Below are 57,671 nucleotides of genomic sequence, written 5' to 3'. Positions count from 1 at the left end.
TCTGTTTACAGTGCTGTTTATCTTATCGATCAAATTTGACCTTGAGAAGAAACTGCCGCAGATCCATGCAGAGATTGCCCAGAGGAAAGATCAGGCAAAATAATGGGGAAAATCAAATCGCAAAGAGAGGGAATGGATTATGATCAGAGAGCGGTATAACCTATGGAAAGAAGGGGGAATCGTTGCTAAGAAATTCTATGAGAAAGGTTATCAGACATTCGTGTGTACATACACCGTCAATATAACGGGAGCTGCACCCCTGAAAGACCAGCCTGCAAAAGATCTTGCACGGGCGTCACGGGCTCTCCCTTGCGGATCAGGACTGGGCGGAGAAAAACTACGGGGAGCCGTATACACTGGAACAGGCATTGGGTCTTGTGAAGATGGTGAAGAGCGGGCAGATTCCGTGTGCAGAGGAAGAAAAAAAGGCAGCTTTTGGAGGCTTTTGACTTTAATGATGAGAGCAGAGAGATTCCGCTAATACGGAAGTACCGCTCCTAAGCTATGGCAGTAGGCATTAGCTATGACAGGACAGAAAAAAAGCATCAGTGTAAAGTTGAAGTTTTAAAGGAGTCCGAAATATAAAAGGACCGGTAAGAAAAACAACGGAATTGATTAGATTGTACAAAAAAGAAGCTGTGTCACGCAGCTTCTTTTTCTGTATGGCCTGATACCTTCAATGAGGATTTTAATATAATAGTAAATTCCCCTTTTTCTTAGAAAATTTTATGAAAAGGCCAAAAACTATGTATCCAAGGGCAAACCAAAAAATACTTGTTAATAATAGTAAGACAAAAGAAGAATAGATATTTTCATTTGAAAAACTTAATCGTAAAACTGTATTACACATAGTCAGGGGTAAAATTTTTGAAACATTTGTGATTATTGATGCTGTTGGTACCGTATTAGTGACAAAAAGCAGAAATAGCTGGATTAAAAATATAATCGAGCCAATTCTTTTAAAATAAATTGATAATCCAGCGACAATAAGTCCTATTCCATACATACCAAAGGTACAGATTATAAGAGATACTAAAACAGCAGGACTTACAAAATAATCCACGCCAAATGCAAAATGTGTTACTATGGAGTATATAAAAATAATAAAAAGTTGTATGATACTTGCTGATACGAGATCTCCAATATATACAATTTGTAGTGGAAGTTTACAGTTGAGTTTAAAAAACAATGTACCGCGCTGTAATTCACTGGTGATTTGATTCCCAATGGTGGAAATTGCAGAAACAGCAAGAGTCCAGGCAATGTAACCTAATAACAACAAGGTTTTATAGTTATTTGTTCCATATACTTTTTGAAATGAAGCACCAGTATTTGATATATAAAAAAAGCATAGTAGTATAGTGAACACAACAATGTCTGATACTATCCCCATTTTATATCTGATTGTTCTTAGAAAATCCATTTTGAATTCATAGTAAATAATTCTCATTCCCCTGCTCCTCCCCATATATTGTTTCATAAACTTTTAGAAACTGCTCTTTTGAAAGTGATTTTGAAATATTAACAATTTTAGCATTGTTTATAAAAACAAGTTCATCTGAAAGAGATGAAACAAAATCCAAATCATGAGATGTAAGCAAAATAGTCTTAAATTGTTTGATTAAAGATAAAACTGAGGCTAATTGCTTTTTGTGAGCTAGATCTAACCCCTCCGTTGGTTCATCTAAAAACAAATATTGAGAGTTGGCGACTAATGCGGCGAAAATAGTAGTTAATTGTTTTTGGCCAAAAGAAAGTTCTTCGAATAAAGAACCCTGTATTGAGTCATATAGCGGGAAATAGGTGTGGTACTTTTCTATATTGGACTTTATTTCTCCTTTTGATAAACCACGAAGAGTGGAGAGAAAATAAATGTTTTCTTTAACTGTATTTTTTGCATACAAATGTTGGTTTCCTGACAAAACTGTAAATATTTCTCTGGTAAAATAAGGGGTTTCACATTCAATGATTCCCTGGTCTGGAGACAAAACACCACAAAGTATATTTAGAAGGGTAGTCTTGCCTATACCATTGGGACCTATCAAGGATGTAATTGCATTATCGCCAATGCTAAAAGAAACATTATTAAGCACAGCCTTATTATCAAATGATTTTGATATGTTTTTTATATGAATCATTTTGATTTTCAACTCCTTTTGTTTAATAATATAGTAAAAACAAAGCAGCACTCCAAATAAACACTAATAATATAGAGGAAATGGCTTACTTATTTATTATATGTCATTTGTAATAGCAAGTCAAAGCACTATGGGAAAAATATAGGCACACCTCCCTTGAGAATGCTGTGGGATTAAAACTAATGTCATGAATTTAAAGAAAAAAGGAATACTATTTTGATTGACTCTAACGCTTATCTGGAGTAAAATAAAAAAGAACATTTGTTCTTCGATGTGATAATGGATCGGATCAATGATTAGTGGAGAGGGAGTGGTATTATGATTAACAGGCAATATTTTGCTGAAAGAAAAAATATAGAGTTTAAAAGAGAACTTCCAAACAATCATGAAAAATTTTTCTTACGATTCATTGCAAGCGATAGGACAATATATTTAAAGAAGTTGGAGTTGAGAAACCATTTGGACAGGCAAATATAATGGAGTGTTTAGGCTGTTCAAAATCAAAAGCAATGAATATTATGAATGCAATGAAAGCAGCCAAAGTAATTGAAAAAGTTACCGGTCTTGGTGCAGGTAAATATAAATTTACAAAATTATAGAGGAAAGAAAAATGGATCATTTTAACCTAGTATCAGAGTACTCCCCAACCGGCGACCAGCCGCATGCCATAGAAGCCCTCGTTCAGGGCTTCAAGGAAGGTAACCAATGCCAGACTTTGCTTGGTGTCACCGGTTCGGGAAAGACGTTCACAATGGCGAACGTGATACAACAACTGAATAAACCAACATTAATCATCGCACATAATAAGACGCTGGCGGCACAGCTATACGGAGAATTCAAAGAATTCTTCCCAGATAATGCTGTGGAATATTTCGTGTCCTATTATGATTATTACCAGCCGGAAGCTTATGTCCCTTCATCCGATACTTATATTGCCAAGGATTCTTCCATCAATGATGAGATTGACAAGCTCCGTCTTTCTGCGACGATGTCGCTGTCGGAGAGACGCGATGTTATCATTGTGGCCAGTGTTTCCTGTATTTATGGTCTGGGAAGCCCTGTCGATTACCAGAACATGGTGATCTCGCTCCGTCCGGGCATGGTCAGGGACAGGGATGAAGTGATGGCCAAGCTGATCGAGATCCAGTACGACCGCAACGAGATGGATTTCCACAGGGGAACCTTCCGGGTGCGCGGGGATGTACTGGAGGTGATTCCGGCTAATGCGGAGGAGAGTGCAATCCGTATCGAATGGTTCGGGGATGAGATAGAACGGATCACGGAGATTGATATCCTGACAGGGGAGATTAAGGATGAGCTTAAGCATACAGCGATTTTCCCGGCCTCCCATTATGTTGTTGATAAAGAGAACATCGCACGTGCGGTAAAAGATATAGAGGCAGAACTGGAAGAGCGGGTGAAGGAGTTTAAGCGTCAGGACAAGCTGATTGAAGCCCAGCGGATTGCAGAGCGTACGAATTTTGATATTGAGATGCTCAAAGAGACCGGATTCTGCTCCGGAATCGAAAATTATTCGAGGCATCTTTCGGGGCTGGCGCCGGGCCAGCCGCCGTATACACTGATTGATTATTTCCCAGATGACTTCATTATGATGATTGATGAGTCACATAAGACAATTCCGCAGATAGGAGGCATGTATTCCGGGGACCAGTCGCGTAAGTCGACGCTTGTGGATTATGGATTCCGCCTTCCGTCCGCGAAGGATAACAGGCCCTTGAATTTCGGGGAATTTGAGAGTAAGATAAATCAGGTCATGTTTGTTTCGGCCACACCCGGTGTGTACGAGGCAGAGCATGAACTGCTCCGTGCGGAGCAGGTAATCCGGCCTACAGGACTTTTGGACCCAGAGGTGGAAGTGCGCCCTGTGGAAGGCCAGATTGATGACCTGATCGGAGAAGTGAATAAAGAAGTAGCAAAGAAGAATAAAGTGCTTGTTACTACGCTTACTAAGCGAATGGCGGAGGACCTGACCGATTATATGCGTGAGGTCGGTATCCGTGTGAAGTACTTGCATTCGGATGTGGATACACTGGAAAGAACAGAGATTATCCGTGACATGCGTCTGGATGTATTTGATGTGCTTGTCGGGATTAACCTGCTCAGAGAAGGTCTGGATATACCGGAGATTACGCTGGTTGCGATACTGGATGCAGATAAGGAAGGGTTCCTCCGTTCAGAGATTTCCCTGATCCAGACAATTGGGCGTGCCGCGAGGAACTCCGAGGGGCATGTGATCATGTATGCCGATAAGATTACCGATTCCATGCAGACTGCGATGGATGAAACACAGCGCCGCCGTGGGATTCAGATGAAGTATAATGAAGAACATCATATCACGCCGACCACGATCCAGAAGGCAGTGCGGGACTTAATCAGCATATCTAAAAAAGTGGCTGCAAAAGAGATGCAGATGGAGAAAGATCCGGAGTCTATGAGCAGGAAAGAACTGGAGAAGCTGGTTGCAGATCTGTCTAAGCAGATGAAGAAGGCAGCAGCAGAACTGAACTTCGAGGCAGCGGCAGAACTCAGGGACAAACTGGTGGAATTGAAAAAGAACCTCAATGATATGGATGACTAACGAAAGCAATCCGATATCGGTGAATAATTTACAGAAAATACAGAAGAATAGAATAGACAGGAGTACAGGAAGGGAAGAACATGGCTAAAAAGATGGATGCCCGCAAGTACATTAAGATACGCGGTGCAAATGAAAATAATCTGAAGAATATCGATCTTGATATCCCGAGGAATGAACTCGTGGTACTGACCGGGCTTAGCGGGTCCGGAAAGTCCTCTCTGGCGTTTGACACGATTTATGCAGAAGGCCAGAGGCGGTATATGGAATCACTGTCCTCTTATGCAAGACAGTTTCTGGGACAGATGGAAAAACCAAACGTGGAGAGCATCGAGGGACTTTCCCCGGCAATCTCCATTGACCAGAAGTCTACCAACCATAATCCGCGTTCTACCGTCGGGACGGTCACGGAAATTTACGACTATTTCCGCTTGCTTTACGCGAGAATCGGAATCCCGCACTGCCCGAAGTGTGGGAAAGAAATCATGAAGCAGACGGTAGACCAGATGGTGGACCAGGTTATGGCGCTGCCTGAGGGAACGAAGATCCAACTGCTGGCGCCGGTTGTAAGAGGCAGGAAAGGAACCCATGCAAAGCTTCTGGAAAGGGCAAAAAGAAGCGGCTATGTGAGAGTGCGTGTTGACGGGAACCTTTATGAATTGTCGGAAGAGATTACACTGGATAAAAATATTAAGCACAATATAGAGATTATTGTCGACCGCTTAATTGTAAAACCGGGAATAGAGAAAAGACTGACAGATTCTGTTGAAAGTGTGCTGAGTCTTGCGGAAGGACTGCTGATCGTGGATATCATTGGCGGGGAGCCGATGAATTTCAGCCAGAGTTTTGCATGTCCGGACTGCGGTATCAGCATTGACGAGATCGAGCCAAGAAGCTTTTCGTTCAACAATCCATTCGGGGCATGCCCGGTCTGCTTTGGACTCGGTTATAAGATGGAGTTCTCCGAGGACCTGATGATACCGGATAAGTCACTGAGTATTAATGAAGGGGCTATCACCGTGACCGGATGGCAGTCCTGCACAGATAAATCCAGCTTTACAAGAGCGATTCTGGATGCCCTGTGCAAGGAATATAAATTTGATCTGGATACTCCGTTTGAAAAGTACCCGAAAAAAATACATGATGTTATTATGCACGGTACAAATGGAAAGTCTGTAAAAGTTTATTATAAGGGACAGCGCGGGGAAGGCGTGTATGATGTTTCCTTCGAGGGACTGATCAAGAATGTGGAGAGACGGTACCGTGAGACAGGATCCGAAACGATGAAGGCAGAATATGAGACCTTTATGAATATCACCCCGTGTTCAGAGTGTGGCGGCCAGAGGCTGAAGAAGGGATCTCTGGCAGTTACTGTCGGAGGTAAGAACATTGCGGAAGTGACGGCATATTCAATCGACAGGCTTCACGATTTTCTGGTAAATCTCCAACTGACCCAGACACAGCAGATGATCGGAAACCAGATTTTAAAAGAGATTAAAGCAAGGATCCAGTTCCTGATGAACGTCGGTCTGGATTATCTGACACTTGCCAGGGCGACAGCATCTCTGTCAGGCGGTGAGGCCCAGAGAATCCGGCTTGCCACCCAGATCGGCTCTGGTCTGGTTGGTGTCGCCTATATTCTGGATGAACCAAGTATCGGCCTGCACCAGAGAGACAATGATAAGCTTCTGGATACGCTGAAGCATCTGCGCGATCTGGGAAATACACTGATCGTAGTCGAGCATGATGAAGATACCATGCTGGCGGCTGATTGTATCGTAGATATCGGACCCGGTGCAGGAGAACACGGTGGCGAGGTCATTGCGGTTGGTACGGCCCAGGAGATCATGAAGAATAAGAACTCTATTACAGGGGCATATTTAAGCGGAAAGCTTCAGATACCCGTGCCGGAGAAGCGGGAAAAGCCAAGCGGGTACCTGAAGATCGTGGGCGCCCAGGAGAATAATCTGAAGAATATTGATGTAAAGATTCCTTTGGGAGTCATGACTTGTGTGACGGGCGTGTCCGGTTCGGGAAAGAGTTCACTCGTCAATGAGATATTATATAAAAAACTGGCAAAGGAACTAAACCGTGCGAGGACGATTCCGGGCAGGCATAAGAGGATAGAGGGGCTGGAACAGGTGGATAAGGTTATTGACATTGACCAGTCCCCAATCGGACGTACACCGCGTTCCAACCCGGCCACGTATACCGGCGTGTTCGATCTGATCCGGGACCTGTTTGCATCTACTCCGGACGCAAAATCAAGGGGATATAAAAAAGGAAGATTCAGCTTTAATGTCAAAGGCGGACGATGTGAGGCGTGCAGCGGTGACGGAATCCTGAAGATAGAGATGCATTTCCTGCCGGATGTATATGTGCCCTGTGAAGTCTGCGGAGGCAGGCGTTATAACAGGGAGACGCTGGAAGTGAAGTATAAAGGTAAGACGATTTATGATGTTCTGAACATGACAGTGGAAGAAGCACTGACATTCTTCGAGCACGTGCCGAGCATCCGCAGGAAGATGGAGACGCTTAATGATGTCGGGTTATCCTATATCCGTCTGGGACAGCCTTCCACGGAGCTGTCCGGAGGTGAAGCACAGCGTATCAAGCTTGCGGCAGAATTGAGCCGGAGGAGCACGGGAAAAACGGTATATATACTGGATGAGCCGACCACGGGGCTTCATTTTGCAGATGTCCATAAACTGACAGAAATACTGAGAAGGCTCTCAGCCGACGGAAATACGGTAGTCGTAATCGAACATAATCTGGATGTTATAAAGACGGCAGATTATATCATAGATATCGGTCCCGAAGGCGGCGATAAAGGCGGGACTATTGTGGCGACAGGAACACCGGAGGAAGTGGCGGAGAATCCGAATTCTTATACAGGCAGGTATATCACGGAAGCACTTGCAAAGTGCAGGGTCTGATAGAGAAAACTCCAGCCCGGTCTCCCTTGGGATTCCGGGCTGGAGTTTCATATAAAAGGCGTACCGGCGGAAAAAGTCGGATTTTGCGGGGTTAATTTTTATTCCTTAAGAAAAAATAAATTATAAAAAAAGGGTTTCCATTTTTGGAAAAGTTTATTATACTATTTGTGCAACTTAAGGGAAAAGTGTCATATAAAAACAAATGAATTGTTACTATACCAGGGAGAATTCCTGCCATTGGCAGAGAAACGCAGAGGAACAGTGATTATGATAAGGATTAATAAGGGTTTTGGAAGGGAGAGTCATTATGTCTGTAGATATCGGGATAGATTTGGGGACGGCCAGTGTGCTTGTGTATGTGAAAGGCAAAGGAGTGGTACTTAAGGAACCATCCGTTGTAGCGTTTGACAGAGATACGAATGTGATCAAAGCGATCGGAGAAGAGGCACGCCTGATGCTGGGGAGAACACCGGGCAATATCATAGCTGTCCGCCCGCTTCGCCAGGGTGTGATTTCAGATTACACGGTCACAGAGAAGATGATTAAATATTTTGTGCAGAAGTCACTCGGAAAAAGGACATTTAAAAAGCCGCGCATCAGCATCTGTGTGCCCAGCGGGGTAACAGAGGTTGAGAAGAAAGCAGTGGAAGAGGCTACATTTGCAGCCGGGGCAAGAGAAGTACATCTGATCGAAGAACCGGTGGCGGCGGCGATCGGTGCGGGGATAGACATCTCCAAGCCGTGTGGGAATATGATCGTGGACATCGGGGGAGGGACTGCGGACATCGCGGTTATTTCACTCGGCGGTACGGTTGTGAATACTTCGATCAAGATCGCGGGTGATGATTTTGATGAAGCGATCGTTCGCTATATGCGAAAGAAACATAATCTTCTGATCGGTGAGCGCACCGCGGAAGATATCAAGATTAAGATAGGAACAACATATCCTCTCGTCGAGGAGGAGACAATGGAGGTCAGGGGGCGTAACCTTGTGACAGGGCTGCCAAAGACCGTCACGGTGACTTCGTCCGAGACTGAGGAGGCGCTGCGGGAGGCCACTGGGCAGATTGTGGAAGCCGTTATCGCAGTTCTGGAACAGACGCCGCCGGAGTTGTCCGCGGATATTCTGGACCGCGGAATCGTCCTTACAGGCGGGGGCGCAATGCTTCGGGGGCTGGAGGAACTGATTGAAGAAAAGACGGGGATTCATACAATGACTGCGGAAGACCCGATGAAAGTCGTGGCGATCGGGACAGGCCAGTTTGTAGAATTTATGAGCGGCAGAACAGATTTCTAAAGGCAGATAAAAGGGATGGGACAGACTACCTCGGGGAAATATAGGGAGGAGTCTGTCTTAACTTATGTTATACCTGATGTGTGGCGTCAGGGTACAGGAGGAGAATTTACATAGCCAGTTCTGGTTAGGAGGCAATTGTGGAAGTAGTTACCGGATATGTGGAGCACATCGTGTTTCGGAATGAGGAGAATGGTTATACCGTATTCAATCTGGACAGTGAAGACGGAGAAGTAACTTGTGTCGGGAGTTTTCATTATATAAATGAGGGGGAAATGCTGGAGGTTCAGGGGGATTATGTGAATCACAGCGTATATGGAAGCCAGTTAAAGGTGAATTCCCATAAAGTCAAAGAACCGGAAGATCTGGTTTCAATTGAACGTTATCTGGGGTCCGGCGCAGTCAAAGGGGTCGGTGCTGCTCTGGCAGCAAGGATCGTCAGAAGGTTTAAAGAGGACACATTCAGGATCATTGAAGAAGAACCGGAGCGGCTGGCAGAAATAAAAGGGATCAGTGAACGCAAGGCAAGAGAGATTGCGGAGCAGGTAGAAGACAAGAAGGATATGCGCAAGGCTATGATATACCTGCAGAATTACGGGATCTCCACGACCCTTGCCGTTAAAATTTATAAACATTATGGTTCAAAGCTCTATCAGGTTCTGGAAGAAAATCCCTATCAGCTTGCAGATAACATTGAAGGCGTGGGATTCAAGACTGCAGATGAGATTGCCTCCCGGATTGGAATCCACACGGATTCGGATTTCAGAATCCGGAGCGGAATTTTTTATACCCTGCAGCAGTCTGTGGGCGAAGGCCATATCTACCTTCCCCAGCACATACTCGCCGCAAGGGCGGGACAGCTTCTCGGGGTGCAGATTCAGGACGTGGAAAAGTATATTATGGACCTCTGCATTGAGCGGAAGGTGGTCAGGAAAGAAGAACAGGACGAGATCAGGATTTACCCGGCGCATTATTACTATCTGGAACTGAATGCGGCACGCATGCTCCATGACCTGAATATTGATTGTAACATGCCTGAAGATATGATGGAAAAGCGGCTCAGAAAGGTTGAGGAGCAGGAAGATATCTCACTGGACCCGATGCAGCACCGGGCGGTTATCGAATCCATCAAGCATGGTCTTCTCGTCCTGACAGGAGGCCCCGGAACTGGGAAAACAACGACGATCAACACGATGATCCAGTTCTTTGAGAGTGAAGGGATGAGTATTCTGCTTGCGGCCCCGACAGGGCGTGCGGCGAAGCGAATGACTGAGGCAACCGGATACCAGGCACAGACAATCCACCGGCTTCTGGAAGTCAGCGGGAATCCGGAGGAGGAAGGAAATGTCAACGGGTTTATGAGAAACCGGCAGAACCCTCTGGAGACGGATGTGCTGATCATCGATGAAATGTCAATGGTAGACCTTCCGCTGATGCATGCGCTGCTGTCTGCAGTTGTGGAGGGCACACGCCTGATTCTCGTGGGAGATGTGAACCAGCTCCCGTCCGTAGGGCCAGGGAGCGTGCTGAAGGATATTATTGCATCCGGCAGCTTTCCGGTAGTCACACTGACAAAGATTTTCCGGCAGGCAGGGGAGAGCGACATTGTCGTGAATGCACATAAGATTAATGCGGGGGAAGCTGTCATATTAAATAATAAAAGCAGAGATTTCTTTTTCCTGAAACGTCAGGAAGCAGATGTGATCATCAGTGTGGTGATTACGCTGATCCAGAAAAAGCTGCCAAAGTATGTAGATGCGGCACCGACCGATATCCAGGTCATGACGCCGACGAGGAAAGGCCTGCTGGGAGTAGAACGGCTGAATACTATTCTTCAGAAGTATTTGAACCCCCCGGACCCGAAAAAGGCTGAAAAGGAATTCGGCCAGAAAATTTTCCGTGTCGGGGATAAAGTGATGCAGATCAAGAACAACTACCAGCTGGAGTGGGAGATCTGTACGAAGTTTGGACTCACAGTAGACAAAGGCACCGGGATTTTCAACGGTGACATGGGAATTGTAACAGATATCAATACATTTGATGAGACGATAGAAGTGGAATATGATGAGGGGAGAAAGGTGAAATATCCATATGAGCTGTTGGAGGAACTGGAACTGGCCTATGCCATTACGGTTCATAAATCACAGGGAAGCGAGTATCCGGCAGTTATCATTCCTCTTCTTCCGGGACCAAGGCTTTTGTATAACAGAAATCTCTTGTATACCGCAGTCACACGTGCAAAAAAATGCCTGACAATCGTAGGGAGTGATGCAACATTTCAGGAAATGATACAAAACAAAAACGAACAGAACCGTTATACAAGTCTGGCAGAGCGTATACAGGAATTTTAAACCTCCTTTACCCGCCGGTCTGTCCGTTCTGTGGGGAGATCAGTCCGGACGGCATCTGTCCGTCTTGCAGAAAGAAGGTCAGGTACATCAAAGAACCGCGCTGTATGCGCTGCGGAAAGCCCGTGGAAAAAGAGGAGCAGGAATACTGCCGTGACTGCAGCGGGCATGAAGCCTCCTTTGAGCAGGGGCGCAGCATCTGGCTGCACCGCATGCCGGTATCTGGTGCTGTTTATCAGTTCAAGTATAAGAACAAGAGGAATTTTGGAAAGGTATTTGCACGGGAGATGGCTTTGTGCTATGAAGCACAGGTCAGGAGATGGAAGATTGACGAGATTATTCCGGTTCCGCTGCACAAAAGCAGGAAGAGGAAACGTGGGTATAATCAGGCAGGCATTGTGGCGGAAGAACTGGGAAAACTGCTCCATATCCCGGTGAATCACAGGGCAGTCTTAAGAATCCGGAACACCAGACCACAGAAGGAGTTAAACGATACACAGCGCATCCATAATCTGAAAGGTGCCTTTGCAGTGCCGGAAAATCAGAAAATAAAGCCGAATATACTGATTGTAGATGACATTTATACGACCGGAAATACAATAGAAAGAGTGGCTGAAAAGCTAAAGGCTGCAGGGGCTGAAAAAGTGTATTTTTTAACCATAAGCATTGGACAAGGACTCTGACTGTATGCTATACTAAAAATGATGTTTATTTGCATCTGCTGAAAACAGAAGAATACTTTGAGGTGAAGATATGTTAGATAAGAACCGTATCAGACTGATGACAAAGATGGCACAGTATGAGAAGACACTGGCGCCGGAAGATTTGAAAATCAGCAGTTATTATAAAAAGGATTACGCGAGTCTGAACACCCTGATCACAGCGATCTGGGTTACCGCAGGGTATGCACTTGTGGCGGGACTGGTGATATTATGCAACGTAGACGCCCTGCTGAAGGACCTGACAGTGACCAAGTTGATTTTTATTATTGCCGTGGCGCTGGGGGCGTATATTGTACTGCTGGTTACATATTGTGTCTGCGCAGGCAGTTTTTACAAGTCCAGACATAATAAGGCAAAGCAGCGTGCAAAAAAGTATTATCGAGATTTATCCCGTCTGGGAAAGATGTATGTGAAGGAGAATAATTAGAAAATGAGTACTTTACTTGTCTGGAAAGAGCAACTCCAAAAGATATACGCCAGGTATTCCATATATATAATGAAAGCGCTGCAGTTTGTCTTGGGCCTGTGTGTTTTCGGCCTTATCAACTCGAATATAGGATTTATGAAAGCAGCTTCTTCAATACTGTGTACAGTGGGTCTTTCGGTGATATGTGCATTTCTGCCTCTTGTAGTGATGGTCATTGCGGCAACCGCGCTCGTCCTCGTGCATTTTTACGCGTTGTCAATGCCAATTGCACTGGTGTCTGCCATTATCTTTTTGATTATGTATATTTTTTACTTCAGATTCACACCGAAAAAGGCATGGCTCGTCCTGCTGACCCCGGTAGCATTCGCATTAAAGGTACCTTTCGTGATACCGGTAGCGTTCGGACTGCTCTCAGCTCCAATCTGTGTTCTTCCGGCGGCGTTTGGGACTATTGTTTATTATATGATACATTTTGTAAAGATGTCCTCCTCTGCCTACAAGGGTGACGATGCAAAAAGCCTTGTGGAGGGATTAATGGCATTTACAAAACAATCTCTGACAAACAAGGAAATGTGGGTAATGGTGGCGGCACTTTCAGTCAGCCTCCTCATTGTATATGCAGTACGTACCCGCTCTGTGGACCATGCCTGGAAGATTGCTTCTGCATCGGGGGCAGTTACGGCGATCCTTATCGGTGCAGCCGGAAAGATTGCGCTGAATGTACACTTGTCCTATGGGCCTATGGCCCTGAGTGGTGTGGCGGCTATTGCTGTCGGCCTGATACTTGAATTTCTGTTTTTCTCAGTGAATTATTCACGGACGGAACGTATGCAGTTTGAGGATGACGAATATTATTATTATGTGAAGGCAGTTCCGAAAATAGGAGTCTCCGCACCCGAGATGAGTGTAAAGCATATTAATGAAAGAAAAGAGCAGACTGACTCACAGGAGACGGTTCTTATAGATTCCAGAAATGTGAAGCAGGCAGCAGAAGTAAGGCGTCAGCCACAGCAGAAAAAACGGCCAGTTCCGAAACCGAGGAATCAGGTGAGAAAAGTAGACCATGCCAGGGCTGCAGATGAGATTCTCCTGACCAGAAGTCTTACAAAGGAACTTGGATTAGAGAATCTGGAAGATGAATTAAATAAATAATTTTGAAAATGATATAAGGGAGTTATAATAATTAAGACAGGAGGTGGCAGTATGGAACAGTGGATAAGAAACTTTTTTTCAAATTACGTGAGCGATATGTACTTTCCAAATGTACACCTGACCGATATCATAGAGATATTAATTGTATCAGTGATCGTTTATGAGATTATGCTGTGGATAAAGAATACAAAGGCCTGGATGCTTTTAAAGGGAATGATCGTCCTTGGACTTTTTATTCTGGTCGCAGCAATATTTCAGATGCATACGATCCTGTTTCTGGCCAGAGAGTCGATCAATGTACTGGCGGTTGCCGCCGTCGTTGTATTCCAGCCGGAATTGCGCCGGGCTCTGGAGAAGCTTGGTGAAAAGAACCTGCTGAGTAATATTAACTTGTTTGACAGGAACAAAGAGAATCAGCGTTTTTCCGATGAAACAGTGGAGAGCCTTGTAAAGGCATGCTTTGACATGGGAAGTGTCTGCACGGGCGCGTTGATTGTCGTGGAACAGGCAATACGTCTGACAGAATATGAGATGACAGGAATTGAACTGGATTGTAAGGTGTCGTCTCAGGTTCTGCTTAATATATTCGAACACAATACTCCGCTGCATGACGGCGCGGTAATCGTACGGGGCGACAGAATTACTTCGGCGACTTGTTATCTGCCGCTGTCCGACAATATGCAGATCAGCAAAGACCTGGGAACCAGACACAGGGCTGCCCTGGGAATGAGCGAAGTGAGCGATGCCCTTATTATTGCGGTGTCGGAGGAAACCGGGCAGGTGTCTGTTGCAATGGGCGGACAGCTGGCGAGAGGTGTAACACCGGAATATCTAGCGACAAGGCTGAGCCAGATCCAGTATAGAACTTCGGAAGGGAAGAAATTTACTATACGGAAAGGACGGCAGAGACATGAAGAAGTATAAGTTTACGAACAATCTGGGACTTAAGATTATGGCACTTGTTTTTGCCGCGCTCCTCTGGCTGATCGTTGTAAATGTAGATGACCCTGTAGAGACTGCCACTTTTAGAAATGTTCCGGTTACGATGCAGAATGTACAGCTTGTAACAAACGACGGGCATACGTACAGGGTGCTTGATGATACAGAGTCCGTCAGTGTCATTGTAAAGGCAAAACGTTCTGTACTGGCGAAGATCACGGTAAGTAATATTGTTGCCAATGCCGATATGGCCGAGATGCAGTTTGAAACCCTGGTCCCGATTACGCCGACGATTCCGGGTTATGAAGGTAAGTATACTGCAGAAGCAGTACCCGGCAATTTAAAAGTGAAGGTAGAAAAACGTATATTAAGGACACTGCCCCTGACAGTCAGTGTTTCCGGCACCCCGCGTGACGGGCATGTCATCGGGGAGATTACGACGAATCCTGATAAGGTTCAGGTAAGGGGGTCGGAGTCGCTTGTTAACAGTATAGACAAGGCTGTGGCGAAGGTTGATGTTTCCGGTATCTCGAAGACAGGGGTCCTGCCGGCAGAGCTGGAATATTATGACAGCAGCGGCAATGTAGTTGGCCGCAGCCAGCTTACAGATAACATTGGTGAAGAAGGCGTTACAGTAAATGTGACTGTACTTGATACGAAAAATCTGGCTTTGAACTTCAATGTCACAGGAACACCGGAGGATGGCTATGTATTCAGCGGTTTGACCTGTGAACCTGAAAAGATACAGGTCTGTGGCACGAAGGAGGCACTCGCGGAAATTTCATCTCTGGATATAACGGATGATGCTCTTGATATAACCGGGACAACCGGGAAGTTTGAGAAAACAGTGGATATCCTGCCTTATCTTCCGGAAGGAATTGAACTGGTAGATGAGACAGCTAACAACATCATCGTGACGGTAAAGATTGAACAAATCGATGCAAGAACGATCGAATTGCCAGTGGAATCCATTCGTGTGGATAACCTGAAGGATAACCTGCTGATATCCTATGAGTCGGAGACAGAGATTGAAATGCAGTTTAAAGGTCCACAGGATGTGCTTAAGAAGCTGGATATGGAAGATGCAGTATCGATTGACATGAAGAACCATACAAAGCCTGGTAAATATGATGTTCAGGTAAGTGTAACCTTACCGGATGATATAAAAAATGAGGTAAAACTGACGAAAAGGCCTGTCATTAAGGTAACTGTCACTGAGAAGGAAGAACAGACAGAGCCGTCAGAACCAAAGGAAGAACAATAGGGAGGGGCACTCAAAGATGGTTAGTGAAAAAGTGATTATCAAGAATCCGACAGGTCTGCATCTTCGGCCAGCGGGGTTGTTCTGTAAGACGGCCATGCAGTATGGCAGTAAGATTACAGTAGAGAAAAAGTCGAAGTCCGAGGATGTGACTGCGAATGCAAAGAGCGTCTTAAGCGTACTCGGTGCATGTATTAAAAGTGGTGATGAGATCCGTATTGTCTGTGAGGGCGAGGATGAAGAAGCGGCTCTGAAGGAAATGGTACGCATTGTAGAGGATGGTCTTGGAGAGTAGGATTTGATAAAAGATAAGGAAAAGGAACAAGGAGAAAAAAATGAGTAAAGCTACGTTAGTGATTATGGCAGCCGGGATAGGAAGCAGATTCGGGGGAGGTATCAAACAACTTGAGCCTGTAGGGCCGAATGGAGAGATTATCATGGATTATTCCATCTATGATGCGATGGAGGCCGGTTTTGACAAAGTGGTCTTCGTGATTAGAAAAGATCTTGAAAAGGACTTTAAAGAGGTAATAGGCAACCGCATTGAAAAAGTCATCGAAGTGGGGTATGCATATCAGGAAGTAAACGATATTCCGCAGCCATATAAAGAGCGGTTTCAGGAGAGGACCAAACCCTGGGGAACCGGACAGGCAATTCTATGCTGCAAGGATGTGGTGGACAGCCCATTTTTGGTCATCAACGCGGATGATTACTATGGAAAGCAGGCATTCAGGGAAGGATTTGAATATCTGACAGGCAAGGCTGCTACAGACCTCATGGAAATCTGCATGATTAGCTTCGTCCTGAAAAATACACTCAGTGATAACGGGGCGGTGACCAGAGGAATCTGCAGCGTAAATGAAGCAGGAATGCTGACAGAGATTGTAGAGACACACAATATAGAGAAAGTGGACGGCGGCGCCGCTGTACAGAAAGAAGACGGTGCAGTCAGCATAGATGTTAACTCACCGGTTTCCATGAACATGTGGGGGCTGAGGCCGGACTTCTTCCAGATACTGGAGAGTGGATTTGAAGAGTTTCTAAGCAAAGTAGAACCAGAGAACCTGAAAGGCGAATATCTTCTTCCGACAATAATAGGGGAGCTGCTGGAAGAGAAAAAGATAGCTGTCAAGGTACTGAAGTCAAAAGACAAATGGTTTGGGGTAACTTATAAGGAAGATAAAGAAGCTGTTGTTTCAGCGGTAAGGGGACTGATCGATGCGGGAGTATATCCGGAGAAGTTATTTTAAGTTGAGTGATAATGGAGGGCATGTGCATCCTTGATGGGTGCATGTGCTTTCGTGCGTTTTCAGGAGATTGGTAAAAGATGTAAATTAGCGGTCAGCAAAGGAGGAAATCTGTACATGAAATGGAAAAAGGGGGCATGTTTGCTAGCCGTGCTATTGTTAAGTGTGCCAAATATAAGTTATGCAGAAGAAGCAGATGACTATACGGATACAGGGGCGCAGCAGGAGGCAGAACAGGAACCCGGGCAGGATGTGACGGGGGAAACGAATTCCGACATAAGTCAGGAAGATGGACAGAATATAGAACAAGAAGACGAAACAAATACAGAACAGGAAGAAGAACAATCGCCGGCAGAGGACAGTGACTATGTAATATGGGGAAAAGGAAGGGGGATTACGCCGTCTACTCTGAACAGTGAGCAGGATCGTTTTTCAGCAATCTCTTCTGGTATTTCGATAGTCCCAATAGAAACATCCCTGAAGAGCAAGCTGGAATCCTATATAAAAGAGAATGGACTTGAGTCAGCAAAAATTACAGATCAGGGGCAAATAGCAAATACAGGGACAGCTTTCTATGAATATGAGAAAGAAATGGTTGTTACATCAGAAAAGGGGACTTTTACTATACTTTTGCCGATTTTAAATACATTTATATCAGGAGGCGGATTAGAAAGTCTGGGTGCTCCGATAGGAGAACAGAAAGTTGAAAATGGGTGTATTACCCAGCGTTTTGAGAACGGAGAACTGTCGTGTGAGGTTGAGAATCATCCGGATACGCTGGCTGTCAGAAGGGGAAATACCTATTATTTCAAATATTCTCTGGGGGACGGTAAGGCGGATAAAGAAATTAATTATGGAAGATCCAAAGATATGGTATTAGTAGGTGACTGGGATGGAGACGGGCTGGATACTCTTTGTGTAAGAAGAGGGAATACATATTATTTTAAAAACAGCATATCCAGTGGAGAAGCAGATCAGGTTATAAATTACGGCAGGAGCGCAGATGAGGTTCTGGTAGGTGATTGGGACGGCGATGGAATAGATACGCTCTGTGTGCGGAGAGGAAATACTTATTATTTTAAGAACAGTATCACAACCGGAGTGGCAGATATAGAAATACATTATGGCAGAAAGAATGATATAGTATTGATTGGTGACTGGGACAGTGATGGTATGGATTCACTTTGTGTGCGAAGAGGAAATACCTATTATATTAAAAATACTATTACAACCGGAGTGGCAGATTCGGAAGTCAATTACGGAAGATCAAACGATGAGGTTCTAGTTGGAGACTGGAATGGGGATGGATCGGATACGCTCTGTGTAAGACGAGGAAATACTTATTATATAAAGAACAGTATTGCAAATGGCATTGCGGATCAAACGGTATATTATGGAAGAAAAAATGATATCACTTATGCAGGAAAATGGTCGGCCAGGGCTAAAAGACAAAGAAGTAGTTCCCAAAATATCAGCTTTAACCAGTCACACGGATTCAAGTATTCACAGTTGACTCCGGCCTATGCAGGAAATTGTATCAATGGAGCTTCGTTCAGAAAGAGTGCAGTAACAACATATATAAGCGATGATGGCAGCCAGATTCAGTATTGTGCATATTATGACCCTTATGGGGCGATTGTATTGGCGAAGCGGGTCAATGAAGGAGCATGGGAATATCAATGGACAGATTTTAAGGGATACTACAGTGATGCACATAATGTAGTATCGTTGGCAGTAGACGGAGCAGGTTACCTGCATATGGCCTGGAGTCAGCATTCGGGTGCGCTGATGTATGCCAGGTCAGCAGACCCGGGCGGGCTGTCAATGACAGAAATGCAGATGATAGGAACGCTGGAGGACCGCGTGACTTATCCGGAATTTTACGTCCAGCCGTCAGGAAATATGTTTTTCCTCTACAGAAATGGTAGTTCAGGAAATGGAAATATTGTTTTAAATAAATATAGTATATCTTCAGGAAACTGGCAGCGTGTACAGGATAATTTGATTTCCGGGGAAGGAAAAATTTCTCCATATTGGCAGGCATGTGTTGACAGTGCAGGCAGGCTGCATATATCATGGGTATGGAGAGAAACAGGAAATGTACAGACAAATTATAATATGTCATATACCGTATCAACGGATGATACTGGCACCACATTTGTGAATTCCTTTGGTGAACCGGAGATATTGCCAATCACGGAATCTATGTCAGAAGTTATTTGCCAGATTCCAAAGAACAGCTCCCTAATAAACCAGACATCTATGACAACAGATGATGAAGGCAGGCCATATATTATTTCTTACTGGCGTGTGAATGGAGTGGTGCAGTATAATATTATTCGTTATACCGGGACACAGTGGATTATATATAATACAGATATCCGTAATACTGATTTTGACCTGTCCGGTGTCGGAACCAGACAACTCCCATGTGCAAGGCCCCAGATATTGGTGAATGGAACAGGGGATGATGTTGGCATTTATGTTCTCTTCAGGGATGATGAGAGGGGCGGAAAAGCCTCCATTGCCAAACTTACGGTGAATGATAAAGAGATTATAACAGAGAAAATGATTGACATTACCGGGGAAACACTGGAAGAATGGGAACCTAATTATGATATCACTCTTTGGGAGCAAAGCAAAAAGCTTCATATATTTTTACAGAAGGAATACTTTAACACAGATGGCACAGATAAGAGTGGAAGTGCTGAATACGTATATGTAATTGATATTACTTCATTTTTGAATGAGTAATTACTGCACATTTAGATTACAGAAGGGGTAAGGAAAAGGGCGAACATATGAAGAAACGAATTTTAGCAATAAGTTTGAGTATTTGTCTGAGTTTGGGAATGTTTAGTGGATTTGGAGTACGGGTTTCGGCAGAAGATTATCAAAGCCCGCCAGGGCAAAGCACAGAGCAGGAACAGAATTCCGTGGATGAGCAAACGCAGATAGGTGAGAATACGGACAATAACGCGGAGACAGACAACGGAACGGAAAACAGCGGCAGTACTAATAATGAAGAAAATGCATCTGAAGAGCAGGAAAAAGTGCCGGGCGATGAAGAACAGGCTTCAGAAGATAATATTCAGGCTCAGGACAAGAAGGAAATAGTTACCTCGGTGGAAATTCAGTGTATGGATGAAGAGGGGAATATTTATTACATAACAGATGATGTTTCACCGGATGTCAAGTCAGTGGAGTTCCGAAGCAGGGCTGCAAATGACTATGTCGTAAATTTGCGTGTGAAAAAAAATGGGACCGCTGTGAAAGATGGAGAGACGACAAATTATACGGAATATGAAACCGGCGAAGCGGGATATTTATATGGATTGATGGGATCTGATGCGGCATATCTGGGAACAGAAAATGGAAATGTCAAGTTCATGATCAGTGGTGTGATCGGGTTAGTGGCAGAGTCTGAGGTGAAATTGGTTTCCCGTAACAGTGTAGGAACGGTGAGTTCTTATTATGCGGATGGAACCTATATTGTACATAAAATATGTACGAATATGAATTCTGCATCCACAAGTTCTCTGAGGGTTGGGCTGCAGCAGTCATATATGAAAACAGGGACAACATATTACAGTTACGATGGACATTACTTTTATACGGATTATTCAGTGATGCTGAGTGACTACAGAAATAATACGAGGAAGCAGTCTATTAATCCAAATAATCCTTACTATAATTATTATCAGTTTTTACCTATGAGAAGTACTACCAGCTATTCTGCATCTGAATTGAGCAACATGATAAATGCGAAAACAAACAATACATCAAAAATGTGGAACCTTGGTACCAGTTTGGTTAACAATCAGAACGCATATGGTGTAAATGCGCTTCTGACGGCTGGCCTGGCTGCGAATGAAAGTGCATGGGGTACCAGTAATATTGCCCGGGAAAAGAATAATATCTTTGGGCTGAATGCTGTAGACAGTTCACCGGGAGAAAGTGCAAGCTCTTATGCAAGTCCGGATGCATGTGTTAAGAATTTTGTAGAAGGCTGGATGTCCAAAAGATATTTGAATCCAAATAATCCTAATTATTATGGCAGTTTTCTGGGAAACAAGGCGAGTGGATTAAATGTGAAATATGCATCGGATCCATATTGGGGTGAAAAAGCAGCGAATATTGTATGGAATCTGGACTCTGCAAGGAAAGATATGTCAAAGTATACAATAGGCGTTAAGGATGTCAGTGGTACGACCCATACGGATTTGAATATAAGAAAAGACAGCAGTGTATCTTCAGCAGGTTTGTTTACGACAGGTAAACAGACTGGACAAGCTTTTATTATTCTGGGAGAAGCGAATGGGTTTTATAAACTGCAGAGTGATCCGGTTCTAAATAGCGGACGTACTGCGATCGACAATTCTTCCGGGAAGTATAATTTTTCATCTATGTATGTTTTCGCGAGTAAAGATTACCTTACTGTTGTGAATGGTAAAGTCAGCCAGGGAGGCTCGGATAGTTCAGGTGGTTCAGATAATTCAGGCGGCAATAACCCTCAGAATCCGGATGCGGATACTCTGGCTGTTAGAAGAGGAAATACCTATTATATTAAATACTCTCTCTCAGATGGGCCGGCTGATTTAACAGTACCATATGGGAAAGCGTCCGATGAGGTTTTAATAGGAGACTGGGACGGCGACGGGGTGGATACCCTGTGCGTCCGGCGTGGTAATGTTTATTACTTTAAAAACAGTTTATCGGAAGGACAGGCGGATTCAGTTGTTACATATGGAAGGAAAAATGATGAAGTACTCGTCGGCGACTGGAATGGAGACGGGAAAGATACACTCTGTGTCCGCAGGGGAAATACCTATTATATTAAAAATAGTATTTCAGATGGGATTGCCGATCTTACAATTCCTTATGGAAGAGCGAATGACAGCGTATTAGTTGGAGATTGGGACGGAGATGGCGTGGATACACTCTGTGTGCGCAGAGGCAATGCATATTACATAAAAAACAGCCTGTTAAGCGGGGCGGCAGATGCTACCATCCTTTATGGGCGTTCTGCTGACAAAATACTTGTTGGAGATTGGAATGGTGATGGGAAAGATACCCTGTGCGTCCGCAGAGATAATGCTTATCACATTAAAAATAGTATCTCTGACGGCAACGCTGATTTGATTGTATACTATGGCAGAAAAACTGATATTACGTATGCGGGCAAGTGGAAATAATGAAAAGTGCTGTGAATGTAGAGATAAGGCAAAAGAGTGCCAGATACTCTAACTATGAACTGCTCAGGATTATTTCTATGATGCTTATTGTCATGCACCATTTTTCTGTGCATGGAGGTTATGTATTTAGCGAGACTGGTTTTACATTTAATCGGGTTTGGGTACAGATTTTGTCCGGGGGCGGGCGGCTGGGGGTTGATATTTTTGTATTAATCTCAGGATACTTCTTGGTTCAGTCTGAATATAAGCCGCGCAAACTTATAAAGCTGATACTTCAGGTGACGGAATGCGCCGTATTTTGTGTTTTGATTCTGGTTATTTCTGGAGAAATACAATTTGCCTCAATTGGGGAAGTCGCCCAGATTTTTAAGAAAGCAATCTTACCAATACCATATGAGCAATATTGGTTTGCAACGACATATTTTATATTGTATTTATTTTCACCATATTTAAACAGGCTGATAAAAAGTATGGATAAGCCGATGCATAAAAAATTGATTTTGAGTGGTGTTGTGATATGGAGTGTATTCCCCACTTTTCTGGATGCATCTTTTGATTTTAATTACGTGGGGTGGTTCATTATATTATATATGATTGCTGCATATATACGGCTTTATCCTCTGAAGGTAAAGGATATAAAGAGGAAGAGCCTGCTGACTGCAGCAGGCAGCTATCTTTTATTACTGGGACTTATAGTCGGGTTTGATTTCCTCAGCATACAAAATCCAAATTTTCAAGATTTCGCAGTCAGAATTAGAGAAGTAAATAGTTTGTTGACATTGGTTTGTGCTGTTGCAGCTTTTCTGTCTTTTCAGAATCTGAGAATACAGAGTAAAGTAATAAACAGAATCGCGGCTACTACATTTGGGATTTATTTGCTGCATGACAATCCCATCATTAGAAATACATTGTGGCTGAAACTTCTGCATGGAAATTCTTATATTGAAAGCAGATATTATATATGGTATTCTTTAGCAGCCGTGTTAATTGTATTTTTTGTTTGCTCTATACTTGAAATGTTGAGGGCGGGACTGACAGAAAAAATCATTGTGTTCTTTTCGGGGGGAAAGAACGGAAGACATAAAAGGGAGCATAATAATTAAGTATTTATACGTGACAGAAAGGGTGACATAAGTGAAAAGAAACAGAAGCAGGCTGACAGTATTCCTATTAGGAATATGCCTTTTGTCGGGGAGTGTGTTTGGCAGCATGTCCGCAGAGGCGGCCGATATACAGACAGAGGGATATACAGAAGAAAACACAGAGGAATATACGCAGGAAAACTCAGAAGAAGCAGCTGGCGATGCGCAGAGTGGTATTGTGACAACTGATGGTGAGAGCAGTCAGGGACAGCAGGGGATTTCAGAAAATAGCTGGCGGTACCAGAATGGCGAACTGATTACAGGTGTGCAGTACAGGGCAAGAACAGTACCATACCCAAACGCGTGGCAGAAAGTAAATGGCGTATATATGAATAGTGCGGGAGAGCCAATTGACGGTGCTGTATCCAAAGGTATTGATGTCAGTGAGCATCAGGGGAAGATTGACTGGGAAAAAGTAAAGGCGGATGGAATAGACTTTGCGATATTGCGGTGTGGTTATGGTAATAATGATAAGTCCCAGGATGATAAAACATGGGCATACAATGTTTCAGAATGTGAACGGTTAGGGATTCCCTATGGAGTATATATATATTCTTACGCAAAAACAACAGCTGATGCCAAAAGTGAAGCTGAGCATGTGCTGAGGCTGATCAGCGGGCGAAGTCTGACATATCCTGTTTATTTTGATATGGAGGATAATTCTACAATTAACGTGAGTGCAGAAGTAAAGGGGCAGATGGCACAGGTGTTCTGCGATACAATTTCAGCACAGGGATTTAATGCCGGTATTTATGCGAACCTGAACTGGTGGACTACGCAGCTTACAAGTCCTGTATTTGAGAATGATTCGTGGTCAAAGTGGGTTGCCCAATATAATGTAACCTGTGACTATAGCGATCCATATGATATCTGGCAATGTACATCAACCGGCAAAGTTTCTGGGATTTCAGGAAATGTGGATGTGAATTTCTGGATGAATGAAAATACAAGTGGTGGGAATTCGGGTGGTAAAAAATCTGGAACGACCTTAGCCGTAAGACGTGGAAACGAATACCATTTTAAATATTCTTTAGCTGATGGTGCCGCGGACCTGATTATAAACTATGGATATAAGAACGATGAAATCCTTGTAGGTGACTGGGACGGAGACGGTATAGATACGTTATGTGTCCGACGCGGCAATACATATTACTTTAAAAACAGCCTGTCAGGGGGGATGGCAGATGTCGTGGTAAACTATGGGCGCAGCAGTGATGAGGTGTATGTCGGAGACTGGAATGGCGATGGCATAGATACTCTTTGTGTCCGCCGGGGGAATACGTATTATTTTAAGAACAGTCTGGCTGATGGTACTGCAGACAGCGTAGTAGCCTATGGAAAACGTGATGATATAGTACTGACAGGGGATTGGAATGGCAGCGGTACGGATACACTCTGCATCCGCCGCGGTAATACTTATTACATCAAAAACAGTCTGGCTGACGGACAGGCTGATGTGACCGTGCCATACGGGCGTGCATCCGATCATATTGTGGTTGGTGACTGGGATGCAGATGGGATAGATACATTATGTGTCAGAAGATCCAATGAATACCATATTAAGAACAGTATAGAAAGCGGAGGAGCAGACCAGATTATTGTTTATGGCAGATCCAATGATGTGGTTTATGCCGGAATATGGAATTAAATAGAAAAAGACCGCTTATGTATATTAAGCAGCTGATAAAGCAGTGTTGCCCATGAATAGGGAAACACTGCTTTTTTAATTACCAGAGAGGAAAACAGCAGCGATACAGTCATTAAACGCGGTATTTCGGGCATGTGCATAAAAAGAGGCTTGAATTCAACAGTTGCCCTCAGATAGAATAAGTGTTATACTTTACAGATGTGAAAATGTATTTTCAGTGATATTAAGGAGAAAAATGAATGAATTATGCGGTGATATTTGCAGGAGGGGCAGGTAAGAGAATGAATACAAAGACTCGGCCTAAACAGTTCCTCACATTGCATGGAAAAGAGATTATTATATATACACTTGAACACTTTGAAAAGCATCCTGAGATAGACGGAATTTCGGTTGTGTGCATTGAAGAATGGATAGACTATCTGAAGGAATTGCTGGAAAAATACCGGATTCATAAAGTGAAATGGATCTCACCGGGGGGAAGTACCGGACAAGAATCGATTTTTAATGGTCTGGATGCCATGCGGGGGGCGATAGATGGTGATTCTATTGTTCTGATTCATGATGGTGTGAGACCGTTGATTGATGAAGAACTGATCAGCAGTAATATCAGGACCGCAAAGGAAAAAGGCTGTGCCGTAACAGTGGTGCCTGCTACGGAGACGGTTATGCTTGTAGATGATAATGAGGAAATTGTCCGCAGTGTTGACCGGAATAAATGCAGAGTAGTAAGGGCACCCCAGAGTTTTCAATATCAGGAATTATTAAAAGCACATGATGAGGCGAAAAATAAGGGAATCAACGATATTATAGATTCTGCAACAATGATGTCAGAAGCGGGATATACGTTATATCCGGTACTTGGAAAGCCGGACAACATTAAGATTACAACACCTTCGGATTTTTATACATTCAGGGCTATTATGGAAGTAGAGGAGAATTCGCAGATATTAGGCTATTAGGGAATGGTGGTTATTTATGGATGAATTTTATGATCAGGAAACACTAAGTAAAGTACAGGACACACAGGCTAAGATCCTGCGGGATGTTCTGGGTGTATGTGAAAGACATGTAATAGATACTTTTATTATTTTCGGGAGCGCCCTCGGGGTGGTCCGCCATCATGGATTTATTCCGTGGGATGATGATATCGATATCGGTATTTTCCGGGAAGATCTGCCGCGTTTTGAGCGGGCAGTAAAGGAAGAACTTGGAGATAAATATGAGTTTCTTACCTGTGAGACAAATTTAAACTATGCCTGTACTGTGACACATCTGCAGAAGAAGGGAACGAAATTTGTATCCAGAGATGTAAAAAATTGTGATTATATCCCGGGAATTAATATTGATATATTTATTTACGATCATCTTGCAGATGGGTATCTTGCAAGAAAACGGCAGTTTTTTGTGACATGGTTTCTGGGACGCCTGCTTTTTCTCAGCGGGAAAGGGACTCCATTTATTCCTTATCAGGGAATAAAGAAAAAAGTGGCAGAGTTTATATGCAGCATGGTGAGAATTGGACTTAAGATTCTGCATATTACCCCTTTGAAAATCTACCGCAGGTTCCAGAAGGAATCGCAACGGTACAATAAAAGGAATACAAAGTACTATTCTGCTTTTGAGACACCAAAACCCTGGCTGAATGCAATGAAAAAGAGTGACGTCTATCCAATGAAGAAGATGCCGTTCAGAGATTTTTATGTTTATATCCCGAAAAATACAGATCAATTGCTGACAAGAATATTTGGAGACTACATGCAGCTGCCCCCGGAGGACAAACGTGTGAATCACAGACCATGTCTCATCGACTTTGGCGAGGGTGGACAATAAGTTTGTATGGAGATAAAAAAATATGCGTCAAAAATCAATAACGGTTAATTTAGTGGCGAATGGAATCAAGACACTGATGAGTGTCTTGTTTCCGCTTATCACCTTCCCATATGCATCCCGTATACTGGGGACTGTTGGTATTGGAAAAGTGAATTATGCCAGTTCGATCATTTCCTACTTTTCATTGATCGCTTCTTTGGGAATCAGCACGTATGCAGTACGTGAAGGGGCCAGAATCAGAGATGACAAGGAGAAGTTTAACAAATTTGCGAAAGAAATACTCAACATCAATTTATGCACTACACTAATCTCTTATGTTTTGCTGGTTATCTTTCTGAGCCTGCCGGTTTTGACAGACTATAAAAAACTGCTGGTCATTTTCAGTGCAGGTATCGTATTTACTACAATTGGTATGGAATGGCTCTTTATCATTCAGGAGGAGTATTCGTATATTACAAAGCGGGCAGTTGTATTCCAGTTTGTCTCATTAATACTGCTGTTTCTTCTGGTAAGAAGTAAAGAGGATTATTTCTGGTATGCTGCCCTGACAGTTATTTCATCGGGCGGATCGGCAGTCTTAAATCTATGGCACTCACGTAAGTTCATTGATTGGCGGGGAAAGTATGTATATGAGTATAAGAGGCATTTAAAGCCAATCTTTTTTATATTTGGAACGAGTCTTGCATCCAGTATTTATATGACAATGGATACGACAATGCTGGGGGCTATGAGAGGGGATTCTGCCGTAGGTATTTACACGGCAGCCGTAAAAGTTAATCTAGTTATCAGCACGTTAATCGGGACGATATCTTCTACTATTTTACCAAGAGTTTCTTATTATATAGGAAATGGCCTGAAGGCAGAGTATGAAAAGCTTATGAAGTCATCCATGAATGTGCTTCTCATGATATCAGTGCCCGCAGTAATCGGAATGATCTGCACTAGTGATATCCTGATTTTTTTGTTTAGCGGAAAGGCCTTTATGGGCGGTACTACGGCGGCCAAAATTTTGTCAGCCAAAGTTCTTGTCGGAGCGGTGAACAGAGTATTTGCATATCAGATATGTACGCCTTATAAAAAAGATAAAGAGGTGTTGATCTCAACGACAGGAGGGGCGGTTTTTAATCTGATTGCAAATGGAATACTGATTCCTCTTGCAGGAGTAAACGGGGCGGCAATAGCAACCTTGTTGTCGGAATTGGTTGTTTCTTTTATTCTGGTAAAATATGCCAGGGAAATGTTGGCGATAGGGCCTCTGTTTCAGCGATTACCGATTTATTTTCTGACCAGTATCTGGTTTTTTGCTGCCCGGTGGGCAGCAGACAGACTGGTGCAGGGACAGGCTTTACAGCTGATTGTAACGGTTGCTGTCTGCGGCTGCGGGTATTTTGTTATTTTACTGCTGTTCAAAGATCCTTATTTACATGAATATAAAAATAACCTGTTAAGAAGGTTAAAGAAGAAATAAAAAGAACAAGTCACAGAGGAGAAAATGAATTATGAAAATTGTAGTTGCAGGTATTGGGTATGTAGGACTTTCTAATGCAATCTTATTATCCCAGAATCATGAAGTGTTTGCTTATGATATTTCTAAGGAGAGGGCAGAACAGATTAATTCACGGAAGTCACCGCTCCAGGATGCAGAGATTATAGAGTATTTGGAACACAGGGATTTAAATCTGAGGGCAGGAACGGAATTTTCAGGGGAACTGGAGGATGCAGAATACGTAATCATTGCAACTCCTACCAACTATGATCCTGAGAAAAATTATTTTGATACGTCCTCTGTGGAAGCAGTTATCACTCAGGTTCTGGAAGCAAACCAGAATGCTGTGATTGTCATAAAATCAACGGTACCTGTAGGATATACAAACAGGCTGATTGAAGAGTACGGTGAACATAATTTCTTGTTTTCTCCAGAGTTTCTGAGGGAAGGACATGCCTTGTATGACAACTTATATCCTTCCAGAATCGTTGCAGGTGCGCCGAAAGGAAATGTGTTCCTTCATGAGAAGGCCAGAGAATTTGCAAATCTTCTAAAGGAGGGGGCAATCAAAGAGGACGTTCCGGTTCTGATAACTGATACGACGGAAGCCGAAGCAATTAAGCTGTTTGCCAATACTTATCTTGCATTGAGAGTGGCGTATTTTAATGAACTGGATACTTATGCAGAGACAAAAGGTCTGGATACAAAACAGATTATTGAAGGGATCGGTCTGGATCCCCGAATTGGCAGCCATTATAATAATCCCTCTTTTGGTTATGGCGGATACTGCCTGCCGAAGGATACGAAACAGCTTTTAGCTAATTATAATGATGTGCCAAATGACATTATGGAAGCGATTGTTGAGGCCAACCGTACCCGTAAGGATTTTATTGCGTCTCAGATCCTGAAGCGAAAACCGCAGATTGTCGGGGTCTACCGCCTTACCATGAAAGCGAATTCAGATAATTTCAGACAATCGTCTATACAGGGGGTCATGAAAAGATTAAAAGGCGAGGGAATAAAAGTGGTTGTTTATGAACCAACAATTGCAGAAAAAGAGTTTTATCATTCAGAGGTGATCAATGATCTTCCTCTTTTCAAAGAAACATCAGATGTTATTATAGCAAACAGATACGATAAACTGTTAGATGACGTAAAAGAAAAAGTTTATACAAGAGACATCTTTTACCGGGATTAGGAGTGGGCGATGAGTGAACAGATAAAAGAAGGTTATGATAAATCCAGACAGCTGGAAGATTTGGAATTAATTGCCGCCAGTAATATAAACTTTGAGTATTACCGTGATTCATCTGTATTCATTACAGGTGCGACAGGCCTGATTGGTTCTTCGTTAGCAAAGTGCTTTTTATGCTGCAACAGACTGAATGAACTGAATATCCATATTGTCGCGGCAGTCAGGAGCCGTGATAAGGCGGAAGCGATCTATGGAAAACTCTTGAAGAGAAATGATATTGAATTGTATATCGGAGATCTTATAGAGCCGGTTGAATATAGGGATAAAATCGATTATATTTTCCATACAGCAAGCATAACTGCGTCAAAAATCATGGTGGAACATCCGGTGTGCACGATCGAAACAGCTTATCAGGGAACCAGAAATGTACTGGAGCTTGCAAGGGAAAAGCAGGTAAGGGGATTGGTATACGTTTCATCAATGGAAGTATATGGAAAGCCAGATCCTAAACTGGATTTTGTGGAAGAAACAGATTTGGGTTATATTGACATCATGAACGTAAGAAGCAGTTATTCAGAAGGAAAACGTATTTGTGAATGCCTCTGCACGGCATATGCATCAGAGTATAAGGTTCCGGTCAGGACAGCAAGGCTTGCCCAGACTTTTGGGGCGGGTGTGCTTCCAAGTGACAACCGGGTATATGTGCAATTTGCAAAGAGTGCGATTCATTTGGAGGATATCGTTCTTCATACAGAAGGTACGTCGGAAGGAAATTACTGCTATACAAGGGATGTCCTGAAGGCACTGCTTATACTCGGCTATTCCGGTGAAAATGGACAGGCATACAACGTAGTGAACGAAGAAACGCATATGCAGATTCGCCAGATGGCAGCCCTTGTGGCTGAAAAAATCAGTGGCGGAAAAATTGCGGTCAAGTTTGATATTCCGGAATCAGTACTTTCGTTCGGGTATGCTCCTGCGGTAAAAATGAAGCTTGGCGGAGCAAAAATGCGTGCACTTGGCTGGGAGCCTGAAGTCGGACTTGAGCAGATGTATGAGCGGATGATTTACGATATGACGTATCGAGAGGAATAAGATTGTGGATATAGTATTTGTGATTCTTCATTATATGGCAATAAATGAAACAAAGCAGTCAATACAGTACATTAACGAGAATATAGATACTGAAAACTATCATATTGTGGTTGTTGATAATGCATCAGGGAATCACACTGGGACAGAGCTGCAGAAGATTTATCAGCAGCATTCACATGTAACAGTATTGGTTAATCCGGAAAACCTTGGGTTTGCCAGGGGAAATAATGTAGGATTCGTCTATGCAAAGAACAGATGGAATCCAGACTATATGGTATTAATGAATAATGATGTTTTTCTGTTGGAGAAGGCTTTTTTGGATAAGACCGAGAGGGAGTTTAGGAGAAGTCATTTTGCAGTGATGGGTCCCATGATTTTAACAAAGGATGGTAGGTGCGACATAAATCCTTTAAAACCTGAATTTTCAAATATAGCTGATATTGACAAGAAGATACATCACTACAAAAAGGATATAAGGCGATATAAATACCATTATGCACCCTTATACTATAAATTGGCCGGAATAAAAGGCGTGCTGACAGGCTGGAAAAAAAAGCCGACAATGTTTTATAAGCATGCAGAAAATATAAAACTACATGGATGTTTTCTTGTTTTTTCCCAGGAATATATACGGGATTATGATGGCCTTGACGAGAGTACTTTCCTATTCTGGGAAGAGGAATTCCTTTATAAGCATATGGTTTCAGACGGAAAAGTAATGGCTTATAATCCGGACATTTTAGTGTTCCATCTGGAGGATGCATCAACGGATGTCTCAATACCCGGGAGAAGAAAAAAAATGATTTTTATGCTGGAACACTATATAGACTCTTTAAACAGTTTGAAGAAAGTATACGTGGATTATGAGAGAAACAGTGAAAGATAGGGAAAACAAGGTACCTGATATTTCGGTCATTGTACCTGTTTACAATATTAAAGAAGATTTTTTAAGGAAATGTATTGAGAGCCTGCTGTGTCAGACATTAAAAGATATCGAGATCATCTTGATTGATGACGGTTCAACGGATTCTTCGGGTAAGATTTGCGATGAATATGGGAATACAGACCAAAGGATCAAAGTGATTCACCAGAAAAATATGGGGGTTGCAGTGGCAAGAAATACCGGGCTTAAAGCGGCAGAAGGAGAATGGATTACTTTTGTAGATGCCGATGACTGGTGTGCACCGGAAATGTGTGAGGAAACATATAAAAAGGCTGTTGGACTGGATACCGAGATTTTGATTTTTACGAATTATGCAGTAAAAGAGAACAATGAAATTGCCCCAAATCAATTTTTTAAGGCAGATATTGCATTGTTTGATTATACAATGAAGAATGAAGCGGAATTAAAGACGATGGTACGCAGCCATCCAGACTTCAGTTTTCAGCCCCCGGAAAATATGATGGGCGGAACGTGGTGTAAACTGATTAGGCATACCTTTTTAAAACAGACAGGGATATGCTTTGAACCCGAGCTGGTACGTTCGCAGGACATTATTTTTTATCTGAATCTATTTGAGAAAGCGAAAAAAATATCTTACTATAACTGTCCCTTGTATTATTACCGATATAGTTCAGATTCCATCTCAAAGAGATACCGGCCGGATGCTTATAAAGTTTTTTTGATTGTCCTAAGAAAGCAGGATGAATTTATAAAAAAGTACAAGAAACCGCAGCTATTCAGGGAGGTTTTTATAAAAGGAACCATGATTACGATTGGTACTTGTATGCGTACTGATTTTATGCATGAACAGAATAAAGAAAGCTTTGGAGAAAAAAGCAGACGTTTAAGGCAGATGATAAGCTTTGAGCCGATAAGAAGTGCCCTGAACAGTCATGAAGACCGGAGTTTGAATAAGTTTCAATGGATACAGAAGATTCTGCTGAAACATCATCTCATAAAACTGTATCTTATTTTGTATAAAATGAATGCAGCGGTATTAAAAGTAATACGTTAGCGGGGAGAGTATTCATTTATGAAAAGTAAACAACGAAGAGAACTAAGCTGGAAAATACTAAGTTCATACAGGAGCCAGATTATGGGGATTGCAATTATCTGGATCATGCTCTTTCACTGGCCGGAATTATTTCGTTCAGTGCCCCTCGTTAGTTTTGTAACGAAACGGGGAATGACCGGAGTAGAAATGTTTCTGCTTGTGTCAGGAATAGGCTTGTTCTATTCTATGACAAAAAATGAGAATGTTAAAGAATTTTATATAAAAAGAGCATTGCGCGTACTTATTCCGTATTTAGTAATCTCTCTTCCTTATTGGATATGGCAGGATCTTTGGGTAAAAAAAGATATTGGTAAGTTCTTTTTAGACTATAGCCTTCTTGCCTTTTGGAAAAGTGGAGACAGAGAAGTATGGTACATAGCGCTGATCCTTGGTTTGTATGCGGTTTATCCGCTCATTTTCAAGTGCTTTCTGAAAGGAGGGGCAGTTTATAAGAAGGCTGTACTGATGGCTTTAAGCCTGATTCTGCCACTTATTATCTATGCTGTGAATCCATCCTACTTTGCTGTGACGGAGATTGCATTCTGGCGTATCAGCAGTTTTGTTCTTGGAAGTCTTTTAGCGGTCTGGGTGATGGAGGGGCACAAGTTCAGCAGGATGCAGTTTCTGGGTATTGCAGCGGCAGCAATCGGAACCGTTGCTATTGTAATTGTAATAAACCATATGGTAAGCGTTGCTGGTATATTCAGGGTGGTATATCTGCCAATTGGATTCATTTGTTGTTTTCTGTCAGCGGTGATTCTATGGCTGTTGGATTGTAGCTGGCTCAACCGTCTTTTGAGTAAGTTTGGTGCCTGTTCATTGGAGTTATATTTGATCCATATATTTTTAAGGTCTCTTTACGAATATTATGTACTGGGTGATGGTTCAGACAATTCGCTTATGAATACTATTGTAATACCCTGTATAACGATTGCTCTGAGCATTGTTCTCAGTATGCTTGCTCATAAATTGATTGATAAAATAAAATTGGGATCAAAGTAAGATACTTGCATGGAGATTATTTCATGTAAGAATATTATTTTTAAAGAAATTATGGGGAGCACGGCATTTTGCTGCGCTCCCCATTCATGTTATTGATTACTTTGTAAATATTCAAAAACCTTTTCCGCTGACTTTCCGGATTCCTGATTTCCCAGACCGTCAAGATGTTTTTGGATATCAGCCAGATACTGACTTTCATCAAAATGTTCTATGGCTGCAGTCAGTTCCTCGGTATTCTCTGAGAGGGGGAAAGGCCATGTATGGATATCCGTGTAGAATCCCCTGGAAAGGTCATAGTGGTCCAGATCTGTTGCAAAAAGGAAGCACGGTCCCTTCTTTAGAGAAAAGTCCCACATGGAGGAGGAATAATCTGTAATCAGGACATCAGAAGCATATAACAATTCCTGCATGTCAGGATATCCGGATGCGTCGATATAATCGTCAGATTCCGGAAGCTGGTTCATGACAAAATAATGCATCCGGTAAAGGACTGACCAGCTGCCCCCGAAGCGCCTGCTCAAGGCCTGTTTTACTTTTGGACAGTCAAACAGATATTCGGAAGCCTTTTTTGAATCCCGGTAAGTCGGGGCATATAAAAGGATGTGGTTTTCAGCAGGAATATGATAGAAATCTTTGATTTTCATGTACAGGTCATCACGGTCCTGCCGTACAAGCATATCATTTCTCGGCATGCCGAAGGAGAGAACTTTTCCGGTATGCTGAAAGCTTTCTTTCAAGGTCATTTCAGTGAAGGCTTTTGAACTCGAGAGATAGATGCAGGGATTTTTACGTGCAATTGCGGCCCGTTTCTGCTTGCCGGAAGTTTCCTTCTGGTAGGCGGCACCGACTTTTTTGTAAGCGCCTCCGCCATGCCATGTGTTGATCAGCGTCTGTTTTCCGGTGAGCGGGAACCATGCTGGTATCTCAGAGTTTGTAATAATATATCTGGAAGTCAGGCAGATTCTTAAAAAGGGAAGGGAAAGGTACTTTGTAACTTTAATCCCCTTTTTCTCCAAGAATAAGAATTTTTCAGGCTGTACAAAAGCCCATACGATTTCATAATCAGGAGCATGCTCCAGCATGTATTCACAGATGTATTTTGGGTTGCAGGAGTACTGCGACCCAAAATAGCTGAAGAAGACCACCCTTTTTGCGTGCTGCCTGCCAACGGAGAGTAATTTAAGAAGATGGCGCAAAATACGTGCCAAGATAGTTTGTAAATAATCGGACATTTATGATTTCCTTTCTAAATAAAATGAAGAAACAAAAAATGAATAAATGATCATCTGTTGTTACTGTTCCTCATGTTTCCAAATATAGTGATGTAACGATTGCATTATACGACAAACTGGAAGAATAATCAATTGAACTGTGATGCGGCGTGGAAAAATAACTGGAAAAAATGACGGATTAGTGGTAATATAGGCGTATTGAATTGTAAAATAGTATTTATCTGACATAAAATGATATGAGAAAGAGGGACATAATGGGGCGTTCTTATTGTATATTTTCAGCACAGTATCTTCCACATATGGGTGGTGTTGAGCGTTATACTTATAATCTGGCAAAAAAGCTGATCGAAATGGGAAATTCCGTAACGGTTGTTACATCTAATTTGCTGGATCAGGCAGAATATGAAAAAATGGACGGAATTACAGTATACAGAATGCCGTGTATGAATCTTTTAGACGGGAGATATCCTGTTCTAAAAATGAATAGTAAGTTTAGAAAGATACATCGTATACTGAAAAATAAGAAATTCGATTTTGTAATTGTTAATACAAGGTTTTATATTCATTCTATATATGGACAGTGGTTTGCACATAAAAATCATGTAAGAGTGATTACAATTGATCACGGAAGCAGTCATTTATCAGTTGGGAATCCAGTATTGGATTTTATTGGAGGAATTTATGAGCACCTGATTACAAAAATCGGCCGGTTATTTTGTGAAGATTATTATGGTGTCTCCAGTGCCTGTATATCCTGGCTTAAACATTTTCATATTGAGGGCAAAGGTATCTTGTATAATTCTGTTGATGTGGAAGGCATTGAAAGTATTCTTAATGTAAAAGATAAGAATTACAGGATGTTATACGGTATTCCAGAAGATGCTGTAGTGATTGCGTTTACAGGCCGTCTTCTGCCGGAAAAGGGAGTTCCCCAGCTAATTAGTGCATTTGAGACAATACAGAAAAAGCATCAAAATATCTATTTGTTTTTGGCCGGTGACGGAATTCTTGAAAAGTATGCAGCCGGGCATAAAAGTGACCATTTAATTCCGCTTGGCAGGAGATCGTTTGAAGATGTAGTGAAACTTCTGGCAGAAACAGATATTTTTTGTCTGCCTTCTTTTTCAGAAGGATTTTCTACATCCATTCTGGAAGCAATTGTCTGCCAGTGCTATGTGGTGACAACAGAAAAGGGCGGAGCGAGGGAGACATTCCCTACTGATGCATACGGGATGGTAATTCCTAACAATGAGGTTGCTATACTGACAAAAGCTCTTACAAAGGCAATTGAAAATCCGAACGAAAGAGCAAAAGCGGTCCGGCTGGCTTTTGAAAGACTGAAGCAGAACTATACATGGGATATTGTGGCTGAAAAAGTCAACAGCCTGTAAATACATAAGTAGGAAAGGAAATCAATATGCAGAGTGAATTGCTGATTGTTATACCGGCGTATAACGAAGAAGAAAATATAGAAAATGTAGTAACCTATATAAGGGACAATTACGCGCAGTACGATTATGTTGTTGTCAACGACGGTTCGAAAGACAGGACGGCAGAGATTTGCCGGAGGAAGGGATATGAATTATTAGATCTGCCTACAAATCTGGGACTGGCAGGAGCTTTTCAGGCTGGATTGAAATATGCATATACAAAAGGATATTCCTATGCTATCCAGTTTGATGCGGACGGACAGCACCGGCCGGAATTCATTCAGGCAATGCTGGACAGGATAAAAGAGGGATATGATATCGTGATAGGTTCCAGATTTTTGAATTACAGAAAGAGTAAGTCACTCAGGATGGTCGGCAGCAAGATTCTTACGGTTGCCATTAAAATGACGACCGGGATCAGGGTGTCTGATCCGACATCCGGTATGAGAATGTTCTCACGCCCAATGATAAAAGAGTTTGCACAGAATCTGAATTATGGGCCGGAACCGGATACGGTTTCCTATCTTCTGAAGAACGGAGCGAAGATTTCAGAGGTTCAGGTAAAAATGGAAGAAAGACAATTCGGAGAGAGTTATTTGAATTTAACGGGATCTGCGAAGTATATGCTGAAGATGTTGATATCTATTCTGTTCGTGCAGAATTTTAGGAAAAGAGGTTAGATTATGACTTTTTTAATTAGAATACTATTGATTATCAGTGCAATATTGATGCTCGTTTTTATGCTGAAAAGAATTCGTCAGTCGAAACTTAAAATTGAGTATACCATATTTTGGATAGCCTTCTCAACGCTTCTTGTTTTGATGGGGATATTTCCTAAGGTCTTTTACAGAATATCCGGCCTGATCGGATTCCAGTCTCCAATCAGCATGGTATTTCTTGTGATTATTTTTGTGCTGATTGTCAAGATGTTTTTCATGACAATACAGATATCACAATTAGAGAACAAAGTGGATGCGCTTGCACAGCAGATTGCAATAGACCGTAAGATTGATAAGGATGCGGAGAAGGAATAGAAAATGCCATGAAAGAATATATCGTTTGTTTTATATTTTGGATGTTATTCACTGTATTTTTAGTACTATTGGGAAAAGCAGCTGCAGGAGAGAAGAAAAGTGAGTCACATTTCCTGACAACCGGATATCTGGTTTATAGCTTTCCTGTTGCTGTCTGTGGGCTTATTGTACAGTTTTTAAACCTTCCCTGGATTGTATTTGCAGGCTGTATGGCTGTAATATGGGTTGTATTGTGCGGATATATTATATACGTCCGTAAAAAAAAGGATGCAGAATTATTTCGCGTTAAATTAGGGCTTTATATAAGAGAAAATTGGATTCTCTATGTGATACTGGCAGCTTTTACAGTAATGCTGTTTTTTTATTTTAGAGGGTTCTGGCTTGGAAATCATTTGGATGATGGTTATTATATTACTAAAGTAGCCACTCTTCCATATACAACAACTGGTTATGCAACGAATTATGCGGTAGGGGTAGGAAAAAGCGGTTTTGATTCTTACCTTCTAAATACATGGGAATTGGAGGCATCCGTTTATGTGAAGCTGCTGGGAGTAAATCCTGCACTTTTTTTAAGGCTATTCCAGTCAGTCTTTTATTACTTCCTATTTCTAAATGTTGTAAAAGGCTTCGCGGAAAATATATTAAAGAAATTAAACGTGAAGATAAAATCCTCACTTATTCAATTTCCAGTATTGATTACACTGTTATTTGGAATGTACTATATTTTTCTGTTTTCATACAATATACTGCCGCTCCGTGATACCTTCCACTTCAATACAGGTATGTTTTTAGGCGTAACTATGCCAAAAATGCTTGGAATTATCCTATTGCTGTTCTATTTTACAGAAGTTTCCCGGATCAATTTAAAGATGATCCTAAGTGTTGCGGCAATCTCTCTTGTCATGATTTCAAAAACTACGATTGTTTTGCCGGTTCTTATTGTTACTGTGAGTTCTTATTTTATTGTCAGCCTTTTGATGAACTATGGAAAAAAAGAAAAAGTTTTTTCAGTGGCTGTACTGCTGCTTTATTGTGTGGCTGGCTTTATTCTGCCGGGCTCGGCAGGATGTCAGGAGACACTATATGCAGATGTTCGGCAAAGCCTGCATTCCCCTGTGGTGGTTGTCAGTCTGGTTATCTTCCTCGGCAGTTTCCTGTTAAAAGAACGGGTGATAAACAAAATAAACGGGGTTATGATACTGATTGCGGCATGCATGATAATCCCGCAAGTGAATGATATTTTTGAACAGGCATCTGTATATCGCTTTGTTTCCGGGCGGGCATGGACAACGTGGATATATACGCTTATCATTCTGAGCTCCATATATTTGTGTGTGGTTTTTTTAAAGCTGAAGGCAAAAGAAAGATTCATTAAGGCTGGATATCTTGTTATTGGAATGATTCTTATGGCAGGAATTCCTTACGGGTTTAATAAAACCGGAGATACACTTGTGCCCGGAGATCCGGTAGCGGAAACCGATGTGAAAAATAGCATTAAAGTAATATTGGGTAATAAATATTTTATGCCTGAATCTACAATAAAATTGGGAGAAGAACTGGAAAAACTGACAAAGGAGTCAGGAGAGAAGTTGTATGTGGTAACGCCAAACTGGGTATACCCGAATGGGGCCATGCATGGTCTTTCAGTTATGATCAGGACCTATGCCCCGGATATTGTTTCGGTTTCTGCGGTAGAACGTTTTCCGGTTAATAACGGTTCTCCGGCAGCATCATTTGAGCAGGAGAAATATATGCAGTTTTCGTCGGATCCAAACGAGGAGAGCAGTGAAGCGTTTAAGGAGCAGGCGGATGCAGCTGGTGTGAACTGCATTGTCAGCCAGAATGAGGCGTGTACAGAATGGCTGGAGGACATGGGGTATGTATTGTACTCGGAAATAGAAGAGGGGCCGTACTATATATGGTATAGGTAGTATCGCTTTGGATATTGCTTTATCCTTGCTATTTTCAAACTGCAATGCTATACTATATCAGGATATTTTGTCGATGGGCAGGGAGGATTATTGTGTCAGGTTATATTAAGAATTTTTTGAAATTTCAGCCATTGCTGTCAGAGCTGGTGGCGAGAGATATAAAGATAAAGTACAGGCGGTCCGTACTTGGGGTATTGTGGACTTTATTGAATCCACTGTGTATGATGATCATTCTGTCTATCGTTTTTTCGAATATTTTTAAGTTTGATGTGGAAAATTTTCCATTGTATGTATTGAGCGGACAGGTTATTTTTAACTTCTTTAATGATTCGACAACCAGTTCGATGTCATCAATCATCAGCAGTGCATCGCTGATTAAGAAAGTGTATGTCCCGAAATATTTGTTTGTATTATCAAGAGTTGTATCTAGTTTTATAAATCTGTTGGCATCGTTCACGGCTCTTTTACTTGTTATGGTGGCAACACGTGCAGAACTGCATTATACTGCATTTTTATCTGTCATACCTCTTATGATGGTGGTAGGTTTTTCACTGGGGGTTGGACTGATACTGGCGGCGTTAACTGTTAAGTTCAGGGACATTATACATCTGTATTCTGTATTTACAACTGGCCTAATGTACCTGACACCTGTCATCTATCCGATGTCCATCTTGCCGGAGAAAATCAAAATCATTGTAATGATCAATCCGCTGACCAACTATCTGATTATGTTCCGTGATCTTATGATGGGAAATACACTGCCGTCTCTGTCATCATTTTTGATTGGACTGGCAGAAGTAGCAGCAGCGCTTTTACTGGGCGTTTATGTGTTTTATAAGAATCAGGATGAGTTTATTTTAAATTTATAGGAGCTGTGATATGGAAAATGATACAATTGTAAAAGCCGAACATGTATCTATGAAATTCAATCTGTCTTCAGAAAAATTTGACAGTTTCAAAGAATATGTGATTAAGAGTATTAAAAGACAGGTTAGTTACGATGAGTTCTGGGCTCTGAAGGACGTTTCTTTTGAAGTAAAGAAAGGAGAGTCTCTCGGCCTGATTGGTTTGAATGGTAGTGGGAAGAGTACAATGCTCAAGACAATCGCCGGTGTTCTCAAGCCTACGGAGGGGAAAGTGTCAGTGAATGGGAATATTGCTCCATTGATTGAACTTGGTGCCGGATTTGATATGGATTTAACAGCGAGAGAAAATGTATTCCTGAATGGTGCGCTTCTTGGATACAGACGTTCTCAGATGGAAGAGCAGTATGGTGATATTGTAGCATTTTCTGAGCTTGCTGAATTTATGGATGTTCCCGTTAAGAATTTCTCATCTGGTATGGTATCCAGGCTTGCATTTGCAATAGCAACCATCGGGACACCGGATATCCTGATTGTGGATGAGGTATTATCAGTTGGTGATTTCCGTTTTCAGGAAAAATGTGCGGACCGCATTCAAAAGATGCGGGATCACGGCACTACGATTTTATTTGTATCTCATAGTCTGGAACAGGTGCTGAGTATATGCAACAGGATAGTATGGCTTGAAAAAGGTCATTTGAAAATGTTTGGGGATGCTGAGGAAATCTGTAAAATTTATGCGGAATCATAAGTAAAGGAACACGTAAAATGAAGAAAAAGATAAAAATGGCCGTTTTATTTGTCGTAATTACAATAGTGGTTTTTTTATACGCACATATTGATAAGAACAGGTATTTGTATGACACGGATACTCCATCTGAGGATTATGTAAGTACAGGGGTACTGCTGGAGGGAGATCTCATCACCCAGACATTTGTGTGTGAAGAAGAAATACTGGATGGTATCAATCTGAAATCGACCATCGTTGGCAGCGCGGAAAATGTTGCTTTGGAATATGCTGTGCAGGATAATGGGACGAATGAGATTATAGGTGGTACAATACAGGGAACGGAAATAAAAAACAATAAGTTCAATAAGTATAAATTTCAACGTATAAGCGGTACAAAGGGAAGAGAATATACGATTATTCTGAAAGCAACCGGTACCGATGAAAACAATGGAATTAGTTTTTATGTGGACCCGGCAGAAAACAGGCAGGATACTTTGTTCATAAAGGATCAAAAGAGTCAGGGGACTTTGGTGGCTAGAACGTTAAGTCATAGATTTGATCTGGAGACATTTATTGTATTGTTGGGATTTGTAGCATTTGTCACTGGATTTATAAAGGTACTGTATAAATTATTTAAGTAAGGAGTAAAAATGAAGAACAGATTTGCAGTCACTGCATGTAGATTTCATGCGAAACATAAAAATAAACTACTGATTATGGGGTGGTTCTGGAATAATCTGAAGAATGATAATAAATTATATGTACTGTTGGATAAAAAAAGGCTGCGGGTTGATATAGAAGAAAGGGATATGTTTATGAGCGAACTGCGCAGCAAAGATGGAAAGCTCATAACGAAGCAGTATTATCTTTGGGTGGATCTTCCAAAGGACTGGAAAGCAGCGAAAAAATTGCGGGTTATTAATGACTATGGCACCAAAAGAGATGTTTCCTGTATGCTCACAATTGATCGGCTGAAGAGGATTGAAGGAAAGCTCCCGAAGTACATTGACAAAGGAATCGTTACAGAAAGTGGGTTTAGCATTTCTGGCTGGTACATTGACACGGATCATGTAAAGATTGGTTTTTATGACATGGATGGGAAGCAATATCCAGTTACAATGGTTTCTAAAAGACGCAGTGATGTACTTCGGCTCTATCCAGAAGTTGAAGAGGAAGATGTCGTAGGATTTACTGCATCTTATAAAGGTGAAGTGCCCAAGAAAGTAAGAGTACATCTTCAGTCAGACTCAAAGAAGACAGATTATGTTATGCCACTGCGTATGTCAGCCTTAGAGAAAAAGGGGGCCGGGCTTAAGAAGGGATTTGAAAAGGCAAAAGGCTATTACCATCAATATGGGGCAGGGTCTACAATTAAGAAGATTCTTGGGAAGATTACAAAGCGTGATAATATCAGTTACAGAGAATGGTATAAGGCACAGACTCCTTCAAAAGCGGCTCTAGCAGAGCAGAGGAGAAAAAAATTCTCCTATATGCCAAAGATTTCTATTGTTGTCCCATTATACAAGACACCTGAAAACTATCTCAAAGAGATGATAGAATCTGTAAAAGAGCAGACATATTCCAATTGGGAATTATGTCTTTCAGACGGCAGCGGGAGTGATTCACCAATTAAGAATTTACTGAAGACTTATGAAAAAGAGGATAAGCGAATTAAGGTGGTTTATCATAACAAATCCCTTCATATTTCAGATAATACAAATGCAGCACTGGAGATTTCCACAGGTGACTATATTGCATTTGCGGATCATGATGACCTGCTGGCCCCAAATGCACTGTATGAATGTGTATCTGAATTGAATAAGGATCAAAATATAGAAATTCTATATACAGACGAAGACAAAGTGGACATGAAGGGAAAAGAACATTTCATGCCACATTTTAAGACAGACTTCAATATCGACATGCTTAGGAGTGCAAATTATATTTGCCATCTGTTTATAGTAAAACGGGAGATATATGAGAAGGCAGGTATGCTGAATCATGAGTTTGACGGGGCACAGGATTATGATTTTGTATTACGTTGTGTAGAGCAGACAGACAACATCCGGCATATACCAAAGATCTTATATCACTGGCGCGCGCATAAGAATTCAACGGCCGAGAATCCGGAAAGTAAGAAGTATGCATTCAGAGCCGGAGCGAAGGCGATTCAGGCTCATTATGACAGAACCGGAATACAGACAGAAGTGAAGATGACGCCATATGACGGGCTGTACCGCACCAGGTATATTTTGAAAGACTCCCCCCTTGTTTCCGTAGTGATACCTAATAAAGATCATACGGAGGATCTGGACAAATGTATTCGTTCATTGGAAGAAAAAAACAAATATACGAATATTGAGTACATTATTGTTGAAAACAACAGCACGGATCCAGAGACATTTGTATATTACGAGAAACTGGAAAGTAAGTACCCGAAGGCAAAGGTCGTTAAATGGGATAAAGAAGGTTTTAACTATCCGCTGATCAATAACTTTGGCGTAGAACATGCAAACGGTGACTATATCCTTTTCTTAAATAATGATACGGAGATTCTGGTGGAAGATTGTATAGAAGAAATGATGGGATATTGTATGCGTGAGGATGTCGGGGCAGTGGGAGCAAGGCTGTACTACGAGGACAATACCATACAGCATGCAGGTGTCATAGTAGGGCTTGGTGGTATTGCCGGTCACGCATTTGTCGGATATGATCAGGATGATCCGGGATATTTCAGAAGAATCGTGACTGCACAGGATTACAGCGCTGTAACAGCTGCCTGTATGTTGGTGAAACGGAAGGTATTTGAAGAAGTTGGCGGTTTTGATGAGAAATTTGCTGTAGCATTTAATGACGTTGATTTTTGCCTGAAGATACGAAAGGCTGGATATCTGATCGTCTATACTCCTTATGCAGAATTAAAGCATTATGAATCCAAGTCCAGAGGATATGAGGATACGGATGAAAAAGTGAGGAGATTTAACTCAGAGATCGAACTGTTTTCGAAAAGATGGGCCGACTTTCTGGAAAAAGGAGATCCATACTATAGTCCGAACCTGACATTGGATAAGAACGATTTTAGCATTAACGTGCATATGCGGTAGAATTGAAAAGAAGGACAGGATGACTCCGATAGCGAGTCATCCTGTCCTTCTTATTTCCTGAAAAGCTTTCGCGTAAACCAGTCTCTGGCATAGGAGAATGTATTTATGATCAATTCCAGTTCTATCATAAAGTAGTTCGGCAGATGCAGAAAACGGAAAGGAACCTTTTTCTGCTTTTTTAATGTCTGAAGACCTTCTGAAATTCCTTCCCGGTAATCTTTCCCAAACCCTGTCTTTAAGAAAAAGAGGTATTTGATACAATAACCGGCCGCCAGAGGCAGAATGTTAAGCAACAGCTGTAAAAACGGCATATTTTTGTAATTCAGCCAGACACTGTTGCGGGCGGATAATTTTACTTTGAAGGAATTATACTTGGAGCCGCTTGTCCCGCTTCCAACATGATAAACAAGTGCTGTCGGGGAATAAATATTACGGTAGCCGTAAATCCTGGCACGGTAGCCGATATCGATATCTTCCAGATAGGCGAAGTGGTTTTCGTCAAAATAGCCGATCTTATCAAATACGGACCTCCTGTAGATGGCAGCACCGGCGCAGGCGGTAAAGATTACGGACGGTTCCTTGTAGTTTGTGACCGGGCGCCCGCTCCCCCGGCAGATTCCCCAGCCGATCAGGGTATACAGGTCCCCGGCGCTGTCGATCAGATCCGGGTGGTACATCTGTACCATCTTACTGCTGACCGAAAAGATGCGGGGTGAGCGCCGGATGGCCCTCACCAATTCCCCTACGTAATGGGCATCGACAGTGGTGTCATTATTCAGCAGGATGACATATGGGGTGTCCGCATGGCGGATTCCTTCATTGACAGCCCTGCTGAACCCGTAATTTTTGTCCAGGGCTATGACCTCTATATCCGGATAATGTTCTTTCATATAGTCATGACTGCCGTCAGTAGAGGCGTTATCAACAACCAAAACCTTAAAATCAGTGAATGTCTGGCAGGCTAAAGAATCCAGACAAGGCTTCATAAAATGCTTTCCATTATAATTCGGAATAACGATAGTAACTTCCATGAGTGTATATCCTCGGTTTCTATAATATCTGCTTATTATATCAGAGAACGGGGTGGTATGCAATTACAGACTCGGGGTTATCTTGAATTGCGGTGCCCAATATGGTATAATGCACCAAGTTCTTAAGGAAACGCAGGAGAAAAAGATGAATATAAAAGAGTACATAAAAAATTATAAAAAAGTATTTTTATCAGCATGTCTGTTTTCGCTGCTTTGTTTTTGTTACATGCTGGTTAAACCGGGGATCTCGATTGATGAGGAAACATGGATCCAGATTGAAAAGCCGTTTGCCATGTGGCTAGTCCAGGGACGGTGGGGTATTGATATTTTTAATTTCCTTTCTATGGACCAGGGGCGTTATGCCCCGGTTATGTGGGACATACTGGCTATCCTGTCATGGAATGCGGCGGGGGTTCTGTTCAGCTATACTCTGTTTGGAGACAAGGTGAAGAAAGTCCCGTTGTTTTTCTTTCAGGCATATTTGTGTTCACTGCCGTTTGTACTGGGGGAGATGTTCTCGTTTTCCATGTTCAGCTTCCAGATCGCGCTGGGGATGCTGAGTGTGGCTGCTGCATTTCTATATAGTGTCCGGGCAGCGCAAGGCGGGGGAAAAAGGGTGTGGGTGGCTGCGCTTTTGTTTTTAGTCTATGCGTTTGCCGTATATCAGGCATATATCTGTGTCTATATCACGGCAGTGGCCGTATATTGTTTCAAGGCATATCTGGAGAAGGAAGACCATCTGGTATACCGTATCTGCTCCTGGGCGTTGCTCTGCCTTCTTGGGATAGGGATTTACTATGGTGTACATATCATATTAATGAAAGCTGTCGGGACCTCCAGTTATCTGACGGATAACTATGTCGGCTGGTTTGAGGAAGGCGGGATATTAAAGGCTCTGTTTATGGCTGTTGCCAATATTGCAAGAGTATCATTTGCAGTGCCGGTTGCCGGGGAAACGATATATGGAGGTGAAGTGATCAGAATTGTCACACTTGCCTTCCTTATCTTCGTTATATGTCAACTGGTAAAAGAAAAGGGCACTGCAAGAAAGGCAGGAGTTCTATTCTATGCTTTTGTCCTTACAGCAGCCCCGTTCGCATTGTTTCTGGCATTAGGAACTTATAAGACCCACGGCCGTGTACTTCTGGGACTGTCCCTTGCAGGGGCAGCAGAATTATATATGATGCTTATATGTATAAAGCGGGAAAACTTAAAAAAGGCCGGTATTGCAGCCGCGGCGTACCTGCTGTTTTTAAATGCAAAGAATATGAATATGCTGTTTTATTCTGCAAATGTCGCATATGAACATGACAGAACCGTAGCAAATCAGGTTATGTATGATATCAAAAAACTTGGATATGATTATCACAGCAAACCCGTTGTCTTTTTAGGAATGGAAGATATGGATGAAGTGGGCCTGCCTGTTTCGGATACCGTTGGAAGTTCTGTATTTGCATGGGATGACGGCAATATTGCAAGGATGTGCAATTTTATGAAGACAGAAGGCTACCGCGTAACAGCACCGGAACCATCTGTCATTCAGTCAGCCTTGGAACTAAAAAGCAGGATGAATATCTGGCCGCAGGAGGGAAGCATTACAGAGACAGAAGAGTCCATCATTGTATTCTTTTCTGAACCGAGTGAAAAGTGGTATACAATTAATCAGGTGGAGAGAAAATGAAGGTGAACAGGGAGCACGGTTCCTGCCGTATATTGTGTTCCTATATTACGAAAATATTAAGAGAATGTTAAGCGTCTGGTAGATTTTGCTTGTCCTTTTGAAAAAAGTATTGTATCATATAACAGATAATGCAGGATATAATAAATATGTTAGATGAATGACGACAATATAAAAAACAAATATAGACGTTAGAAAAGCGGGTGAATTTGTTGATTAAGGATAATCAGAAGTATTTTAACCGGATACAGGTCATTGTAGACGGTTTTATTGTAATGATTTCGTATGTGATTGCATGGTACTTACGGTTCAGGAGCGGGTTCTTTGAATTGGATGCATGGTATCTCCCTCTGGAAGTATATATGCAGGCACTTATTTATATTGTACCGGGATATTTGGTGCTGTATGCAGTATTTTTGCTGTATACCCCCAAACGGGTGCAGGGGAGACGGCTGGAAGCGTGGCATATAACACAGGCCAATGTCATCGGCCTGATGAGTTTCATTTTAATTTTATATGTGACGAATGAGCCTAACTTTTCAAGACTGATGATTTTTGTGTTCTTCGTTGTGAACGTATTTCTGGAAGTTCTGGCCCGGAATCTGATCCGTTACTTCTTACGTAAAATCAGGCGCAACGGGTACAACCAGAAACACATGATTCTGGTAGGATACAGCCGTGCAGCGGAGCAGTATATTGACCGCATTGCGGCTAATCCGGAATGGGGATATTCTGTAAGAGGAATCCTTGACGACCATCAGCCCAGAGGGATGGAGTACAAGGGTGTGAAAGTAATTGGGAGCATTGATAACCTTCTTATTATACTTCCTCAGAACAGAGTAGATGAGATAGCTATCACTCTGGGGTTAGATGAGTACCATAAATTGGAGTATATCGTGAATATGTGTGAAAAGTCCGGTGTGCATACAAAGTTTATTCCTGACTATAATAACATTATTCCGACGAAACCTTATACAGAAGATTTACTGGGACTTCCTGTTATTAATATCAGGCATGTCCCGTTAAACAGTACGGTTAATAAAGTCCTGAAAAGAGCAATGGATATCTGCGGGGCTGTGTGTGCACTGATCTTATTTTCACCGGTCATGCTGTTCACGGCAGCAGCGATAAAAGTGACATCTCCGGGACCGCTTATCTTCAAGCAGGAGAGAGTGGGGCTTCAGAACAGGCCATTCTCAATGTACAAATTCCGCTCAATGGTTGTACAGGACGCTGATAAGGAAAAAAATAAATGGACGACAAAAGATGATCCGAGGGTTACAAGAATTGGCAGGTTTATCAGAAAGACGAGTATAGATGAACTTCCCCAATTGTGGAACGTATTAACAGGCGACATGAGCCTTGTCGGTCCCAGACCGGAGAGGCCTTTGTTTGTTGAGAAATTTAAAGAAGAGATCCCGAGATATATGGTAAAGCATCAGGTGCGTCCCGGCTTAACCGGATGGGCACAGGTGAACGGATATCGTGGGGACACTTCTATAAAGAAGCGTATCGAGTATGACCTATACTATATTGAGAACTGGACGATTGGTTTTGATTTTAAAATCTTATTCCTGACAATATTCAAAGGATTTGTGAATAAGAATGCTTATTAAGAGCGAGTAAATAAGGGGATATAATATGGCAAGAAAGAAATCCAAAGTGAAAATGACAAAGCAGCAGCGTGCTTTGTTACATAAGAAGAAACTCAGAAGAAGAATTGTACTTCTGGTGGTGGAAATCATTCTGCTCGGGGTTTTGGGCGCGGCGGCATATGCTATGTCAAAACTGGACAAACTGGATTATAAGACAATTAATGAGGATAACCTGGAGATATATCAAGATACAGGTGAATTTACCAATATTGCTCTTTTCGGCCTCGATTCCAGAGAAGGAGAGCTGGACGGGGGTGTGCGCAGCGATGCAATTATGATCGCCAGTATCAATAACAAGACAAAAGAGGTAAAAGTTGTTTCTGTGTACAGGGATACGCTGACGCAGCAGGCTGATGGGACTTATGACAAGGCAAATGCGGCTTATTCTTATGGAGGGCCTGAAGAGGCAATTTCACTTCTGAACCGTAATTTTGATCTGGATATAAAGAAATATATGAGTGTTAATTTTAATGCTTTGGCTGATGTGATTGATCTGCTCGGAGGCATAGAACTGGAATTGACAGACGAAGAGGTGTTTTGGACGAATGGATATTGTACAGAGACCTCAAGAGTGGTTGGAAGGGAAACAACAGAACTGACAAAGCCCGGAAAGCAGACACTGGATGGCATACAGGCTGTTGCCTATGCCCGAATCCGTAAAACAGAAGGCAGTGATTTCAAGCGTACGGAACGACAGCGTCTGGTTCTGGAACAGGTAGCTAATAAAGCCAAGACGGCAAATATATCTACACTAAATAAGATTATTGATCAGATATTCCCACAGGTATCGACGAATCTGTCAGCCAATGACCTTCTTGGCATGGCGGCCAGTGCAGTCCAGTATCAGATCGGGGAGATGAGCGGATATCCGTTTGATGTTGCTACACCTGATTCAGTGATCGGACTGGAAGGGTCATTTGTTGTTGCGATTGGTGCGGCTGACAATGTCAAACAACTGCACGAGTTCTTATTCGGCGAAAAGGATTACCAGGTTTCCAATAAAGTAAAGGAAATCGATAACGATGTTGCCTACCTCTCGGGAATCAGCGGCAGTGATTATGAGACTCCCGTAGATGACGGCAGTTATACGGATGACAGCGGCTATGTTGATAATGGATATTCAGACGATGGCTCAGAAGAAAATTATCAGGACAGTACCTATACAGATGGGGATGCTCAATGGTAACAGAAGAAAATATGAAATTAAAAACAGTAGATATTATAATCCCTGCATATAAGCCGGGTGGAAAGTTCGACCTGCTGATTCAGCGGCTGTTAAGACAGTCTTATCCGATTCAGAAGATTATAGTGATCAACACGAAGGCGGGCCCGTTCCCGTGGGAGACAGTGGGACTCGATTCAAAGATTCTTGTCAGGGAAATAAGCAGCCGGGAGTTTGACCACGGCGCCACCAGAAACATGGCTGTTGGTATGTCGGACGCAGAGATTGTTGTCTGCATGACACAGGATGCAGTACCGAAAGATAATAAGCTGATTGAAAACCTCATTGCAGTATTCGATGATGAAACCATTGGATGTGCCTATGCGAGACAGCTGCCGGATGATAAATGCGATGTGATCGAACGTTATACAAGAAGCTTTAATTATCCGGTCAAAAGTTTTATAAAAGACAGCAGTTCTATTGAAAAAATGGGAATAAAAGCGTACTTCTGTTCAAATGTCTGTGCCGCATATAGGAGAGCCTATTATGAGGAAGCGGGCGGTTTTGTGAAGAAGGCAATCTTTAATGAAGATATGATCATGGCAGCGCGTATGCTGAAGCTGGGATACAGATGTGCTTATGTTGCAGAAGCGGAAGTAATACATTCTCATAATTATACGTGTATACAACAAATGAAGCGGAATTTTGACCTGGCCGTCTCCCAGGCTGATTATCCGGATGTATTTCAAAGGGTAAGATCAGAAAGTGAAGGGATAAAGCTGGTCAGTATGTCTGCGTCTTATCTGGTTAGAATCGGGAAACCGTGGCTTATTGTGAAGCTTATAATTAAGAGTGCTTTCAAATATCTGGGTTTTCTTCTTGGAAAGAATTACAAAAAATTGCCACAAAACCTTGTACTAAGATGCTCTTCAAATCCTAAATATTGGATAGATGTGAAGAAAGAATCACAAAAATGTGATTGAAGTTTATGCAAATTTATTGTATGATAAAGTGTAATCGTGAGTAAATAATTTATCAGGAAGGGTTTACAATGGCGAAAAGAAGATATGAAAAGCGCAGAAGAAGATCACGCCGTGGATTTATGGCATGGGCCATGTGGAAAAAAGTCCTGGCGATAGCAGGCGGGGTATTGGTACTGCTTATGACAGCAGGAGTGGCTTTTGCGGCATCGAAGCTGAATAAGATAGAGACAACGCAGTTAGATACATCGAAACTGAATATTTCAACAGAAGTTGAGCATAATGAAACCGGATATTTAAATGTTGCACTTTTTGGGTTGGATTCAAGAGACGGAACACTGGGGGCAGGAGAACGGAGTGATACTATCATTATTGCCAGCCTGAACAGGGAGACAAAAGAAGTCAAGCTCTGCTCCGTATTCAGGGATACCGTCCTGGAACAGCCGGATGGTTCATATAATAAGGCAAATACGGCCTATGCGACGGATGACGCAGAGGGAGCGGTGGCAATGCTGAACAAGAATCTGGACATGGATATCAAGCACTATGTTACAGTCAATTTTAATGTGCTGGTAGATGTGATAGATGAGCTTGGCGGGGTCGAACTCGATTTGACGGATGAGGAAGTATTCTGGACCAATGGATATTGCACAGAGACTTCCAGAGTTACAGGGAAGACAACGACAGACCTGACAAAACCCGGTAAACAGGTGCTGGATGGTGTTCAGGCGACTTCTTACTGCAGGATCCGTTATACGACAGGAGACGATTTTAAGCGTGCCGAGCGCCAGCGCAATGTTTTGGAGCAGATAGTGATAAAGGCACAGAAAGCAGACTTGTCAACGATTAACCGTATTATAGATAAAGTATTTCCAAAGGTAGCTACTAATTTTACACTGACTGAGATCCTGGCTTATGCGAAGGATGCGTTTGACTATAAACTAACAGAGATGAGCGGTTTCCCGTTCGATAAATCGACATCGACGCTGACAGGTGTGGGAAGTTCTGTTATCGCTGACGATCTGGAAGATAATGTGAAGCAGCTGCACCAGTTTTTCTTTGGCAGTGACGGGTACAGTCCATCATCGACGGTGACATCACTCAGCAGTTCCATACAGGCATTCGCATCTGGAAGTTATACGACAGAAGACCCGTCTGTTTATGAGACGCCGGAAGAGAATTATTACTATGCAGATCCCGGGACAGGGACAGACAACGGATATACGCCGCCAGCAGATACTACAGATACAGGGAACACAGATCCGTCCACCGGTGGTGAGAATGGAGCAGCAGACGGTGGTAATGCAGGAGATACCGGCGGGGCGGATACCGGAGGAAGTGGTCCGGCAGATACCGGAGGCACTGCTGACCAGAATACGGCAACAGAATAATAAGACAAGTAAAAGAGGTAGGAACAGATGGAGAAAATAATAAAAAAAGCAGGGGCCCTATTATTAGCAGTATGTCTGACGGTATCATGTTTCACCATGCAGGCATTTGCCGCGGAAGGTACACTTCAGTTTTCAGATCCGTCCGGGGCAGCAGGGGATAAAGTAACTGTTACATCCAAGGTAAATGCTGGCGGAAGTGCACTCGGGGATATTGATGTTACGGTAACATATGATGCGTCAGTCCTTAGGTTCGAAAGTGGTACGAATGCGACAGGCGGGGATGGAACGGTAAAGCTTTCATTCAAGGGTGACGGTAATACTTCAGAGGCTGCTTTCTCAATGGAATTTACTGCTTTAAAGGAAGGTACGACCAAACTTCAGGCATCAGATTATACGGCATACCTTTACAATGATGAGGCACTGAATCTGGACACAGGTGATTCTACGGTTACGATTGAAGGCGGAACTCCGGTAGAAGATGGTGGTCAGGACTCAAATAAGGAAAAAGCGGCGTCAGGAAGCCTTCAGGTAGATGTTGACGGGAAATCCTACACTGTTAATGCAAATTTTTCAGAAGCAGCGGTTCCGAAGGGATTTACTGCGGTAGATACAGAGCTTAACGGAACAAAAACAAAAGCTATGTATCAGGAAGTAAGCGGACAGTATATTTATTATCTGGAGGACAGCGAAGGAAATTCCGATTATTTTCTATACAGTACAGATGACGGTTCATTTACACAGACAGAAGTGATTGATGTTAATTCAGATATCTCCATTTTTCTGATGAACCACAAGGATAAAGAGGGACTGCCTTCTATTTATCAGGAGACAACAACAGATATAGGCGGCAAGGTGTTCACTGCATGGCATAATTCAACAGATGAAGCATATTATCTTGTTTATGCCCTGAGCAGTGAAGGAACACAGGGGTATTATCAGTATGATGAAACTGAAAAGACATATCAGAGGTACACAGTCCCGGCGGCAGAGAAGCAGGAAAGTTCATCTAATACACTGACGGATAAGATCGTGAATTTTATAGAAAAACATCTGACGATTGTCATGTGTGCAGTGTGGGGGCTGATCCTTCTTCTGTTAATCATCATCATTGTGGTTGCGGTAAAACTTTCTCACAGGAATCAGGAACTGGATGAACTGTATGATGAGTATGGACTGGGAGATGACGAGGATGATAATATGCCCCGTGTCAAGAATAAGTCCAGAGACCAGTTCATTGGTTTTGACAATGAAGAAGAGGACGACTTTGAAGATTACGAAGAAGACAGTGACTATGAGGAAGACGATGACTTCGAGGAATATGATGACGAATACGAAGATGAGTATGACGACGGCTTCGAGGAATATGACGATGATGAGTTCTATGATGACGAAGATGATTATGAGGCAAAACCGTCAAGAAAATCAAAAAAAGGTGATGATGACGATTTTTCAGTAGATTTTATTGATCTTTAGAATCGGGATAAAGTGTTCTTATAAGCGTATGAGAGATAAAATGATATAAAGAAACCGGGAAATTTTCTGGACAGATAACAGCGTTCCGAAAAATTCCTGGTTTTCTTTGTTTATGTGTGGTTTGAAAATGGGAATTTACAAATTGTTAAATATTTGTTACAATACACGCTGTAATGTAATTTTTTAACTTGATATTTTACTGTAAGAAGGGAGTACGATATGTGCGGAATAGTTGGATACGTTGGTGAGAAGCAGGCAGCTCCGATTCTCTTAGATGGTTTGTCAAAACTGGAATACCGGGGGTATGATTCAGCGGGAATTGCTGTATACAACGGTGAAGAAATCGGGATGAAGAAATCCAAAGGAAGATTGAAGGTACTAAGCGAACTGACCCATGACGGAGAGACGATGCCCGGTACGGTCGGGATAGGACATACAAGATGGGCAACTCACGGAGAGCCGTCGGATATCAATGCACATCCTCATTTTAATAAAAATGAAACGATTGTTGTCGTACACAATGGAATCATAGAGAATTATCTGAAGCTTAAGAAGAAGCTGACAGGAAAAGGGTATGAGTTTATATCAGATACGGATACGGAAGTGATCGCACATCTGCTGGATTACTATTACCACGGGAATCCGCTTCAGACGATCACAAAGATCATGCATCGTATGGAAGGTTCTTATGCCCTTGGGATCATGTTCAAGGATCACCCGGATGAGCTGTATGCAGTCCGCAAGGACAGTCCGCTGATCGTAGGTGAGTCTGACGGGGGCTGTATCATTGCGTCCGATGTACCGGCTGTTTTAAAATATACAAGGGATGTCTACTTTATAGAAAATGAAGAAATTGTCAGAATGACAAAGGATTCTATGGAGTTTTTCAATGTAGACGAGGAGCCGATTGAAAAGAGTGCAGTACATATTGACTGGGATGTTGATGCGGCAGAAAAGGGCGGATATGAACATTTCATGCTAAAGGAAATGTATGAGCAGCCGAAAGCCCTGACAGACACATTTTCGCCCCGCATAAAAGATCATGACATCGTGATTGAAGAACTGAATATGACAGATGAGGAAATCAGGGACATCCGTAAGATTATGATTGTAGCCTGCGGTTCTGCATACCATGCGGGTGTAACAAGCAAGTATGTATTCGAGGGGATGGCAAGAATTCCGGTAGAGGTGGACGTGGCTTCGGAGTACAGGTACCGTGACCCGATTATTGAAGACGGGACACTTGTCGTGATTATCAGCCAGTCCGGAGAGACTGCGGATTCCCTTGCAGCACTCCGGGAGTCTAAGGCAAGAGGGGCAAAAGTCCTTGGGATCGTCAATGTAGTGGGAAGTTCTATTGCGAGAGAAGCGGACAATGTTATGTATACATGGGCCGGTCCGGAAATTGCCGTTGCTACGACAAAAGCTTACTCCAGCCAGCTGATCGCCATGTACCTTCTTGCGATGAAATTTGCCGGAGTGCGCGGTCAGATCACTGACAGCCAGATGAAGGAATATATTGAAGATTTAAAACGCCTTCCGGACCAGGTGGAAATGCTGCTGAACAATAAAAACAGAATCCAGAAGTTTGCAAACAGATATCTGGCGGCGAGAGACGTATTTTTCATTGGTCGTGGAATTGATTATGCAATCTCGATGGAAGGTTCACTTAAATTGAAAGAGATTTCTTATATCCATTCTGAGGCATATGCGGCAGGTGAATTGAAACATGGAACCATTTCTCTGATTGAAGAGGGGACTCTGGTTGCAGCCGTGCTGACACAGGAGGACCTCTATAAGAAGATGATCAGCAATATGGTGGAAGTGCGCACCAGAGGTGCATTCGTACTGGCGGTTACGAATGAAGGCAACGATGAAGTGGAAAGAGCGGCAGATTACGTCATTTACATACCAGAAACGAATAAATACTTTACTAATTCGCTGGCAATTATCCCATTGCAGCTGTTTGGCTACTATATCTCTGTGGGCAGAGGATGTGATGTAGATAAACCGAGAAATCTCGCGAAATCTGTTACAGTTGAATAGAAAAATGACAGTTTCAAAGTTTGTTAAATAAATGAACACAATTCTATCACAAAGAGCGGCTATTATATCAATATAAAATACAAGAGAAAGAAGGAATTTGTATGGAAAATCAATATAATTATTACAATCCCGAAGGACAGCAGGGAAGTGCTCAGTATAATAGCCAGCAGAATTTTAACGAACCAAATAACAAAGGTCCAAAACAAAAAAAGAAAATGCCGAAAGCTGTCGCAGTAACAGGATTTGCGCTGCTCTTTGGAGTTGTATCAAGCGCAACATTTTTAACATCAAGCATTGTCGGCAGCAGGCTTCTCGGCCTGAATGAGACGAAGTCAACAGCTAAGAGCACGGCACCAGTGAACAGTAGTTCACTGACAAAGACATCAAATGTTGTTACATCCGATGTATCAGGAATCGTAGAAAATGTAATGCCGTCTATTGTATCCATTACGAATATGAGTGTCCAGCAGGTACAGGATTTCTTCGGCGGTGTTTCGCAGCAGCAGAGTGAAAGTGCAGGAACCGGAATCATCATTTCACAGAATGATTCAGAACTGCTCATCGTAACAAATAACCATGTAGTAGAGAACAGTGAGACTCTGACAGTTACCTTTAACGACAACACAAGTCTTGAGGCGAACATCAAAGGAACAGATGCATCACATGACCTGGCAGTAATTGCAGTGCCGCTTAATACGATTTCAGATGATACAATGGATGCTATTGCAGTTGCAACACTGGGCGATTCCACAAAGCTGAAAGTAGGAGAGCCTGCAATTGCTATCGGTAATGCATTAGGCTATGGCCAGTCTGTTACAACAGGTGTTATCAGCGCGACAGACCGTGAGAGTACAACAACAGATCAGGCAACAGGCCAGACAACGGTAAATGACGTCAGCCTGATCCAGACAGATGCGGCAATCAATCCGGGCAACAGCGGCGGAGCACTTGTCAATGCTAGCGGAGAGGTAATCGGAATCAACTCCTCCAAACTGGTAGGCAGTTCCGTGGAAGGTGTAGGATATGCAATCCCGATTAGTGATGTATCCGATATTATAACAAACCTGATGAACCAGCAGACAAAAGCAAAAGTATCCGAGTCTGAGAGAGGGTACTTAGGCATCACCGGTTTTGATGTAACATCAGAATATGCCCAGAGGTTCAGTATGCCTCTCGGAGTATATATTACAGACGTTACAGACGGAGGCGGAGCAAAGGCAGCCGGACTGAGCAAAGGCGGGGTTATTACAGAATTAAACGGTACGACAATTGACAATATGGAAACATTACAGAAAGAGCTCAAGTACTATGCCAAAGGTGAGAAGGTTCAGGTAACCGTCCAGACACCTGACAATAATGGTGAGTACACGGCGAAAAACTATGAAATAACATTAGGGGCAAAGTCCGAATAATTTGAGCAGTGCCGGATAATATAATAATTGAAAAAGGAAAGAAAGCCGATCCGCTGAGGACCGGCTTTCCTTTCTTTGCAGCAGCTTTGCCTGATTTTTGCTATTTACACCCACAGTCCTGATTTGTATCGAATTCTGGGTTGATTGCATAGAAGTTCCTGCTGTCCAGATGATCCTGTACGATGCGGAGGCTTTCCCCAAATCTCTGATAATGAACGATTTCACGTTCCCTCAGGAAACGGATCGGGTCACATACTTCAGGGTCCTTTACCAGTCTCAGGATATTATCGTAGGTAGTTCGTGCTTTCTGTTCAGCGGCCATATCCTCATGCAGGTCCGTGATCGGATCACCCTTGGACTGGAAATAAGTTGCCGTCCACGGAGCACCGCTTGCGGCCTGCGGCCAGAGAGCGAGCGTATGGTCTACATAATAAGTCCCGAAACCGGATTTTTCAATTTCCTCTGGAGTCAGATTTCTTGTGAGCTGGTGTACAATGGCGCAAACCATTTCCATGTGAGCCAGTTCTTCGGTTCCAATGTCTGTGAGGATTCCGGTCACTTCACTGTAAGGCATCGTATATCTCTGGGAAAGATATCTCATAGATGCTGCCAGCTCGCCGTCAGGTCCTCCAAACTGTGAAATGATAATCTGGGCGAGTTTTGGGTTGGTCTGGGTAATCTTTACAGGATACTGCAGTCTTTTTTCATAATCCCACATATATCAGCATCCTCCTTCCTGCCACGGCCACGGCTCATTGACCCAGTCCCACCTGTCAGCACAGGAATAGACAGTGGTGTCAATAGTAAGAGGGCCGTAGTATGCAGCATATTCTTTTAAGGCTTCATTTCTCATGCGGCTGTACTCACGG

The 57,671-nt window shown here is 42.5% G+C and carries 49 protein-coding genes (2 of these 49 cut by a window edge); 43 read left to right on the top strand and 6 right to left on the bottom strand.

What is annotated here, in order from left to right:
* Both A8806_RS01900 and A8806_RS26050 read left to right on the top strand, forming a co-directional pair.
* On the top strand, positions 1–103 hold the final stretch of the coding sequence (locus A8806_RS01900) for an MFS transporter (RefSeq protein ID WP_109729460.1). Its footprint begins 1,298 nt before the window's first position; only the last 103 of its 1,401 coding nucleotides appear in the window; its start codon lies off the left edge, out of view; it ends in the stop codon at positions 101–103.
* Between the two features lie 36 nt (positions 104–139).
* Positions 140–481, top strand: a complete 342-nt coding sequence (locus tag A8806_RS26050) for a hypothetical protein (RefSeq protein WP_109729459.1) — start codon at positions 140–142, stop codon at positions 479–481.
* 207 nt (positions 482–688) lie between these two features.
* On the opposite strand, the gene A8806_RS01890 is transcribed toward A8806_RS26050, so the two are convergent.
* The gene (locus A8806_RS01890) at positions 689–1,450 is read right to left on the bottom strand and encodes an ABC transporter permease (protein WP_181368547.1); all 762 of its coding nucleotides are present in this window, start codon (positions 1,448–1,450) and stop codon (positions 689–691) included.
* Positions 1,431–2,138 carry an ATP-binding cassette domain-containing protein gene (locus tag A8806_RS01885; RefSeq protein ID WP_109729457.1) on the bottom strand — a complete coding sequence of 236 codons (708 nt, stop codon included), beginning with the start codon at positions 2,136–2,138 and terminating at the stop codon, positions 1,431–1,433. Before A8806_RS01885 ends, A8806_RS01890 begins: the two co-directional genes overlap by 20 nt.
* Positions 2,139–2,456: 318 nt before the next feature.
* Between A8806_RS01885 and A8806_RS26480 the strand changes: the two genes are divergently transcribed.
* The 25 genes from A8806_RS26480 (at position 2,457) to A8806_RS01765 (ending at position 33,650) form a co-directional block, all read left to right on the top strand.
* The gene (locus tag A8806_RS26480; RefSeq protein WP_242995921.1) at positions 2,457–2,615 is read left to right on the top strand and encodes a hypothetical protein; all 159 of its coding nucleotides are present in this window, start codon (positions 2,457–2,459) and stop codon (positions 2,613–2,615) included.
* Entirely contained in the window at positions 2,615–2,737 is a 123-nt protein-coding gene (locus A8806_RS26720; protein WP_278321072.1) for a hypothetical protein, read from the top strand. Before A8806_RS26480 ends, A8806_RS26720 begins: the two co-directional genes overlap by 1 nt.
* An 11-nt stretch (positions 2,738–2,748) precedes the next feature.
* Positions 2,749–4,737, top strand: a complete 1,989-nt coding sequence (gene uvrB / locus A8806_RS01875) for an excinuclease ABC subunit UvrB (RefSeq protein WP_109729456.1) — start codon at positions 2,749–2,751, stop codon at positions 4,735–4,737.
* A gap of 80 nt (positions 4,738–4,817) precedes the next feature.
* The gene (uvrA, locus tag A8806_RS01870; protein ID WP_109729455.1) at positions 4,818–7,670 is read left to right on the top strand and encodes an excinuclease ABC subunit UvrA; all 2,853 of its coding nucleotides are present in this window, start codon (positions 4,818–4,820) and stop codon (positions 7,668–7,670) included.
* Between the two features lie 307 nt (positions 7,671–7,977).
* On the top strand, positions 7,978–8,967 hold the full coding sequence (mreB, locus tag A8806_RS01865; RefSeq protein ID WP_109729454.1) for a rod shape-determining protein: 990 nt from the start codon (positions 7,978–7,980) through the stop codon (positions 8,965–8,967).
* A gap of 137 nt (positions 8,968–9,104) precedes the next feature.
* Positions 9,105–11,315 carry an SF1B family DNA helicase RecD2 gene (recD2, locus tag A8806_RS01860; protein WP_109729453.1) on the top strand — a complete coding sequence of 737 codons (2,211 nt, stop codon included), beginning with the start codon at positions 9,105–9,107 and terminating at the stop codon, positions 11,313–11,315.
* The gene (locus A8806_RS01855; protein WP_416388168.1) at positions 11,240–11,995 is read left to right on the top strand and encodes a ComF family protein; all 756 of its coding nucleotides are present in this window, start codon (positions 11,240–11,242) and stop codon (positions 11,993–11,995) included. Before recD2 ends, A8806_RS01855 begins: the two co-directional genes overlap by 76 nt.
* A gap of 70 nt (positions 11,996–12,065) precedes the next feature.
* Complete coding sequence (locus A8806_RS01850) at positions 12,066–12,461, top strand: hypothetical protein (protein WP_109729451.1); 396 nt, start codon at positions 12,066–12,068, stop codon at positions 12,459–12,461.
* Between the two features lie 3 nt (positions 12,462–12,464).
* Positions 12,465–13,613 (top strand): hypothetical protein, encoded by a 1,149-nt coding sequence (locus A8806_RS01845; protein WP_109729450.1) that lies wholly within the window; start codon positions 12,465–12,467, stop codon positions 13,611–13,613.
* Between the two features lie 51 nt (positions 13,614–13,664).
* Positions 13,665–14,537, top strand: coding sequence for a diadenylate cyclase CdaA (gene cdaA / locus A8806_RS01840; RefSeq protein WP_109729449.1), 873 nt, complete (start codon positions 13,665–13,667; stop codon positions 14,535–14,537).
* Positions 14,524–15,816, top strand: a complete 1,293-nt coding sequence (locus tag A8806_RS01835) for a CdaR family protein (RefSeq protein WP_109729448.1) — start codon at positions 14,524–14,526, stop codon at positions 15,814–15,816. Before cdaA ends, A8806_RS01835 begins: the two co-directional genes overlap by 14 nt.
* Before the next feature lie 16 nt (positions 15,817–15,832).
* A complete protein-coding gene (locus A8806_RS01830; RefSeq protein WP_109729447.1) occupies positions 15,833–16,108 on the top strand; it encodes an HPr family phosphocarrier protein in 276 nt (91 codons plus the stop codon).
* A 40-nt stretch (positions 16,109–16,148) separates the two neighbouring features.
* On the top strand, positions 16,149–17,063 hold the full coding sequence (locus A8806_RS01825; RefSeq protein ID WP_109729446.1) for a nucleotidyltransferase family protein: 915 nt from the start codon (positions 16,149–16,151) through the stop codon (positions 17,061–17,063).
* Positions 17,064–17,177: 114 nt separating this feature from the next.
* Positions 17,178–19,814, top strand: a complete 2,637-nt coding sequence (locus tag A8806_RS01820; protein ID WP_181368546.1) for a BNR repeat-containing protein — start codon at positions 17,178–17,180, stop codon at positions 19,812–19,814.
* A gap of 47 nt (positions 19,815–19,861) precedes the next feature.
* A complete protein-coding gene (locus A8806_RS01815) occupies positions 19,862–22,255 on the top strand; it encodes an N-acetylglucosaminidase (RefSeq protein WP_109729444.1) in 2,394 nt (797 codons plus the stop codon).
* On the top strand, positions 22,255–23,358 hold the full coding sequence (locus tag A8806_RS01810) for an acyltransferase (RefSeq protein WP_109729443.1): 1,104 nt from the start codon (positions 22,255–22,257) through the stop codon (positions 23,356–23,358). The genes A8806_RS01815 and A8806_RS01810 overlap by 1 nt, the downstream gene beginning before the upstream one ends.
* A 31-nt stretch (positions 23,359–23,389) precedes the next feature.
* Positions 23,390–25,045, top strand: a complete 1,656-nt coding sequence (locus A8806_RS01805; RefSeq protein WP_146203246.1) for a glycoside hydrolase family 25 protein — start codon at positions 23,390–23,392, stop codon at positions 25,043–25,045.
* A gap of 239 nt (positions 25,046–25,284) precedes the next feature.
* Entirely contained in the window at positions 25,285–26,004 is a 720-nt protein-coding gene (gene ispD / locus A8806_RS01800; RefSeq protein WP_109729441.1) for a 2-C-methyl-D-erythritol 4-phosphate cytidylyltransferase, read from the top strand.
* Between the two features lie 16 nt (positions 26,005–26,020).
* On the top strand, positions 26,021–26,875 hold the full coding sequence (locus A8806_RS01795) for a LicD family protein (protein ID WP_109729440.1): 855 nt from the start codon (positions 26,021–26,023) through the stop codon (positions 26,873–26,875).
* Between the two features lie 22 nt (positions 26,876–26,897).
* Positions 26,898–28,343 carry an oligosaccharide flippase family protein gene (locus tag A8806_RS01790; RefSeq protein ID WP_109729439.1) on the top strand — a complete coding sequence of 482 codons (1,446 nt, stop codon included), beginning with the start codon at positions 26,898–26,900 and terminating at the stop codon, positions 28,341–28,343.
* Between the two features lie 31 nt (positions 28,344–28,374).
* A complete protein-coding gene (locus A8806_RS01785) occupies positions 28,375–29,559 on the top strand; it encodes a nucleotide sugar dehydrogenase (protein ID WP_109729438.1) in 1,185 nt (394 codons plus the stop codon).
* 9 nt (positions 29,560–29,568) lie between these two features.
* Positions 29,569–30,651, top strand: coding sequence for an NAD-dependent epimerase/dehydratase family protein (locus A8806_RS01780; protein ID WP_109729437.1), 1,083 nt, complete (start codon positions 29,569–29,571; stop codon positions 30,649–30,651).
* Positions 30,652–30,655: 4 nt separating this feature from the next.
* Entirely contained in the window at positions 30,656–31,537 is an 882-nt protein-coding gene (locus tag A8806_RS01775; protein ID WP_109729436.1) for a glycosyltransferase family 2 protein, read from the top strand.
* On the top strand, positions 31,527–32,609 hold the full coding sequence (locus A8806_RS01770) for a glycosyltransferase (protein WP_181368545.1): 1,083 nt from the start codon (positions 31,527–31,529) through the stop codon (positions 32,607–32,609). Before A8806_RS01775 ends, A8806_RS01770 begins: the two co-directional genes overlap by 11 nt.
* A gap of 18 nt (positions 32,610–32,627) precedes the next feature.
* Positions 32,628–33,650, top strand: a complete 1,023-nt coding sequence (locus A8806_RS01765; protein WP_109729434.1) for an acyltransferase family protein — start codon at positions 32,628–32,630, stop codon at positions 33,648–33,650.
* Positions 33,651–33,739: 89 nt separating this feature from the next.
* Here the strand turns inward: A8806_RS01765 and A8806_RS01760 are convergent, their stop codons facing one another.
* Positions 33,740–34,882, bottom strand: a complete 1,143-nt coding sequence (locus A8806_RS01760; RefSeq protein ID WP_109729433.1) for a CDP-glycerol glycerophosphotransferase family protein — start codon at positions 34,880–34,882, stop codon at positions 33,740–33,742.
* 254 nt (positions 34,883–35,136) lie between these two features.
* Here A8806_RS01760 and A8806_RS01755 point away from each other — a divergent pair, with 254 nt between their 5' ends.
* The 8 genes from A8806_RS01755 (at position 35,137) to A8806_RS01720 (ending at position 43,974) form a co-directional block, all read left to right on the top strand.
* A complete protein-coding gene (locus A8806_RS01755; protein WP_109729432.1) occupies positions 35,137–36,273 on the top strand; it encodes a glycosyltransferase family 4 protein in 1,137 nt (378 codons plus the stop codon).
* Between the two features lie 26 nt (positions 36,274–36,299).
* Entirely contained in the window at positions 36,300–36,992 is a 693-nt protein-coding gene (locus A8806_RS01750) for a glycosyltransferase family 2 protein (RefSeq protein WP_109729431.1), read from the top strand.
* A gap of 3 nt (positions 36,993–36,995) precedes the next feature.
* Positions 36,996–37,346: a DUF2304 domain-containing protein gene (locus A8806_RS01745; protein ID WP_109729430.1), complete on the top strand. Its 351-nt coding sequence runs from the start codon at positions 36,996–36,998 to the stop codon at positions 37,344–37,346.
* An 8-nt stretch (positions 37,347–37,354) separates the two neighbouring features.
* A complete protein-coding gene (locus A8806_RS01740; RefSeq protein ID WP_109729429.1) occupies positions 37,355–39,277 on the top strand; it encodes a DUF6077 domain-containing protein in 1,923 nt (640 codons plus the stop codon).
* Positions 39,278–39,369: 92 nt separating this feature from the next.
* Positions 39,370–40,146, top strand: coding sequence for an ABC transporter permease (locus A8806_RS01735; protein WP_109729428.1), 777 nt, complete (start codon positions 39,370–39,372; stop codon positions 40,144–40,146).
* 10 nt (positions 40,147–40,156) lie between these two features.
* Positions 40,157–40,891, top strand: coding sequence for an ABC transporter ATP-binding protein (locus A8806_RS01730; RefSeq protein ID WP_109729427.1), 735 nt, complete (start codon positions 40,157–40,159; stop codon positions 40,889–40,891).
* Between the two features lie 17 nt (positions 40,892–40,908).
* Positions 40,909–41,511, top strand: a complete 603-nt coding sequence (locus tag A8806_RS01725) for a hypothetical protein (RefSeq protein WP_109729426.1) — start codon at positions 40,909–40,911, stop codon at positions 41,509–41,511.
* Positions 41,512–41,520: 9 nt separating this feature from the next.
* On the top strand, positions 41,521–43,974 hold the full coding sequence (locus tag A8806_RS01720; protein WP_109729425.1) for a glycosyltransferase family 2 protein: 2,454 nt from the start codon (positions 41,521–41,523) through the stop codon (positions 43,972–43,974).
* Positions 43,975–44,024: 50 nt separating this feature from the next.
* Here A8806_RS01720 and A8806_RS01715 read toward each other — a convergent pair whose 3' ends face one another.
* Positions 44,025–45,005: a glycosyltransferase family 2 protein gene (locus A8806_RS01715; RefSeq protein WP_109729424.1), complete on the bottom strand. Its 981-nt coding sequence runs from the start codon at positions 45,003–45,005 to the stop codon at positions 44,025–44,027.
* A gap of 145 nt (positions 45,006–45,150) precedes the next feature.
* Between A8806_RS01715 and A8806_RS01710 the strand changes: the two genes are divergently transcribed.
* The 8 genes from A8806_RS01710 to A8806_RS01675 all read left to right on the top strand — a co-directional run bounded on the left by A8806_RS01710 (position 45,151) and on the right by A8806_RS01675 (position 56,802).
* Positions 45,151–46,686 carry a glucosyltransferase domain-containing protein gene (locus A8806_RS01710; RefSeq protein ID WP_181368544.1) on the top strand — a complete coding sequence of 512 codons (1,536 nt, stop codon included), beginning with the start codon at positions 45,151–45,153 and terminating at the stop codon, positions 46,684–46,686.
* Positions 46,687–46,895: 209 nt separating this feature from the next.
* On the top strand, positions 46,896–48,299 hold the full coding sequence (locus tag A8806_RS01705) for an undecaprenyl-phosphate glucose phosphotransferase (RefSeq protein WP_109729422.1): 1,404 nt from the start codon (positions 46,896–46,898) through the stop codon (positions 48,297–48,299).
* Positions 48,300–48,324: 25 nt separating this feature from the next.
* The gene (locus A8806_RS01700; protein ID WP_109729421.1) at positions 48,325–49,524 is read left to right on the top strand and encodes an LCP family protein; all 1,200 of its coding nucleotides are present in this window, start codon (positions 48,325–48,327) and stop codon (positions 49,522–49,524) included.
* Positions 49,525–49,535: 11 nt separating this feature from the next.
* The gene (locus A8806_RS01695; RefSeq protein ID WP_109729838.1) at positions 49,536–50,483 is read left to right on the top strand and encodes a glycosyltransferase family 2 protein; all 948 of its coding nucleotides are present in this window, start codon (positions 49,536–49,538) and stop codon (positions 50,481–50,483) included.
* Positions 50,484–50,551: 68 nt separating this feature from the next.
* Positions 50,552–51,871, top strand: coding sequence for an LCP family protein (locus A8806_RS01690; RefSeq protein WP_109729420.1), 1,320 nt, complete (start codon positions 50,552–50,554; stop codon positions 51,869–51,871).
* A 27-nt stretch (positions 51,872–51,898) separates the two neighbouring features.
* Positions 51,899–53,344 carry a cohesin domain-containing protein gene (locus A8806_RS01685; protein WP_109729419.1) on the top strand — a complete coding sequence of 482 codons (1,446 nt, stop codon included), beginning with the start codon at positions 51,899–51,901 and terminating at the stop codon, positions 53,342–53,344.
* Between the two features lie 219 nt (positions 53,345–53,563).
* Positions 53,564–55,390: a glutamine--fructose-6-phosphate transaminase (isomerizing) gene (glmS, locus tag A8806_RS01680; protein WP_109729418.1), complete on the top strand. Its 1,827-nt coding sequence runs from the start codon at positions 53,564–53,566 to the stop codon at positions 55,388–55,390.
* Positions 55,391–55,491: 101 nt separating this feature from the next.
* The gene (locus tag A8806_RS01675; protein WP_109729417.1) at positions 55,492–56,802 is read left to right on the top strand and encodes a S1C family serine protease; all 1,311 of its coding nucleotides are present in this window, start codon (positions 55,492–55,494) and stop codon (positions 56,800–56,802) included.
* Between the two features lie 100 nt (positions 56,803–56,902).
* Here A8806_RS01675 and A8806_RS01670 read toward each other — a convergent pair whose 3' ends face one another.
* Positions 56,903–57,520, bottom strand: a complete 618-nt coding sequence (locus A8806_RS01670; RefSeq protein WP_109729416.1) for a manganese catalase family protein — start codon at positions 57,518–57,520, stop codon at positions 56,903–56,905.
* 3 nt (positions 57,521–57,523) lie between these two features.
* Positions 57,524–57,671: the 3' portion of a spore coat protein CotJB gene (locus A8806_RS01665; RefSeq protein ID WP_109729415.1), read on the bottom strand. It continues 122 nt past the right edge of the window; 148 of the gene's 270 nt are visible here — the last part of the coding sequence; the start codon falls outside the window, past its right edge; its stop codon occupies positions 57,524–57,526.

Source organism: Faecalicatena orotica, from assembly GCF_003149245.1.
GTDB lineage: Bacteria > Bacillota > Clostridia > Lachnospirales > Lachnospiraceae > Faecalicatena_A > Faecalicatena_A orotica.
The sequence above is the reverse complement of the archived record's forward strand: the minus strand, read 5'-3'. Positions and strand labels throughout refer to the sequence as shown.

Excerpts from the sequence above, each read along its gene's own strand:
- A8806_RS26050 (WP_109729459.1), top strand. The coding sequence starts at position 140 with ATGATCAGAGAGCGGTATAACCTATGGAAAGAAGGGGGAATCGTTGCT.
- A8806_RS01890 (WP_181368547.1), bottom strand. The coding sequence starts at position 1,450 with ATGAGAATTATTTACTATGAATTCAAAATGGATTTTCTAAGAACAATC.
- A8806_RS01885 (WP_109729457.1), bottom strand. The coding sequence starts at position 2,138 with ATGATTCATATAAAAAACATATCAAAATCATTTGATAATAAGGCTGTG.
- A8806_RS26480 (WP_242995921.1), top strand. The coding sequence starts at position 2,457 with ATGATTAACAGGCAATATTTTGCTGAAAGAAAAAATATAGAGTTTAAA.
- A8806_RS26720 (WP_278321072.1), top strand. The coding sequence starts at position 2,615 with ATGGAGTGTTTAGGCTGTTCAAAATCAAAAGCAATGAATATTATGAAT.
- uvrB (WP_109729456.1), top strand. The coding sequence starts at position 2,749 with ATGGATCATTTTAACCTAGTATCAGAGTACTCCCCAACCGGCGACCAG.
- uvrA (WP_109729455.1), top strand. The coding sequence starts at position 4,818 with ATGGCTAAAAAGATGGATGCCCGCAAGTACATTAAGATACGCGGTGCA.
- mreB (WP_109729454.1), top strand. The coding sequence starts at position 7,978 with ATGTCTGTAGATATCGGGATAGATTTGGGGACGGCCAGTGTGCTTGTG.
- A8806_RS01850 (WP_109729451.1), top strand. The coding sequence starts at position 12,066 with ATGTTAGATAAGAACCGTATCAGACTGATGACAAAGATGGCACAGTAT.
- A8806_RS01845 (WP_109729450.1), top strand. The coding sequence starts at position 12,465 with ATGAGTACTTTACTTGTCTGGAAAGAGCAACTCCAAAAGATATACGCC.
- cdaA (WP_109729449.1), top strand. The coding sequence starts at position 13,665 with ATGGAACAGTGGATAAGAAACTTTTTTTCAAATTACGTGAGCGATATG.
- A8806_RS01835 (WP_109729448.1), top strand. The coding sequence starts at position 14,524 with ATGAAGAAGTATAAGTTTACGAACAATCTGGGACTTAAGATTATGGCA.
- A8806_RS01830 (WP_109729447.1), top strand. The coding sequence starts at position 15,833 with ATGGTTAGTGAAAAAGTGATTATCAAGAATCCGACAGGTCTGCATCTT.
- A8806_RS01825 (WP_109729446.1), top strand. The coding sequence starts at position 16,149 with ATGAGTAAAGCTACGTTAGTGATTATGGCAGCCGGGATAGGAAGCAGA.
- A8806_RS01820 (WP_181368546.1), top strand. The coding sequence starts at position 17,178 with ATGAAATGGAAAAAGGGGGCATGTTTGCTAGCCGTGCTATTGTTAAGT.
- A8806_RS01815 (WP_109729444.1), top strand. The coding sequence starts at position 19,862 with ATGAAGAAACGAATTTTAGCAATAAGTTTGAGTATTTGTCTGAGTTTG.
- A8806_RS01810 (WP_109729443.1), top strand. The coding sequence starts at position 22,255 with ATGAAAAGTGCTGTGAATGTAGAGATAAGGCAAAAGAGTGCCAGATAC.
- ispD (WP_109729441.1), top strand. The coding sequence starts at position 25,285 with ATGAATTATGCGGTGATATTTGCAGGAGGGGCAGGTAAGAGAATGAAT.
- A8806_RS01795 (WP_109729440.1), top strand. The coding sequence starts at position 26,021 with ATGGATGAATTTTATGATCAGGAAACACTAAGTAAAGTACAGGACACA.
- A8806_RS01790 (WP_109729439.1), top strand. The coding sequence starts at position 26,898 with ATGCGTCAAAAATCAATAACGGTTAATTTAGTGGCGAATGGAATCAAG.
- A8806_RS01785 (WP_109729438.1), top strand. The coding sequence starts at position 28,375 with ATGAAAATTGTAGTTGCAGGTATTGGGTATGTAGGACTTTCTAATGCA.
- A8806_RS01780 (WP_109729437.1), top strand. The coding sequence starts at position 29,569 with ATGAGTGAACAGATAAAAGAAGGTTATGATAAATCCAGACAGCTGGAA.
- A8806_RS01765 (WP_109729434.1), top strand. The coding sequence starts at position 32,628 with ATGAAAAGTAAACAACGAAGAGAACTAAGCTGGAAAATACTAAGTTCA.
- A8806_RS01760 (WP_109729433.1), bottom strand. The coding sequence starts at position 34,882 with ATGTCCGATTATTTACAAACTATCTTGGCACGTATTTTGCGCCATCTT.
- A8806_RS01755 (WP_109729432.1), top strand. The coding sequence starts at position 35,137 with ATGGGGCGTTCTTATTGTATATTTTCAGCACAGTATCTTCCACATATG.
- A8806_RS01750 (WP_109729431.1), top strand. The coding sequence starts at position 36,300 with ATGCAGAGTGAATTGCTGATTGTTATACCGGCGTATAACGAAGAAGAA.
- A8806_RS01745 (WP_109729430.1), top strand. The coding sequence starts at position 36,996 with ATGACTTTTTTAATTAGAATACTATTGATTATCAGTGCAATATTGATG.
- A8806_RS01740 (WP_109729429.1), top strand. The coding sequence starts at position 37,355 with ATGAAAGAATATATCGTTTGTTTTATATTTTGGATGTTATTCACTGTA.
- A8806_RS01730 (WP_109729427.1), top strand. The coding sequence starts at position 40,157 with ATGGAAAATGATACAATTGTAAAAGCCGAACATGTATCTATGAAATTC.
- A8806_RS01725 (WP_109729426.1), top strand. The coding sequence starts at position 40,909 with ATGAAGAAAAAGATAAAAATGGCCGTTTTATTTGTCGTAATTACAATA.
- A8806_RS01720 (WP_109729425.1), top strand. The coding sequence starts at position 41,521 with ATGAAGAACAGATTTGCAGTCACTGCATGTAGATTTCATGCGAAACAT.
- A8806_RS01715 (WP_109729424.1), bottom strand. The coding sequence starts at position 45,005 with ATGGAAGTTACTATCGTTATTCCGAATTATAATGGAAAGCATTTTATG.
- A8806_RS01710 (WP_181368544.1), top strand. The coding sequence starts at position 45,151 with ATGAATATAAAAGAGTACATAAAAAATTATAAAAAAGTATTTTTATCA.
- A8806_RS01700 (WP_109729421.1), top strand. The coding sequence starts at position 48,325 with ATGGCAAGAAAGAAATCCAAAGTGAAAATGACAAAGCAGCAGCGTGCT.
- A8806_RS01695 (WP_109729838.1), top strand. The coding sequence starts at position 49,536 with ATGAAATTAAAAACAGTAGATATTATAATCCCTGCATATAAGCCGGGT.
- A8806_RS01690 (WP_109729420.1), top strand. The coding sequence starts at position 50,552 with ATGGCGAAAAGAAGATATGAAAAGCGCAGAAGAAGATCACGCCGTGGA.
- A8806_RS01685 (WP_109729419.1), top strand. The coding sequence starts at position 51,899 with ATGGAGAAAATAATAAAAAAAGCAGGGGCCCTATTATTAGCAGTATGT.
- glmS (WP_109729418.1), top strand. The coding sequence starts at position 53,564 with ATGTGCGGAATAGTTGGATACGTTGGTGAGAAGCAGGCAGCTCCGATT.
- A8806_RS01675 (WP_109729417.1), top strand. The coding sequence starts at position 55,492 with ATGGAAAATCAATATAATTATTACAATCCCGAAGGACAGCAGGGAAGT.
- A8806_RS01670 (WP_109729416.1), bottom strand. The coding sequence starts at position 57,520 with ATGTGGGATTATGAAAAAAGACTGCAGTATCCTGTAAAGATTACCCAG.